Below are 57,671 nucleotides of genomic sequence, written 5' to 3' on the forward strand. Positions count from 1 at the left end.
CCAACTACGAGGCCTACCGCGCCGCCTTCGCCAGCGCCGGGCACGAGCTGACCCCGGAGCAGTTCGCGACGACCTGGGGCAAGGACTCGCGGGACTTCATCCCCGACCTCCTCCCGGGGATCGACGTCGCGGCCGTGGACTCCATCCGCGCCGCCAAGAGCACCCTCTACGCGGACCTGCTCGACCGCACGACCGTGAACACCGCGCTCGTCGCGTTCCTGCGGCTCGTGGGGCCCAGCCACCGGACCGCCCTGGTCAGCACCGCGAAGTCCGGCAACGGGGAGCAGATCCTGGCCGCGCACGGCCTGCGGGAGCTGTTCGACGTCGTGGTCTGGGGGGACGACGTGGCCGTCAGCAAGCCCGATCCCGAGGGCTACCTGAAGGCGCTCGCCGAGCTCGGCGTGGACGCCGCCGACGGCCTGGCCTTCGAGGACTCCGAGACCGGTCGTCAGGCGGCCCTGGCGGCCGGGCTGTCCGTCCTCGAGGTGCCGCACTTCTGATGGTCCCTCGCTACTCGCGCGGCCGGCTGGCCCTGATCGTCGTCGCGCTGCTGTCCCTCGCCGGGTTCACCGCCTTCACCTGGCCCTCCCTGAGCGACATGTGGGAGCGGCTGTCCTCCGGGCTGTCCGGGGCGGGCTGGTTCGCGCTGCTCGCGGCCTCCGCCGTGCAGCTGGTCGGGCACGTCCTCCGTGCGGCCCGCACCAAGGTGCCGATCGACAACGTCCGCCGCGGAAGCCTGGCCGGCCAGTTCCGGCACCTGTCCATCGGCTACCTCTTCAACGTGGTCTGGCCGCTCCGGATCGGTGAGGTCGTCCGGTCCTACCTGGTGGCCAAGACGCTGCGGATCAGCTTCCTGTACACGCTGGTGGCCGTCGTGCTCGAGCGGCTGATCGACGTCGTCCTGGTGTCGGTCGCCTTCCTCGTGCTGCTCGGGGTCGTCGGCAGCGCGGACTTCGGCGTCGTCCCGGTCGCGGCCATGGTGGCGCTGGCCGTCTCGGTGCTGCTCATCGCCTCGTTCGCCGCGCTGGTGCGGGAGAACACCGTGCTCATGCGGGTGGCCTGGCAGGCGACCAGCTGGCTGAACCACGACCTCGAGAACCGGGCCCGCTTCAAGCTGTGGTCGGTGATCTTCGGGTTCCAGCGGTTCTTCCGCCAGCGGCGCCAGCTGGCCCGCTACGCCGTCCTCACCCTCACCTCTTGGGCCTGCTACGCGGCGGCCGCGGCGATCGCCGCGTTCACCGTCTTCCCGGTGCTCGGCGGGCAGGCGGCGCTGGTCGCCGCCGCGGCACCGGCCGGGGTCGTCAGTCCCAGCGTCGGCAACGGCGCCCCGGGGTCCTACGCCGAGAACGTGCAGGCCTTCTTCGCCAGCAGCACGTCGCTCGACGTCTCCACGGTGGCGCTGTTCGCCGCGGCGTCCTGGGTCGTCGTCACCGTCCCGGTGCTCGTCGTGGCGGTCGTCGCGCTCTTCGTCAACTGGGCCCGGCGCACCAGCGCCCCGATCGCCGGCGCCGAGCTCGCGCCGTCCGACGGCTACGCCAACAAGCTCGGCCGGGAGCAGGACATCTCCGGGTCGATGACCCACTTCCTCGACGCCTACTTCCAGCGCCAGCGGCTCAGCCAGGTGATGCACCGGCTCGAGGTCAACGGCAACGTCAGCCTGGTCCGGTTCTTCAAGGGCGGCTCCAACGCCGTCACCCTGCTGGCCACCAGCGGTGACGGCGAGCTGTTCGTCAAGAAGATGGTCCCCCCGGAGTACGCGCACCGGCTGAAGAACCAGTACGACTGGCTGGCCGAGCGGGCCGACCACGGAGAGCTGGTCACGGTGCTCCGCGAGCAGCACGCGCCCGACCACTACGCGATCGACCTCGAGTACCGGCCGAGCAGCGTGCCGCTGTTCGAGTACGTGCACGAGAACTCGTTCGCCGAGAGCGCGGCCAAGCTCAGCGAGGTCTGGGCGTACATGTACGGCCGGGTCTACGACCTGGGGCAGCTCGAGAACCGGCCCGACGTCAGGGACGACTACGTGACCGAGCGCTTCGTGATGCGCGTGCGCGCGGCCGCCGAGTCGCACCCCGCGCTGGCCGAGGCGCTCAAGGCCGACCGGATCGTGGTCAACGGCCAGGAGCTGGACAACTTCGACCGGGTGCTCGCCCGGATCCAGGGCCACGAGATCGCCTGGAACGACCTGGCCACGTTCCGCTCGTCGGCGCAGATCCACGGCGACCTCACCGTCGACAACATCCTCGTGGACCTGCCCGCCCGGGACGTGCTGATCATCGACCCGTCCGACGACAACCAGCTGCGCGGGCCGGTCATCGACTTCGCGCGGCACATGCAGTCGCTGCTCTACGGCTACGAGTTCCTCAACGAGGACGAGGACCCCGTCGTGCTCGGCGAGCAGGACGGCCTGCCCGAGATCACCTACCGGGACGCCCGTTCGGCGCGCTACGCGGAGCTGGCCGAGCACGTGAGCACCGAGATCATGCCGCGGCACCTCACGGTCGCCGAGCAGCGCGCGGTGCTCTTCCACGTGGGCCTGTTCTACGGCCGCATGCTGACGCACCGGGTCGCGATCAACGGGGGGACGGTGCTCAAGTACTACGGCGTGTGCATCCAGGCCCTCAACGGTTTCCTCGACCAGTACGACCCGCCCGCCCAGGACGAGGACCGCACGGCCGTCGGTGGGCCGGCGCGGCGCCAGGAGATACTGAGCCGGTGAACACCGTGATCGCCATCCCGGCCTACAACTGCGCGCCGCAGATCGGCCGGGTGCTCGACGAGATCACCCCGGAGCTGGCCGCCCGCGTCGCCGAGATCTGGGTCATCGACAACCGCAGCACCGACGACACGCTCGAGCGGGCGCTCGAGCACAAGCGCACCGGGCGGCTGCCGAACCTGCGGGTGTTACGCACCCGGCAGAACAACAGCCTGGGGGGCACGCACAAGGTCGCCTTCGAGCACGCCCGCGCCGCGGGGCACACCCACGTGGTGATCCTGCACGGCGACAACCAGGCCGCGAGCGCCGAGGTGGGCCTGCTCCTGGACCACGCAGCGGCGCACCCCGACACGCAGACGGTCCTGGGGTCGAGGTTCAGCCGCAGGTCGCGCCTGCACGGCTACGACGCCAAGCGGGTCTGGGGCAACCGGGTGCTCAACACCGTCTACAGCGCGGTGGCCCTGCGCCCCCTGCAGGACCTCGGCTCGGGGCTCAACCTCTTCGCCCTGCGCGACCTCGACCCGGCCACCTACCTGCGCTTCGCCGACAAGCTGACGTTCAACTACGAGCTCATCCTCGACCTCGTGGCGCGCAAGGTCCGGTTCGCCTTCGTGCCGATCACCTGGCGCGAGGAGGACCAGGTGTCCAACGCGCGCAACTGGAACATCTTCCGGACGGCGCTGGTCAACCTGGCCCGGTGGCGGGTGGGCCGGCGCACGTCCGAGGCACCGGCCGAGCCGCGCGACTACGAGTGGGACGAGGTGCAGTGATGACCACCCTGCAGGTGCTCATGCCGATGGGCGGGCTCGGCACCCGGTTCCGCAAGGTCGGCATCACCACGCCCAAGCCGCTCATCGAGGTCGACGGTGGCCCGATGTTCCAGCGCGCGCTCCGCTCGTTCGCCCCCTGGGCCGGCGACAAGACGGTCACGGTCGTCGTCCGCGCGGACGACGACGCCGAGCACGGCCTGACGCCGCAGGTGCTCGCCGCCGAGCCCGAGGCGCGGATCGTGCAGCTCCAGCGCGACACCCGCGGCGCCGTCGAGACCTGCCTGGAGGCCCGGGACCGGCTCGACCCGGACCAGCCGCTGGTGATCATGGACTGCGACATCGCGTTCGACAGCCCCGGCTACTTCGCGGCGCTGGAGAAGGCGGTCGAGCAGGGCGACCTGGACGGGCTCCTGCTGTCCTTCCGCTCCACCGAGCCCCGGTACAGCTTCGCCGAGGTGGGCGCGGACGGCCTCGTGGTCCGGACCGCCGAGAAGCAGGCCATCTCCTCGGACGCGCTCATGGGCGTCTACTCGTTCACCTCCGCCCGGGTGTTCCTGGAGGCGGCGGACCTGCTGATGGCCAAGCAGATCGACGCCGCCATGCCGGAGTACTACGTGTCGCTGATCTTCAACGAGCTGATCGCCTCCGGCCGCCGCGTCGGCCTGGTGCGCGGCGACTTCTACTGCTTCGGGACGCCGGAGGAGCTGGCCGCCTACCAGGCCACGGGCCGCCCCGTCTGATCGCGTACGGCCGGCTCCCCGAGGGGAGCCGGCCGCACCGGTGGGACGGCAGCGCTACAGCTGCCGGTCCAGGAACTGCCCGAGGGTCCGCGAGAACGTGCTCGTGACGTGGCTCCCGTCGGAGTAGACGATCACGCCGCCGATGAGCGTGTGGCAGGTCTGCGCGTCGCAGAAGGCGTCGGTCAGGTCGAGGACCGAGACCCGCTCGTCGCCCATGGCGAGGGCGGCGTCGGCGAGGTGGTCGGGAGCCACGCGCACCGCACGAGGACCGGCGCAGGGGTCATCGGCTCCGACGGCGTTCGCGACGCAGTCGGGGACGTTGAACTCGAGGGTCTTCAGCTCGCCCAGGTGCACACCGCCGGTCGTGGGCACGGCGCGGACCACGTGCACCTGCTTGCCGGCCTCGGCCAGCATCCGCAGAGGCGCCTGGGCGGCCTCGACGGGGATGCCGTCGAGCAGCGTCCCGTCGTCCTCCGCCCACTTGTAGATGTCGTTGCGGTAGCTGGTGAACACGCGGGTGATCGACTCGTCCTGGGCGATCTGCTCGAGTGCGTTCTGCGACCAGCCGCCGCACGCGGTGGCCTCGTCCAGCGGCATGCCGGGCCCGAGCATGCGATCGGTGCCGAGCGCCGGGCAGCCGAACTTGAAGTAGGTGACCACCGCCCAGTCGCGGTCCTCGGCCACCTCCTGGAAAGCCTCGTAGAGGCTCGCGGTGTGCGAGTCGCCGATGAGCGCGACCGTCTCCGTGGGGGTCGAACTGCCGAAGCGACACGTCCTGGGAGTCGTATCGGTGCCGCCCTGCGCGCACTGCAGGCCGTCCGAGGCATCGGACTTGGCGAAGATCGGGTTGGCTGCATCGCCCTGGTTGGCGAAGGGATCGGCGCAGTCGCGCCCCGGGAGCATCGCGCCGGCCCCGAAGCAGGGGTCCGAGCTGCTCGCGGCCGCCTGCGCGGCCACCTCGGCCTGCGCGACGGAGTTCCCCACGTGCAGCCAGCCGGCCGCGGCGACGGCGACGACGGCAGCCGTGGCGACCGCCGTGGCCAGGAAGGTGGTGCCCGTCCCGCGCCGGGCCAGGAAGGTGCCGGTGCGCACCGGGTCCTCGACCCAGATCTTGGTGAGGTAGCCGGCGACCAGCGTCGCCACGACGATGCCCGCCTTCGACGTCGTCCCGAGCGGGTGGCCCAGCGCGAACGGCAGGATCACGACCAGCGGCCAGTGCCACAGGTAGGCGGAGTAGGAGATGTCGCCGAGGAAGCGGACCGGGCCGAAGTCGGCGAGCTTCGTCGGGCTCCAGTCGCCCTGCGGCGCGCCGGCCCAGATGACCGCCACGGTGCCGAGCACGGGGAGCAGGGCCGCCGTCCCCGGGAAGGGGGTCTCGGCGGTGTACGCGAACGCGGCGTAGGCGATCGCGCCGAAACCGGCCCACGAGACGACCGTGCGGAGCCGGTGCCGGCCCGCCGGGGGAGTGGCCGCCCACACCGCGAGCAGGCCACCGAGCCCGAACTCCCAGGCGCGCGCGGGAGTGGTGAAGTAGGCGTCCGGCGGGGAGGTCTGGGTGGTCCAGAGGGAGTAGGCGAACGAGCCCGCGGTCAGCACGCCGAACACCGCCGCGATCGCCGCGCGCCGGTGGACCCGCAGCCGGCTCGCGAGCCAGACCGAGCCGACGACCAGCAGCGGCCAGAGCAGGTAGAACTGCTCCTCCGTGGCCAGCGACCAGTAGTGCTGCGCGGGCGAGGCGACGTTGTGCGCGGCCAGGTAGTCGACCGCGTCCCAGGCCAGCACCCAGTTCTCCAGGTAGATCGCCGAGGCGCCGATCTCCCGCAGCCAGCCCTGCCAGTACGTCTGCGGGACCCAGAGCACCGTCGCGGCGGCCGAGGCGAGCAGGACGAGCAGCGATGCGGGGAGGAGCCGCCGGGCCCGGCGGGCCCAGAACCTCGCCAGCTGGATGCGCTGCGTCCGCTCCACCTCCCGCAGGAGGTGGCCGGAGATGAGGAAGCCCGAGACGACGAAGAAGACGTCGACGCCGACGTAGCCGCCGGGCATCCGCAGCGGCACCACGTGGTAGATCACGACCAGGGAGACGGCGAGGGCGCGCAGCGCCTGGATCTCGACCCGGACGCCCGACGTCGCCTCGGCGCGCGGCGCGGGGCGCGCAGGCCGGGCGGGAGCCCGGCCGACGTCGACAGCGGGGATCCGGGCCGTCAGGTCGTCCGCCGGCGGCATCTGCACGCCGGTGCCTCGCTCGATGGTCGTCTCCCGGTGAACCGGCACGCTGCCCTCATCTCACGTCCGTGGGGGCCCCACGGCCCAACTGCTCGTCGATCGGTGCGCGGCGTCCGCCGGCGCCGACGCTCCCGTGCCAGGAGTCGTCCGGACCGCCCGCTCGCCGCGGCGGAACAGGTGGCGCTCGGCGCGGCCGCCCGAAGCGGCACGACCCGACCTTCTGTTCACTCGAACTGTAACGAAACGGAGACGAAAAAGTACCGATCGTGACGAGAGGCCAGACACTCGGAGGAGGTCCTGCACCGTCCGTCCCACGCGACACGGTGCGGGGCGCCTCCTCGCGGCGCCTGGCTATCGTCGTCCGCAGCAGCCGCGTCGCCCGGGCCCGTACCGGGGACAGCGTCCACGCCTCGCGCCGTCGTCCGGCTCCCGTGCGCGTGCGCCCCGAACGGAGTCCTCATGAGCCTGTCCCGGCCGATCACCGAGCCGCCGACCGACGATGCGCGCGGCATCGGGGCGGCGGGCCGGGTGCCGACGACGGTCCCGGACCCGGACGGCGGGAGGACGGGAACCGGTCGGCGGCCGGGGCTGTGGGCCTTCCCGCTCTACCTGGCCGTGCAGCTGTGCCTGCTGGCCGTGCTGCGCGCCGTGGCGCCGCGCTTCTTCTGGTTCGACGACGCCCAGATCCAGTTCATGCCCATGTACTGGTGGCTCGGCCGGCAGCTGGGCGACGGCTCCCTGCCGTTGCTGGACCCGGACCAGGGCATGGCCGGGAACCTGACCGCGGACATGCAGAACGGGACGCTGGACGTCCTCCGCTGGCCGTTCATGGTGTGGGCCGGGGACCAGCAGGACCTGGTCCTCGTGTCCACCGTCCACGGCTGGCTGTGCCTCCTCGTCCTGGGGGCGGCTGCCCTCGCGCTCCTGCTGAACCACCACGTGCGGCCCGCGCTGGCGGTCGCGACCGCGATCGGGGTCACGACCGGCGGGTTCCTCCTCTGGTACGGACCGGCCTGGACGCCGTCGATGTGGAGCCTCGCCGCGCTCGTCTGGCTGTGGGCCGCACTCAGCTCGCGACGCTGGTACGGCGTCCTCGGGGTGGGGCTCGCCTTCGCCGCGGCGGTGGGCGCCGGGAACCCCTACATCTGGCCGCTGCTCCCGGTCCTGGTCGCCTGCCAGGCCTACGAGCGCTGGCGCGTCGGCGGGCGTGCGGTCCTCCGGGAGCGCCGGACGTGGGCGACCGTCGTCGCGCTGCTGGCGGGGACGGTGCTCAGCGCACCCACGCTGGTGAACGCCCTCGACGTCGCGCCGTGGATGTGGCGCCTGCCGCCCGCGGCGACGATCGGCGCCGCGGGCACCGGCACCAACCTGCTGGACATCCTGGTCGGCGGCACGACCCTGCTGAACGCCTCGAGCCTCCCCATCTTCAGCACCACGGTCATCGCCCTGCCCCTGGTGGCGCTGGTCGACTGGCGGCGGGCCGTGCGCGGTCCCGGCGTGGTGACGGCCGCCTGCCTGTGGATCGCCGCGGTGCTGTGGACCCAGCTCCCCGACTACTTCCTGGTCTTCCGCATCCCCTTCCGCCTGCTCTCGGTCGTCCAGGTCGCCTTCGGGCTGCTCGTCGTCCTCGCCCTCACCGCGGCTACGACGCTCACCCGGCGCCGGGTCGCCGTCGCCGCGGGGCTCGTCGGTCTGCAGTTCGTCGTCGCGATGATGCGGTCCCCGGTCCTCTGGCGCTGGCACGTCATCGCCCTGCTGCTCGCGCTGGCGGGTCTCGCGGCCGTCGTCCTCCTCCTGCGCTCCGGCGCTCCGGCTCTCCGGCCCGCCTCCCGGCGCTGGGTGCGCCCGGCAGCGGCCGCGACGGTGCTCGCGGTGTGCGCGTCGGCGCTGCCCCTGCAGCTCGGGCTGCAGTCGACCGTCCAGGAGCGGTACGAGCTGATCGTCCTGGACGAGGACCAGGAGGGCGTCCCGATCTACCGGCCCCAGTCGGGTGGCAACGACGTCGGGACGACCGTGGAGGAGTTCCGGCAGAACTCCTTCGCGACCGACACCTCCCTCACCGTCTACGCCTTCCGGGCCTTCGACGACTTCGACGACCGGGGCTGGGACCAGGGGGTGCTGGGCGGGAACCTCAACCTGCTGGCCGGCTTCCGGCCCGGGTACGGGTCCCTGGCGGTCTGGCCCGAGGGCGTCCAGCGGTACGTCCGAGCCGACTACCAGAGCTCGCTGGACCCGAAGCAGCGGGCCTGGTTCCGGGTCCCGGAGGGGGCGGACGTCCCCTGGCTGGACATCCTGTCGTCGAACCGCGTGCTGCTCGGCGTCGAGGGTGCGGTGCCCCTGTCGATCGGCACCTACTTCGCGAAGAACTGGGACCAGGGGGAGACCCGCGACGGCTGGACGGAGTACGTGCGTCGCGAGCCGCTGCCCGGCCGGGTCGGTCTGGCCCCGACCGGAGGTGTCTCCGTGGAGGACGCGGCACCGAACGACGGCGTGGCCACGCTCGGCGAGCCGCTGGAGAGCTACACCGTGTCGACCGGTGACGACGAGGGGCGCCTGGTCTTCCGGACGCCCTACTGGAACGGCTTCCGGGCGACCCTGGACGGCCGGCCCGTGGAGGTGTCGGCCTTCGCCGACGCGGTGCTGCAGGTGGAGCTCCCCGCCGGCGTGGACTCCGGCCGGCTCGAGATCTTCTTCGAGCCGATCGGCGCGCGGGTGCTCCCGTGGTGCACCGGGCTCGGCGCGCTCCTCCTCGTGGTGGCGGTGGGTACGGGCCTGCGCCGCGAGCGCCGGGCCGGGGCGGACCTCCCCGCACGCTGACGTCCGTCCCCCGGGGGCCCGGGCGCCGTCCGGCCCTCTGGGACACTGTGCCGGTGTTCCGCACCGCGTCCCGTCCTCGTCCCCTCGGCCGCGGAGCGGTCCTCGTCGCTGCCGTCGGCACCCTCCTCGCGGGGTGCTCCAGCGGCGGTGACCAGGGCCCGGATCCCGCGCCACCGGCGGCCGGGGCGGGGGCCGACGTCCGGCTCGCGGTGATCGGCGACTCCATCACCCAGGCGGACGGCGACGTCCCGCGCGGGAGGATCGGGCCGACGTCCTGGCTGCACACCGCCACCGGTCAGGGGACGCGCCTCGCCGGGGGCTGGGCCCGCGCCGGCGCGACGACCGAGGACATGGTGGCCGCCGCGACCCCGGTCGACGCGGACGTCCTGGTGGTCCTCGCCGGCACCAACGACCCGCGCTCCGGGATCTCCGGCGAGGCGACCGCCGACAACATCCGTGCCGTCGTGGACCGCGTGGGCGTCGAGCAGGTGGTGATCTCGGCGGTACCTCCGCGGGACGCCGCACCGGAGATCGCGGTGGCGACCAACGAGGTGCTCGCCGAGCTGGCCGACGACGAGGGGTGGGAGTTCGTCGACGCGATGGAGGACGTGCGCGTGGACGACCGCTACGCCCCGGGCATGACCGACGACGGCATCCACCCGACCGCCCGCGCCGCAGCGCTCATCGGCGAGGCGCTGGGCGAGGCGGTCGTGGCGGCAGCAGGGGACTGACCGGCAGCGCCGGTCAGTTGATGCAGGTGGTGTCGGCCGCGGTGCGGGCGTCCGCGCCCGGGGTCTCCTCCGCCGGCGCGGCCGGGGTGACGGCCTGGCCGACCCCGTTGAAGTCGCTGCCGAGGATCACCTGCACGGTGCCGCTCGAGGGGTCCTGGCTCTCCTTCAGCACGGCGCCGGGGATGGCGGCGGCCACGGTGTTGGCCAGGTCCTCGTCGCCGGCGACGTAGCGGATCTCGGTCTGCGCGAAGTCCATCGAGGCGGCGTTGCCCGTGGAGCCGACCGGGAAGCCCGCGGCGGAGAGGGCGGCGGACGCCTTGGCGGCCAGGCCCGAGGTGCCCGAGCCGTTGAAGATGTCGACCGGGACCTGCGCGGGGGCGACGGTCGCCGGGGCCTCGGTGGTCGCGGGCGCCGCAGGCTCGGGCGTCGCGGAGAGGTCGGCGAAGAAGTCGTGCAGCGTGTCCTCGTCCTCGAGCCGGATGATCGACCGGTTCTGCGCGTCCCGGTCGGTGCCGACGTAGGGGATCGTCTGGAACTCGATGCTGCCCGCGGTCACCGACTGCATCTGCTCGGCGAGCTGGAGCAGGTCGAGGTTCTTGTCCACGGTGAGCGACTCGGCAGCGGCCTGCACCAGCTCGCGCTGCTTGCCGAGGTCGAGCAGCACCTCGTCGGACAGCATCTTGCGGAGCACGCCGGCGATGAAGACCTGCTGCCGGATGATCCGGTCGAAGTCGCCGCGGGGCAGCTCGTGGCGCTGGCGCACGAACTTCAGCGCCTCGGCGCCGCTGATCGTCTGCGGCCCGGCGGCGAACACCGCGCCGGAGTAGAAGGAGTCGTCGACGGCCTGGCAGAGGTTGACCTCGACCCCGCCCACGACCGAGCTCAGGTTGAAGAAGCCGAGCAGGTCGACCTCGGCGTAGTGGTCGATCTTCAGCCCGGTGAGCTGGCTGATCGTGCGGACCAGCAGCTGGGCGCCGGAGGCCTGCTTGGCGTTCTCCGCGGCCTCCTCGTCGACCTCGGCGTAGCCGTAGGCGTAGGCGGCGTTGAGCTTGTCCTTGCCGTAGCCGGGGATGTCGACGTAGGAGTCGCGCGGGAAGGAGACGAACGAGGCCCGGGACCCGTCGGCGGGCACGTGCACCAGGATCATCGTGTCGGTGTTGACGCCCGAGTCGGTTCCGGCGTTGAGCTGCGCCAGCTGCTCCTCGGACAGCGAGCTGCGGCTGTCGTTGCCGACCAGCAGCAGGTTCATCGCCGCGCCGGCGTTCCCGGAGCCCTCGTTGCCGTCGGTCGGGATCGCATCGGTGCGGTTGACGGTCGCCGAGGCGACCTGTCCGAGGTACCAGCCCCACCCGGAACCCGCGAGCAGGGCCGCCGACAGGAGACCGGCCACCACCCGGGCGGTGACCGCGGCGCGACCGCCACGACGGCCGGGGGTGCGCGGCTCGCCGGCGTCGCCACCGGTGCGCGAGCGCGGCGGCAGGCCGGCTCGCGGGTCGAGGCGCGCGGGCAGCGAGCGGCCGGCGGGGCCGTCCTGCTGGTGGCGGTCTCGGCTCACGGTGAATTCCTCACTCACGGGGGATCGGCCCCGCGACGGGGGCGTCGGCGCGGCCTCGGGGCCGATCGGCGCTGACCGGCTCGGCGCCGTCGACGGGCGCCCGGAACGGGCGGACGACGGGCTTCAGACGGGTTCGATCGTAGCCAGGACGGGGCGGGACGGACCGGTTCCGACACCCACCCCGGGAACCCGGCAGACCGTCTGGTCCCCGGCGTGCGCACGCGTCCCACCCGTCACACCGGTCACCGCCGCGGGTGCGACCGTGGACCGCGACAGCCTGCCCGGGACCGCGTCGACTTCTCGGGGTGTCGACTCAAGTCGCCCCGTTCCCTGACGATGTTCCCAGGTGGACGCCTGCGCCCCGATCGGGCGCGGACCACCGCACCACCGGAGGACAATTTCGTGCGCCGACTGACCGCCGGGCTCATCGCCTTCGTCGCCATCGCCGGCCTCGTGCTGGTCCTGCCGGTGTACTCGTCGCCGACCCCCGAGCCGGTGCCCGTGCCCGTGGCCAGCTCCGAGATCGAGCTGGGGTCCCTGGAGGCGCCGGTCGGTGCCGCCGAGGTGCAGGAGGGGACGACCGCCCCGGTCGACGGCGTGAGCGACACCGCGCCGGTGCTCACCGTGACCCGCACGGACGTCGACGAGTTCTCGCTGGTCGGCGTGACGTGGGCGCACGACCCGGCCGTCACCGACGTCCGTGCGCAGCTCCGGACGCAGGACGCCGCCGGCGCGTGGGGCGAGTGGACCGAGGTGGGCACGGACGACTCGGGTCCCGACCCGGAGCAGCGACCCGGGGGCGGGCAGATCCGCGGTGGCACGGAGCCGTTGTGGACGGGGTCGAGCAGGGGCGTCGAGGTCGAGCTGGTGACGCGGTCGGGGGCGGCGCCCACCGACGTGCAGCTGGACCTGATCAGCTCCCCGGTGAGCCCGGCGGACACCGCGCTCGGGTCCCCTGACATCCAGGACACCGCGGACGCCTCGATGGCGATGCCGAACGTGTACTCCCGCGCGCAGTGGGGCGCCGACGAGCGGATCCGCACCTGGGGCTCGGAGTACGCGCCGACGATCAAGGCCGCGACGCTGCACCACACCGCGGACTCGAACAACTACACGGCCGACCAGGTGCCGCAGATCATGCGCAACATCTACACGTACCACTCGCAGAAGCTGGGCTGGGGCGACATCGGCTACAACGTCGTCGTCGACAAGTTCGGCCGGCTCTGGGAGGGGCGCGCCGGCGGCCTGGCGAGCACCGTCATCGGTGCGCACGCCGGCGGCTTCAACACCGGGACGTTCGGCGTCTCGATGCTGGGCAACTACGACCTCGTCGCCACCCCGCAGCCGATGATCGACTCGGTCGCGGCGATCATCGCCTGGAAGTTCTCGCTCTACGGCGTGGACCCGGTCGGCAGCACGACGCTGGTGTCCGGTGGCGGTGGCACCTCGAGGTACGCGAAGGGCGTGGCCGCCACCGTGCCCACGATCTTCGGGCACCGCGACGTCGGCAGCACCGCCTGCCCGGGCCGGTACGGCTACGCACGCCTGGACGAGATCCGCGGCAAGACGAGCGGGATCCTCGGAGCGGTGGTCCCGCTGGTGCACCAGCGCTACGCCTCCGATGCCGAGGCCCGGAGGGTGCTCGGCGCGGTGACCTCGACGCCCGCGCGGACGCCGGACGGCGGCGGTGCCTACGCGCACTACGCCAACGGCTCCATCTACGCCTCGTACGAGACCGCGGCGCACGTCGTCCGGGGTCCGGTCCGCGACCGCTGGATCGCGCAGGGCTGGGAGACCGGCCCCCTCGGTTACCCGGTGTCGGACACGGTGTGCGGTCTCCGGGACGGTGGGTGCTTCCAGCGTTTCCAGGGTGGCTCGGTGTACTGGTCGCAGACGACAGGTGCGCGGGTGCTGTCCGGCGCGGTGCTGGACCGGTGGGGGGCGCAGGGCTGGGAGACCGGCGGGCTGGGGTACCCCACGTCCGACGTGACGTCGATCCCCGGTGGGCAGTTCGCGCACTTCCAGGGCGGATCCGTCTACTGGTCGCAGCCGACCGGTGCGCGGGTGCTCTCCGGTGTCGTGCGGGACCGGTGGGCGGCGCAGGGCTGGGAGACCGGCTCGCTCGGCTACCCCACGACCGACGTCACGGCCATCGCCGGCGGCCTGTTCGTGCACTTCCAGGGCGGGTCCATCTACTGGACGCAGGCGACCGGTGCGCGGGCGCTGTCCGCGCCGGTGCGGGACCGGTGGGGGGCCCACGGCTGGGAGAACGGGCCGCTGGGGTTCCCGGCGGCCGACGCGGTGGCCACGCCGGGGGGCAAGGGGCAGGCCGTGCGCTTCGAGCGCGGCTGGATCTACTGGTCGCAGGCGGCCGGGGCGTGGCGGATCGACGGGCCGGTGCGCGACGCCTGGCTGGCCTCCGGTGCGGACGGCGGAACGCTGGGCATGCCGGTGGCCGATGCCCGGTCCAGCGCTGATGGCGTGGCCTGGGTCGGCGACTTCCAGGGCGGGTCGGTGTCGGTGCACCCGGTGGCCGGCACGCACGTGCTGCCGTCGGCCGTGGCGGCGGCCTGGCGCGCCGAGGGCGGGGAGACCGGGACGCTCGGCTACCCCGTCAGCGACGCGGTGCCGACCGCTGACGGTCGGGCCGTGGTGGTGACCTTCCAGGGTGGCGAGACGCACGCCACGGCCTCGGCCGGGCAGGTGCTGTCGGGGCCGGTGTTCGACCGGTACCGGGCTGCCGGTGGCCTGGAGGGCCCGCTGGGCCGGGCCACCACGGGCGTGACGGCGCTGCCCGACGGTGGGCGGTTCGCGCACTTCGAGGGCGGGTCGATCTACTGGACGCAGGCCACCGGGGCGCGGGTGCTGACCGGCGCGGTGCGAGACCGGTGGGCCGCGGGCGGCTGGGAGAACGGGCCGCTGGGTTACCCCACCTCGGACGTGACCGCGGTGGCCGGCGGCGGCCAGTACGCCCGGTTCCAGGGCGGGTCGATCTACTGGACGCAGGCGGCCGGGACGAAGGTGCTCACCGGTGCGGTGCGGGACCGCTACGAGGCGGCCGGTGGTGCGTCCAGCACCCTGGGGCTGCCGCTCAGCGACGTGACCGCGTTGCCCGGGGGTGGGCGGTTCGCCCACTTCCAGGGCGGGTCGGTCTACTGGACCCAGGCCACCGGTGCGCGGGTGCTCTCCGGTGCGGTGCGCGACCGGTGGGCGGCGCAGGGCTGGGAGAACGGGCCGCTGGGCTTCCCGACCTCCGACGCGACCACGCTGGCCGGCGGCGGGCAGTACGCCCACTTCCAGAACGGCTCGGTGTACTGGTCCTCGGGCACGGGGGCGCACGTGGTCTCCGGCGCGGTGCGCGACCGGTGGGCGGCGGCGGGCTGGGAGGCCGGCTCCCTGGGCTTCCCGACCACCGACGTGCAGTCCCTGGCCGGGGGCGGGCGGTTCGCGCACTTCCAGGGCGGGTCGATCTACTGGACCCAGGCGACGGGTGCGCGGGTGCTCTCCGGTGCGGTGCTGGACCGGTGGGCCGCCACGGGCTGGGAGAACGGGATCCTGGGCTACCCGACCACCGACGTCGGCACGTTGGCCGACGGCGGCCGGTACGCCCACTTCCAGCGCGGGTCGATCTACTGGACCCAGGCCACCGGAGCCCGCTACCTGCCCGTCGCCATCCGCGACGCCTGGGCCGGCACCGGCTGGGAGAACGGCCGCCTGGGCTATCCGACGAGGGACCCCGAGACCGTTCCCGGCGGCACCCGCCAGACCTTCCAGAACGGCACGATCACCATCAGCGCGGGCAGGGTCGGCGTGGAGTACCGCTGACCCCCCGGGGACCGATCGTCCCGCGCGTCAGCGACGCGCCCGCACCACCAGAGAGGCACCTCCCCGTGCGTAGCTCCACCACCGCCGTCCTGCTGATCGCGCTGGCAGTCCCGGCTCTCGCCTCGTGCACCGCCGACGGGGCGGCGGCCGGCGCGCCGGCGTCGTCGCCGCCGCCGTCGAGGGATGAGCCGGCGGCGACGGACGCACCCCGTCCGGAGGCGACCGACGTCGTCCTGTCGTACGCGGGATGGGAGGCGGGCAGCGATGCGGTCGAGGCGGCCGGCTACGTCAGCCCGGTGGTGGAGGACGGGGGCACCTGCGTCCTCGAGGTGACCGCGGACGGGCGTACCCGTTCGGCCAGCGCCCCGGCGGTCGCCGACGCGACGACGACGGTGTGCCCCGGTCTGTCGGTCCCGGGCGCGGAGCTCGCACCGGGTACGTGGACCGTGCGGCTGCAGTACTCGTCCGCGACGACCGAGGGCACCTCCCAGCCGCTCGATGTCGAGGTCCCGGAATGACCGGCCTCCGCCGCGCCGTCGCCGTCGTGGCCGCCGCCGCGTGCGCCCTCGTGGTGGCGGTGGCCACCGACGACGGACCCCGGCCGGTCGAGCTGGTGGAGTCCGCCGACACCGCGAACTTCCGCGCCGGCAACATCATCAGCGACCAGCTGTTCTACGACGGCAACGCCATGTCCGCCGGAGACGTGCAGGCCTTCCTCGAGCAGCGGAACCCGCGGTGCGTGCCCGCCGCCGACGGGACGCCGTGCCTCCAGGACGCGCGGCAGGACACGTACACGCGTCCCGCCGACTCGCTCTGCCCGGGCACCTACGTGGGCGCCCCCAACGAGCCGGCCGCCACGATCATCGCCAAGGTCGGCGCCGCCTGCGGGATCAGCCAGCGGGTGCTGCTCGTGATCCTGCAGAAGGAGCAGAGCCTGGTCACCTCCAGCGGCAGCAGCCTGAAGCCGGTCAAGTACGAGAAGGCGATGGGGTACGGCTGCCCCGACACCGCGCCGTGCGACCCCCGGTACGCGCACCTGTTCAACCAGCTCTACAGCGCTGCGTCGCGCTACCAGTACTACTCGCGCAACCCCGACCAGTTCAACCACCGGGCAGGCCGGGTGAACACCGTCCGGTACCACCCGAACGCCGGGTGCGGGTCCTCGCAGGTGTTCATCGAGAACCGCGCCACCGCCGGGCTGTACAACTACACGCCCTACCAGCCCAACGGGGCCGCGCTGGCCGCCGGCAAGGGGACCGGTGACGGCTGCTCGGCCTACGGCAACCGCAACTTCTGGATCTTCTTCACCGACTGGTTCGGGTCCACGCAGGTCCCGGGCGCCGCGGAGGTGACCGGGCGCTACGCGACGACCGGCGGCGACAGCGGCCCCCTGGGTGTCGCCCGTGGCGACGTCGCCTGCGGGCTGCGCGACGGCGGCTGCTTCCAGAACTACGCGAACGGCGCCATCTACTGGTCGCCGGCGAGCGGGGCCAGGATCGTGGGCAGCGGCGCCGTCCGGGACCGCTGGGCCTCGCTCACCTGGGAGGTCGGGTCCTTGGGGTACCCGGTGTCGGACACCACGTGCGGTCTGCGCGACGGCGGGTGCTTCCAGCACTTCCAGGGCGGGTCGGTCTACTGGACCCAGGGCACGGGCGCACGGGCGCTGTCCGGTCTGATCCGCGACCGGTGGGCGGCGCAGGGCTGGGAGTCGGGCCCGCTCGGCTATCCCACGACCGACGGGACGGCGATCTCCGGCGGCATGTTCGCGCACTTCCAGGGCGGGTCGGTCTACTGGTCGCCGGGAACGGGTGCGCGGATGCTGTCCGGGGTCGTGCGGGACCGGTGGGCGGCGCAGGGCTGGGAGTCGGGCCCGCTCGGCTATCCCACGACCGACGGGACGGCGATCTCCGGCGGCATGTTCGCGCACTTCCAGGGCGGGTCGGTCTACTGGTCGCAGGCGACCGGTGCGCGGGCGCTGTCCGCGCCGGTGCGCGACCGGTGGGGGGCCCACGGCTGGGAGAACGGGTCGCTGGGCTTCCCGGCGGCCGACGCGGTGGCCACGCCGGGGGGCAAGGGGCAGGCCGTGCGGTTCGAGCGGGGCTGGATCTACTGGTCGCAGGCGGCCGGGGCGTGGCGGGTCGACGGGCCGGTGCGGGACGCCTGGATGACCGCCGGTGCCGACGGCGGCGCCCTGGGGATGCCGGTGGCCGATGCCCGCCTCACCGCGGACGGGGTCGCGCGGATCGGCGACTTCCAGGGCGGGTCGGTGTCGGTGCACCCGGTGGCCGGCACGCACGTGCTGCCCGCACCGGTCGTCGTCGCGTGGCGGGCCGAGGGCGGCGAGACCGGATCGCTGGGGTACCCGACCAGTGGTGCGGTGCCCACCGCCGACGGCCGGGCGGTGGTGGTCACCTTCGAACGTGGTGAGGTGCACGCCACGGCGACGGCCGGGTACGCCCTGTCGGGTGCGGTGCTGGACCGGTACCGGGCCGCCGGCGGGGTGAGCGGAGAACTGGGCCGCGCCACCACGGGTGTGACGGCGCTGGCCGGAGGAGGGCGGTTCGCGCACTTCCAGGGCGGATCGATCTACTGGACCCAGGCCACCGGTGCGCGGGTGCTCTCCGGAGCGGTGCGGGAGCGGTGGGGGACCACCGGCTGGGAGAACGGGCCGCTGGGCTTCCCGACCTCCGACGTGGCCGCGCTGCCCGGTGGCGGGCAGTTCGCCCGCTTCCAGGGCGGCTCGGTCCACTGGACGCAGGCGGCCGGGACGAAGGTGCTCACCGGTGCGGTGCACGACCGGTACGAGGCGACCGGTGGTGCCTCGGGCGAGCTGGGACTGCCGACCACCGACGCCGTCCCGCTGGCCGGGGGTGGGCGCTACGCGCACTTCCAGGGCGGGTCGGTCTACTGGACCCAGGCGACGGGTGCGCGGGTGCTCTCCGGTGCGATCCGGGACCGGTGGGCGGCGCAGGGCTGGGAGAACGGGCCGTTGGGCTTCCCCACCTCGGACGTGACCACGCTGGCCGGCGGCGGAGAGGTCGCCCGGTTCCAGGGCGGGTCGATCTACTGGACGCAGGCGACCGGGGCGCACGTGGTCTCCGGTGCCGTCCGCGACCGGTGGACGACGGCGGGCTCGGAGACCGGGCCGCTGGGCTATCCGACGACCGACGTCATCGCGCTGGCCGGCGGAGGGCGGTTCGCGCACTTCCAGGGCGGGTCGATCTACTGGACCCAGGCCACGGGTGCGCGGGTGCTCTCCGGTGCGGTGCTGGACCGGTGGGCCGCCACGGGCTGGGAGAACGGGACGCTGGGCTACCCGACCACCGATGTGACCGCCCTGGCCGACGGCGGCCGGTACGCCCACTTCCAGCGCGGGTCGATCTACTGGACCCAGACCACCGGTGCGCGCTACCTGCCCGTCGCCATCCGCGACGCCTGGGCCGGCACCGGGTGGGAGAACGGCCGTCTGGGCTACCCCACCACCGATCCCGAGACCGTTCCCGGCGGCACCCGCCAGACCTTCCAGAACGGCACCATCACCCTCGTCGACGGCAGGACCACCGTGCAGTACCGCTAGCGCCCGGCGCTCCCGCCCGGCCGTCCGCCGCTGCGACCCGTGGGACGCAGCGGATCGGTGGGACTGGTCGGTCACGCGGGGACGGACCAGTCCCACCTGGCCCCCGCCCTTGCGGGCCCGAGCGCCCGGCGGCGGGTACCGTCCCCCGCGTGCGTTCGGCCCGTACCACTCCCACGTCCATGGCAAAGACCGTCTCGGACCTGCAGATCGGGTGGCGCCAGCGAGAGCTGTGGGGCCACCTGGGATGGCAGGACATCCGGCAGCGGTACCGGCGCTCCCTGCTCGGCCCGATCTGGATCACCATCAGCATGGCGGTCACCGCGATCGCGCTGGGCATCCTCTACGCAGGCCTGTTCGGCAACCCCTTGGAGGAGCAGCTCCCGTACATCCTCGTCGGGTTCATCGTCTGGGGCTTCATCGCCGGCTGCATCAACGAGGGCTCCGAGGTCTTCATCGCCAACGAGGGGCTGATCAAGCACCTGCCCTCGCCGATCAGCGTGCACGTGTACCGGCTGGTGTGGCGCCAGGTGCTGTTCTTCGTGCACAACCTCATCGTCTACGCGGTCATGCTCATCGTCTTCCCGCAGCCGCTGAAGTGGACGGCGCTCGCCGCCATCCCCGCCTTCCTGCTGCTGGTGGCCAACGGGGCGTGGGTGGCCCTCCTGGCGGGCATCGTGAGCACCCGGTTCCGGGACCTGACGCCGATCACCCAGAGCATCGTGCAGCTGATGTTCTTCCTCACGCCGATCGTCTGGATCTACGACGACCTGCTCAACAGCCCGAACCCGACGATCGCCGAGCGCGCGCGGATCGCGGAGTTCAACCCCTTCCTGCACTTCATCGAGATCATCCGGGCGCCCATGCTCGGGGCGGACCAGCAGGTGCGACACTGGGTGATCGTCCTGGTGATCACCGTCGTCGGCTGGGTCCTCGCCCTGACCGTCATGCGCCGGTACCGGGCCCGCGTCGCCTACTGGGTCTGACGCCCGCCCGGCTCACCGACAGAAAGGCACGGTTCGTGGTCAGCATCACGACGCGCGACGCGTCTGTGGACTTCCCCATCTTCGACGCCAAGAGCAGGTCCCTGAAGAAGACCATGCTCGGTCTCGTCGGCGGCAACATCGCCAGCGACACCAAGGTGCCGATCATCCAGGCGCTGAGCGACATCAGCGTGGACCTCGAGCACGGCGCCCGCGTCGGCCTGGTGGGGCACAACGGTGCCGGCAAGTCCACCCTGCTGCGGCTGCTCGCGGGCATCTACGAGCCGACCCGCGGCTCGGCCGAGGTCGTCGGCAAGGTCGCCCCGGTGTTCGACCTGGGTGTCGGGATGGACCCGGAGATCTCCGGCTACGAGAACATCATCATCCGGGGCCTGTTCCTCGGCATGACCCGCAAGCAGATGGAGTCCCGGGTCGACGACATCGCCGACTTCACCGAGCTCGGCGACTTCCTCGCCATGCCGTTGCGGACCTACTCGACCGGCATGCGGGTGCGTCTGGCCCTCGGCGTCGTCACCAGCATCGACCCCGAGATCCTGCTGCTCGACGAGGGCATCGGCGCGGTGGACGCCGCCTTCCTCGACAAGGCCCGCGACCGGCTGAGCGACCTCGTCGACCGGGCGGGCCTGCTGGTCTTCGCGTCGCACTCCGACGAGTTCCTCAAGCAGCTGTGCACCAGCGCGATCTGGATGGAGCACGGGCGGATCAAGCAGCAGGGGTCGCTCAAGGACATCCTGCGGGCCTACAAGGGTCCGGACGCATGGGTCGACGAGGGGCACGGCGCAGCGTGACCGACGCGGCTCCCGCGGGCGCCGGCGCCGTCGTCGCCGTCATCGTCACCCACAAGCGCGCGCAGCTGCTGCAGAAGAGCCTCGAGGCGATCGCCGGCCAGAGCCGGCCGGTGGCCGGCGTGGTCGTGGTGGACAACGGGGCCGACGCCGAGACCCGGGCGGTGGTCGAGGCCAGCCCGCTGGACACGGTGTACCTGCCGTCGAGGACCAACCTCGGCGGCGCCGGCGGGTTCGCCCTCGGCTTCCTGACCGCGCTCTCGCTGGGTGCCGAGTGGATCTGGTGCGCCGACGACGACGGCCGTCCCGGCGGGCCCGACGTGCTGGCGGTCCTGCTGGAGGAGGCCGGCGCGCGGCAGCTGGCCGAGGTCTCGCCGGCGGTCGTCGACGAGTCCGACCCCCGCCGCCTGGCCTTCCCGCTCCGCCGCGGCCTCCGCTGGTCGGGCACCGTGGACGACTTCGGGCCGGAGGAGTTCCTGCCGTCGTACGCCTCGTTGTTCAACGGCGCGTTGTTCCGGGCCACGACCCTGCGCGCCGTCGGCGTCCCGGACCTCCGGCTCTTCCTGCGCGGTGACGAGACGGAGATCCACCGCAGGCTGCAGCGTTCGGGGCTCCCGTTCGGGACCACGATGCGCGCGGTGTACCTGCACCCGCAGGGCGGGGACGAGTTCGTGCCGATCCTCGGGGGCCGGTTGTCGGCCCAGTACCCGGGTGACGTGACCAAGCGCTTCTTCACCTACCGCAACCGCGGCTACCTGATGGCCCAGCCCGGCATGCGCTGGCTGTTCCCGCTCGAGCTCGTGCGGTTCGGCTTCTTCTTCCTCAGCAGGCGGGACGTGCGCGGCCTCCGCGACTGGCTGGCGCTGACCCGCGCGGGACGTCGCGAGCGGTTCCGCCTGCCCGGTGACCGCGGATGATCCTCGGAGGTTGCCCGTGATCGAGCGCGCGAAGGTGGCGTTGCGCGGAAAGCTGGTCAACGCCGTGCGGGAGGCCGTCGGCGAGACGAGGCCGGAGGAGACGAGAGCCCTCGTCCGGTCGGTCCTCGAGGCCACCGAGGAGCGACGGAGACAGGCGGAGCTGCACAGCGCAGAGCTGAGCCGGCAGCTGGAGGACCTCAGGGCCGAGGTCCTGCGGCTGCAGGCCGCGGTCGCGGGCTACGAGCACCGGCACCGCCGGGACATCGGCTTCGCCGGGGACGCCCTGGCACTGCAGGAGACCACGCGCTTCGTCCTCCGGGAGATGCCCGGGCTGCCGCGCTACCCGGACCCGCACGACACGCTGCGGCACGGACTGGACCTCGTGGGCGACATGCCCGGGCTGGCCCTGGAGTTCGGGGTCGGGGAGGGCACGAGCCTGCGGATCATCGCCGAGCGGTGCGCCGGCCGGAAGGTCGTCGGGTTCGACGTGTTCAGCGGGCTGCCGGAGACGTGGCGGAGCGATTTCCCCGCCGGGGCCTTCGCGCAGGAGTCGCTCCCGGAGGTGCCCGGCGCCGAGCTGGTCGTGGGTCTCTTCGAGGACACCCTGCCCGGCTTCGTGGCGGCGAACGAGGGCCCGATCGCCTTCCTGCACCTCGACGCGGACCTGTACTCCTCGACGGTCACCGTGCTCGACGCGCTCGGCCACTGGCTGCGCCCGGGGTCGGTCGTGGTGTTCGACGAGTACTTCAACTACCCCGGGTGGCAGGACCACGAGCACAAGGCGTGGACGGAGTTCGTCGCACGGACCGGCGTCACCTACCGCTGGGAGGCCTACAGCCTCGACCACGAGCAGCTGGTGGCCACCATCCTGACCACCCCCTGGGACTCCTGACCCCGTTCGCACCGGAACGGCGAGAGCCGCCGGAGCCCACGGGCTCCGGCGGCTCTCGCCGTTCCGGCAGCAGAGGTCAGAGGACGGTGCGCGGGAAGGCCGGCTTCGGGTCGAACCGCACGCCCTCCAGGAACTTCTTCGCCAGCCGACGGCGCAGCCGCCACGGCACGCGGCCGCCGGCCAGGCCGCTGTAGAGGCGCTGGGCGAAGCGCAGCGCGGCGAACGGGTCCTCGTGGTGCCAGCGGTAGGAGGCCTCGTTCCGGACGCCGTACTCGAACTTCCACATGTTGGAGTCGTTGACGTCCCCGAAGTTGACGCCCCGGTTGACCGCGAGGTCGTGGGTCACCGTGCTGGTCAGCACCTGGATGCCGGGGCCGGCGGCGGTGATCCGGCGGGTGTACTCCTGGTCGTCGAACCAGATGAAGTACTCCGACAGCGGCAGGCCGAACTGGGTCAGCGCCCAGCGCGGGAACATGACCGAGACGAACGAGCAGGAGTTGACCAGCACCGACTGCTCGCCGCGGGCCAGCAGCTTGCCCCAGTCCCAGGTGGGCTCGGGGTTGTTCATCTCGCAGACGTCGCCGTCGGTCCACTTCACGACCGAGCAGGCGTAGGGCAGTCGCATGCCCATGCTCTTCTCGGCGGCGGACAGGCCGTCCAGCAGGTGGCGCAGCGCACCGGTGTCGGCGTAGCAGTCGTCGTCCATGATCCAGACGAAGTCCGCGCCGCGCTCGTAGGCGACCGACATGCCGTGCGCGAAGCCACCGGCGCCGCCGGTGTTCTCGGTCAGGCGCTCGATGTGGACGGTCTCGCGGTCCTGGTAGGCGTCCAGGACGGCGGACGTCGAGTCGGTCGAGGCGTTGTCCACCACGATCACCTGGTCGGCCGGCCGGTCCTGACCGAGCACCTGCTCGATCACCTTGCCGAGCTTGTCGGCCCGGTTGTAGGTGACGATGACGGCGGCCACCTTGGTCGTGGTCACGAAGCCCACCTTTCGTAGAGCGCCCGGGTCCAGTCCCGGGCATCGGGGAGAGCGGCGAACGCGGAGACCCGCTCGTGCTGCCGGTCCAGCAGCTCGGCGGTCCGCTCCGGGTCGTCGAGCAGGGCGGCGACGAGCGCCTCGCCCTTCTGCAGGAACGCCAGCGGTGCGCGCGGCAGCAGCAGGTCGGGGACGACCACCGAGGCCTGGGAGCCGACGTCGCTGCTGAGCACCAGGGTGCCGTGCGCGTCGGCCTCGAAGGAGGTCAGCGTGACGCCCTCGTTGTCCGAGCTGATGACGAGCAGGTCGGCCTCGTCGAGGGTCCGCGGCACCGGCTGGTCGGGGCCGCGCAGCTCCACCACGGGGTCGAGCCCGAGCCGGGAACGGTGCGACCGCACCTCGGACGCCAGCTCGCCGTCGCCGTGCATGACGAAGCGGACCCGGTCGCCGTGCGTCTTGCGCAGGTGCGCGGCCAGCCGGAGGAACAGGTAGGGGCGCTTCTGCTGCGTGAACCGGCCGACGAAGGCGACCGTGAGCGGGTCGCCGACCTTGCGGGTCGGCGCGGGGCGCGCGTCCGCGGCCGTGCGGTCGGAGGTCAGCCCGGCCAGCGTGGCCAGCTGCACCTTCTCCCGGGGGAGCCCCTGGCGGTCGACGAGGTAGTCGCGCAGCTGGGGGGAGATGACGTGGTGGGCGTCCATGACGTTCGACAGCCGCAGGGCGATGTCGACGAAGCCGCCGGTGCGCCACTCGAGCACGTGCAGCGAGTCGATCAGGTCCGTGCCCGGGTACTGCGCCCGGATCCACGGCAGGCGCTGGTAGAGCCAGGTGCAGTGGTGGATGTGCACGCCCCGGATGTCGAACCGCTCGAAGAGCTGGCTCAGCAGGCGCGACTCCTGCTGCCCGCTCATCGGGTGGGTCAGCGGGATGACCAGCGCGTCGTCGAACGTGGCGTGCTCGATGTCCGGGTGACCGGAGGGCCGGTCGCTGATGACGATCGGCAGCAGCCCCGCCTCGCGCGCCATGTCGATGGTCGCCGCGGCCCACTTCTCGGCGCCGCCGAGCTCGAGCCAGTGCAGGCCGAACAGGACGGCCTTGGTGGAGCCGCGCGAGGAACCGAAGGTCGTCTCGTGCAGCCGGCCCACCCGCGGGATCGGCCGGGACAGCCGGCGGTTCTCCAACCGGTCGGTGCGCAGCTGGCGGAGGACGTCGAAGGCGACCGGGGACCGGCGGCGGGCGGCGTTCCGGGCGGCGTGCAGCCGGCCGGGCGGCTGCTCCATGCGCATGAGCGACTGCGGCGGGCCGCCGAGGTCGAGCACCACGTCGACGACGCCGGTGGTCGAGACGGGATGACCGGTGGCGTGCGCCTCGATGGTGCCGACCACCGCGCGGTCGTCGGGCCACTCGATGTTGGCCGTGGCGTGGTCGGTCAGCTTCGGGAGGTGCGGTCCGTCGGTCCGGAGGACCGTGGCGCGGATCCGCTCGCCCGGCCGGACCAGGCAGTGGAACGCCAGCGCCCCGTCGAGCAGTCGCGCCTCGCGCACGGTGAGCCCGGTGAACCAGTCGGGTTCGTGGAGGATCTCGAAGACCCGGTGTGCGCCGGTCTGGTCGTGGGGGTCGGTCACCGGTTGCTCTCCCTGGGATGCCGGCCGGGGGTGGTCGTCGTCCGCATCAGTCGTCGAGGCTGCCGTCGAGCGACGAGCCACCGTCGAAGAAGGGGCGGATGCGGTTGTCGAACATGCTCAGGGCCGAGCCGATGGCCATGTGCATGTCGAGGTACTTGTAGGTGCCCAGCCGGCCCCCGAACAGCACGCGCTTCTCGTCGGCCTCGCGCTTGGCGAGCTCCCGGTAGCGCTCCAGCTTGGCCCGGTCCTCCGGGGTGTTGATCGGGTAGTACGGCTCGTCACCGGACTCGGCGAAGCGCGAGTACTCGCGGACGACGACCGTCTTGTCCTCGGGGTAGTCCCGCTCGGGGTGGAAGTGCCGGAACTCGTGGATCCGGGTGTAGGGCACGTCCTCGTCGGCGTAGTTCATGACCGCGATGCCCTGGAAGTCCCCGATCGGGAGGACCTCGGTCTCGAAGTCCAGCGTCCGCCAGCCGAGCTCGCCGGCCTCGTAGCCGAAGTACTTGTCGATCGGGCCGGTGAAGACCGTCGGCACGCCCTGCGGCAGCTCGTCGCGGACGTCGAAGTAGTCGGTGTTCAGCCGCACCTCGATGTTCGGGTGGTCGGCCATGCGCTGCAGCCAGGCGGTGTACCCGTCCTTCGGCAGACCCTCGTAGGTGTCGTTGAAGTAGCGGTTGTCGAAGGTGTAGCGGACCGGGAGCCGGGCGATGATCGCCGCCGGCAGCTCGGTGGGATCGGTCTGCCACTGCTTCTTCGTGTAGCCGCGGATGAACGCCTCGTAGAGCGGGCGGCCGATGAGCGAGATCGCTTTCTCCTCGAGGTTGGCGGCCTCGGCGGTGTCGATCTCGCCGGCCTGCTCGGCCACGAGCGCGCGCGCCTCGCTGGGGGAGAAGCTCTTGCCGAAGTACTGGCCGATCGTGGCCAGGTTCATCGGCAGGGAGTAGGTCTGGCCCTGGTAGATGCTGAAGACGCGGTGCTGGTAGTTCGTGAACTCGGTGAACTGGTTGACGTACTGCCAGACCCGCTCGTTCGACGTGTGGAACAGGTGCGCGCCGTAGACGTGCACCTCGATGCCCGTCTCGGGCTCGGGTGCGGAGTAGGCGTTGCCGCCGATGTGGTCGCGGCGGTCGATCACCAGGACCCGCTTGCCGAGCTGGCTGGCCACTCGCTCGGCGACGGTCAACCCGAAGAATCCGGAGCCGACGACGACGAGATCAGGTCCTGTGTCAGTCACGGGCATCGACGGTACCTGTCAGGTCCGGTCGGCACGACCACGGCGGGTTCCGGCGGACCCGTCGGGACCCGTTCGTCACGCGCACCCCACCGGTCACCGCCGGGCTGCTCCACCGCGGGGGGTCGTACTGCCTAGGGTTCGGGGGTGGCCACTCCCACCGACCCCTCCCCGCTGCGCGTCGTCGCCGTCACCTACTCGCCCGGTGCGGCGCTCGAGGGCTTCCTCGAGTCGCTGGCGCACGCCACGACCCGGCCGGTCGAGGTCGTCCTGGCCGACAACGGCTCCACCGACGGCGTCCCGGAGCGGGCCGCGGCACGGCACCCGCACGTCCGGGTGCTGCGGACCGGCGGGAACATCGGGTACGGCGCCGCGGCCAACGCCGGGCTGGCCGACCTGCGCACCGGGCGGGCCCTGATCGCCAACCCCGACCTGCGCTTCGCCCCGGGCTCGGTCGACGAGCTGCTCGCGGCGGCCGACCGGTGGCCCCGGGCGGCGACCCTCGGCCCGGCGATCATGACGCCGGACGGGGAGCTCTACCCGTCGGCGCGCGACCTGCCCCGGTTGTCCACCGGCGCCGGGCACGCCCTGGTCGGCTGGGCCTGGCCGGGCAACCCGTGGACCGCCCGCTACCGGCGGGAGCGCGAGGCCCCGCGGGAGCGGCCGGCCGGCTGGCTGAGCGGCTCGTGCCTCCTGGTCGACCTGGACGCCTACTGGTCGGTGGGCGGCTTCGACCCCGGTTACTTCATGTACTTCGAGGACGTCGACCTCGCCGAGCGGCTGGGGCGGCGCGGCTGGCTGCACGTCTACGTGCCCACCGCCGTCGTCGAGCACGAGGGCGGGCACGCCACCCGGCGCGAGCCGCACCGGATGCAGCGCGTGCACCACACCAGCGCGCTCCGGTACCTCTCCGGCCAGTACCCCGGCCGCCGCAACGCGCCGCTGCGCGGAGCGTTCCGCGCCGGTCTGGGCGGCCGGATGCTGGTCTCCTACGTCAGCGGGCGGGTGGCCGCCGGCGCCCGCTTCCAGCGGAAGGCCAGGGAGCTGGCCGCCGTGCCGGAGCCCAGCGGCCCCCACCGGGAGGCCTGAGGTGCGGCACGCGGTGATCATGGCCGGCGGCTCGGGCACGCGGCTGTGGCCGCTGTCCCGGGTCGGCCGGCCCAAGCAGCTGATCGACGTCGTCTCCGACGGCGACGGGGCGCACAGCCTGCTGGTCGAGGCCTACCGCCGGGTGCGGGCGGTCGTGCCGGACGGGTGCGTGTGGGTCTGCACCGCGGCCCGCTACGCCGACCAGGTGCGGGCCGCGCTGCCCGAGCTCGCCGAGGGGCGGCTGATCCTGGAGCCCGAGCCGCGCGACACCGCCAACGCCGTCGGCCTGGCGGCGGCGCTCGTGGCCGACGTCGACCCGGACGCCGAGCTGGCGGTGGTCAGCGCCGACCACGTCATCCGCCCGCTGGAGCGGTTCGCCCAGGTGCTCGGCACCGCCTTCGACGCCCTCGCCGAGCGCCCGCGCGCGCTGGTCACGCTCGGCATCACGCCCACCGCGCCCGCCACCGGGTTCGGCTACGTGCAGCGGGGGGCGCCGGCCGGCACCGAGGGCGTGGCGGAGGCGGCGTCGTTCCGCGAGAAGCCCGACCGCCCGACGGCCGAGCGCTACCTGGCCTCGGGTGAGTACCTGTGGAACTCGGGCATGTTCGTCTGGCGGGCCGCCACGGTGCTCGAGGCGCTCGCCGACCACCTGCCCGAGTCCGCCGAGGGGCTGGCCCGGATCGTGGCCGCCCCGGCCGGCCCGCAGCGGGAGGCCGTCCTCGCCGAGGTGTTCCCGACGCTGCCGAGGATCAGCGTCGACTACGCCGTCCTGGAGCCGGCGGCCGCCGAGCCCGGGCGCGTCCTGGTGGCCGATCTCGACGTCGCCTGGCTCGACGTCGGCTCCTGGCCGGCGCTGGCGCACACCCTGGACGACGACGGCGCGGGCAACGCCGTCCGCGGCCTCGCCGTGGTGCTGGACGGCTCGGGGAACATCGTCTTCAGCGACGACCCCGACCACCTCGTGGCGCTGGTCGGCGTCCGCGACAGCGTGGTCGTGCACACCGCCGACGTCACGATGGTCTGCCCGGTCGCCGACGCCGAGCGGGTCAAGCAGCTGCTCGCCGAGGTGCAGGAGCGGCACGGCTCACAGTTCTCGTAGGCAGCATGATTGGCTGCGAGCCATGAAGAGCTTCGACGTCGCAGCCGTTGTCAGCGGAGGGGCCTCCGGGCTCGGTGAGGCCACGACCCGGGCCCTGGCCGCACGGGGCGCCGCCGTGACCATCCTGGACCTGAACGAGGAGCGCGGGCAGGCCCTCGCCGCCGAGCTGGGCGGGCACACCACCTTCGTCCGCACCGACGTCACCGACGAGGCCTCGGTGCAGGCCGCGGTCGCCGAGGCCACCGGCAAGGACCGCCCGCTGCGGATCGCGATCAGCTGCGCCGGCATCGGCGTCGCGCAGCGCACCGTCGGCAGGAACGGCGAGCCGCACGACCTCGGCGCGTTCAGCAAGGTGCTCGCCGTGAACCTGGTCGGCACGTTCAACGTGCTGCGGTTCGCCTCGGCCGCGATGGCGCAGACCGAGCCGGGCGAGGAGGGGGAGCGGGGCGTCGTCGTCAACACCGCCTCGATCGCGGCCTACGACGGGCAGATCGGCCAGCTCGCGTACTCGGCGTCCAAGGGCGGCGTGGTCGGCATGACGCTGCCCGCGGCCCGGGACCTGTCGAGCGTCGGCGTGCGCGTGTGCACCATCGCCCCGGGCCTGGTCGACACGCCGCTGCTCGGCAGCCTGCCCGAGGAGGCGCGGTCCGCGCTCTCGGCGGGCATACCCTTCCCCAAGCGGCTCGGCCGTCCCTCGGACTTCGCCCACCTGGCCCTCTCGATCGTGGAGAACGGCTACCTCAACGGCGAGGTGATCCGGATGGACGGCGCGCTGCGGATGGCCCCTCGCTGATCTCTTCCCGGAGCACCCCCTGAGCACGAGCACCACCACGGGCACCCAGGCCGTCGCCGACTTCGCGACCGCCTGGGTGCCCGAGTGGCCCCTGGACCTGGTCCGGGCGCTGAGCCCGCACCGGCGCGGAGCGTCCGACCCCACGATGCAGGTCGCCGAGGGCGGCCTCTGGCGGACGACCAGCACCCCCGACGGACCGGCGACGGTGCGGATCTCCCGGGTCGCCGGCGAGGTGCGGATCGAGGCGTGGGGGCCGGGGGCCGAGCGGGCCGGCTCGGCGGTGCCCGGCTGGCTGGGTGCGCACGACCGCCCCGAGGAGTTCCGGCCCGGCGACGCGCACCCGCTCGTGACGGAGCTGCACCGGACCCACCCGCACCTGCGGCTGGGCCGCACCGGCCGGACGTGGGACGCGCTGCTGCCCGCCGTCCTGGAGCAGAAGGTCACGACGGCGGAGGCCTACCGGGTCTTCCGCGAGCTCTGCCGGCTGGCCGGCGAACCGGCGCCCGGCCCGGCGCCCGAGGGCATGCGGGTGGTCCCGTCGGCCCGCCGGCTGCTGGAGGTCACCGACTGGGAGTGGCACCGCTGCGGCCTGGACGGCGCCCGCCGCCGGGCGCTGCGGGCGGTCGCCGGCGTCGCGCACCGGATGGAGCCCGAGACCGGCTGCGAGGAGTCGGCCGAGCTGCAGCGCCGGCTGCGGACGGTGCCCGGCATCGGCGTGTGGACGGCGGCCGAGGTGGTGCAGCGGGCGCTGGGCTGCCCGGACACGGTCAGCGTCGGGGACTACCACCTGAAGAACACCGTGGGGTTCGCGCTGACCGGGCAGCGGAACGCCGACGACGAGGAGATGATGGCGCTCCTCGAGCCGTGGCGGGGCCACCGGCAGCGGGTCGTCCGGCTGATCCTCGCCGGTGGGCCGCGACGGCCGCGGCGCGGACCGCGCTTCGCCCCGACGAACTACCGCCGGGTCTAGCGCTCGTCCATCAGGCCGAGCAGGTAGCCCTGCCTGAGCGCTAGCGACCGAGGTCGCGAGCGAGACCGCTGCCTGCGTTCAGGAGGGGTCGATGTGAGACTCCACGTAACGGAGAGATCACAAGACGTCCCATTCTGCTGGGAACCTTTCACCGGCTGATTGACTCCGCGCGCTCATATCGTTGCAGTGCGTGAAAGAGGGCGTCGTGACTGGTCAGAGGCATGCGGGCGCCAGCACGAATCGCCGTGTCGCGCTCTGGTGGCGTAGGACTGCCCGGCCGGCCGCCAGTGCTGTGGTCGCGGTGGTGGCGGCGGGTGCGGTCATGGCCTCGGATCTGCCGGCGATCGCAGCTCCTGCCCCGTCGCCGACTCCGGTGAAAGAGCTCGACTCCGGCGCCACGTCAGCCCCGGACGCGGTGAGTGCGCGCGCCATCGCACGCATGTCCGGACGGACCGTCGAGATCATCGGCGAGCGGACCGAGACCTCGTCGACGTAGGCCCGTCCCGACGGGAGCATGACGCGTAGCGAGTTCGCAGGGCCTGTTTGGGTGCGCAAGGGGGATGACCAGACGGACCCGGCCTCGTGGGCGGCCGTCGACCTTCGCCTCGAGCTGGGGAAGGACGGCGCCGTTCGCCCCAAGGCGCACCCGCGAGACGTACGGATCAGTGGAGGCGATGACTCCGGCGAAGTCGCGCGGATGACCATCCCCGGCGGCTCGGTGGCCTTCCAGGGGATCGGCAGACTGCCGAAGCCTCGCTTGGAGGGCTCTCGGGCCACATACGAGAACGTCAAGCCGGGAGTCGACCTCGTCATCGAGGTGAACCGCGAAGGGTTCGAGCAGTTCTGGGTCCTGCGGGACCGGCCGGGCCGAGGGCGGACACCCCGCCAGTTGGACCTTTCGTTGGAGTTGGTGACGGACGGCTTGGACACGGTCGTCCGCGACGGCGGGCACGTCGACGTGGTGGACACCGCGGGAGCAACGGTGGCGACGCTGCCCATGCCGACCATGTGGGATGCGGTGGTGGATGCCACGTTGGCCCGACCGATCGCTGCTCCGGCCAGCCCTCTGTCGGGCATGGGAGCCGGTGAGCCGCCGAGCGTGCCGAAGGCGGCCAAGAACCAGCGGCGACCGCATCGACCTTCCGAGCAGCCCTACATCGCCGCGCAGGCGCAGCCGGCTACACCCCCGGTTCTCACAAACCTTCCGTCGAGCAGCCTGCCGCCACTGCCGGAGCCTGCGGTCGACGGGCCAACGGTGTCCGACGTCGTGTCGACCGGAGGCGGTGCGGCGCCCGAAGTCCGTCCGGTGGACACTCGGACCGAGAAAATGGGTCCGGGGCGGACCCGCATGACCTTCGAGCCGGACACGCGGTTCTTGGACGCCCAGTCGACTCGCTATCCGGTGGTCATCGACCCGCAGACCCGCGCCGGGACGCATTTCTCCACTTATGTGCAGTCGAATGTCTTCAACACGGATCACTCGGGGTTGTCCGAGTTGAAAATCGGAACGTACAACGACGGAGCTACGGTTGCGCGCAGTTTCCTGACGATGGACATGCGCGAGCTGCGCGACAAGACGATCCTCTCCAGTCGCCTGGCGCTGTGGAGCGTGCACTCGTGGTCCTGCGTGGCGCGCGATTGGGAAGTTTGGTGGACCGGCCGCTCCGGCGTCGAGACCCGGTGGGGTAATCAGCCGGGATGGCATCGCTGGTTGAGCACCTCGCCTGAGACCCGAGGGCACGGTGGATCGTGCGGTGACGGATGGGTGTACGCCGAGCTCACCGACGGTACGCAGCTGCTGGCCGACCGCAACGACGACTGGTGGGACCTCGGGCTCAAGGCCAAAGCGGAGAACGACAACTACGGGTGGAAGGTTTTCGACTCGAAGTACGCCCCCAACCCACCCCGGCTGGACGTCGATTTCCGCGACCGGCCCGACCCCGCCCGCGATTTGGAGATCACGAACTCCGGCACTGACAGTGCAGTCGATGGGTCGGCAGCTCGCGCCCGGAGATGAGCTTCGTCGCTTCGAGCCCTGCCGGGGGAACGGTCACCGGCTACTTCTACATCTATGAGGGCACCCGGCTGATCCTCGCCCAAGGTGTCGGCGTGCCATCCGGGCAGCGAGCGAAGCTTGTCGTTCCCGACGGGCTGCTGAAAGAAGGGCGCACGTACAAGTTCCGAGCGGCTACGCACGATGGCTTCACGTTCGGACCGGACGGGTGGAATCGTATATCGCCTGGATATGCGCCCGGCAAGGCGCTCGACATCAACGGCGGTTTCGAGCCCGGCATGCTGTTGCAGATCTGGGACTGGAATGGTCTCAAGCACCAGCGATTCGGGCTGCTTCCGACCGGAGACCGATCGGGGCACTTCACGTTCCAAGCTCGCAGCGGCGCCGGGGCGCTCGACGACAGCTGCTCCGGAACTTTCGGCACCCGGGTGAAAACCCATGATGTCCTCTACAACCACTGCCAGCAGTTCTTCCTCCAGCAAGCGGGCGCCTCCGCCGACGGGCTCTACCGGCTACTCGGCCGCGCCACGGGTCTGGCCATGGATGTCGATGCGGCCCGAACGACCAATGGCGCCTACGTGCAGATGTGGGGGGTCAACGGTGCGATCAACCAGAACTTCCGCATCGATCCTGCGGGTGACAATGGTCTGGAATCGCAGATCACGTTCCGCACGGACTTCACTGCACCTGGGGCTCCATTCCTCAGCTCGTCGAACTATCCAGCTGACGGAACCTGGAACGGAGCGGCTGGAACTCCCGCGTCGTTCACGTTCCGCCCGTCCACGAACAGCAGTGACCTCGTCGGGTACGAGTGGAACCTCGACGCCGCCCCGGTGGCCACCAACTTCGTCCCGAACTCCGGTACGGCGACGATCTCCGTACCTATGGACAAGAACGGCCCCCGCACCCTGCAGGTCGTGGCGAAGGACCACGCGGGTAACCGGTCCGCAGTCGCCAGCTACAAGTTCAACGTCGGCAGGGCGGGGATCACGCAACCGGCCGCCGGACACCACGCGGTTCGCAGGGTCCGCCTGTCCTTCGACGGTGACGCGGCGTGGACCCACGTCAAGTACACCTACCGCCGCGGCGAGCAGGCGCTGACGGAGAACCCTGTGCCGCTGTCGCACCTGACCAAGGCCGACGGCTCGGCGATGACGAGCGCCGACGGGTTCCTCCCCGCGGTCGACGTCAAGCAGCTCGCGGTGTGGGACGTCGGCGCCACGCTGGGCTTCCTCGGGGGGCCGGTGCAGGTGCGCGCGACCATGCGCGATGCCAGCGGGGGCACCTACCAGACGCCGTGGGTGTCGTTCACCCTCGACCGGGACGCCTCCGGTGCTGCCGGGACCGGCATCGGGCCCGGCGACGTCAACCTCCTCACTGGTGACTACGTGCACGGCACCACCGACGCCGCGGAGGCCGGCCTCTCGGTGAGCCGGACGACGTCGTCCCGCACTCCGAACAGTGGCCTCCAGCTCCAGGCGGAGCAGCTGACCGCCAACCAGGCGACGGTGGACACTGACGCTGCCGGCTTCGTCGGATCGGGGACGACTGTCACCCGAGTGGCCGACCGCGGCCACGCCAAGGCGGGCGCGCTGCGGGTCGTGCCCACGAACGACGCCTCGTCCACCGACACCTACGCCGCAGTGGGCGGCACCAGCGGTCTGCAGACCAAGCTCACTGCCGGACGCTCCTACCGGGTCTCCGGCTGGGTCTACGTCCCGGCACCGACCGGCCTCGACCCGCCTGGCGCCGACAACGGTCTGCGGATCGTCGTCGCCGCCAAGGGCGCCGATGGATCCTGGACCTATCAGCGTTCGGAGAAGGCTGGTTACACCGACGCCTGGCAGCAGCTCAGCCTCGACCTCACCGTTCCCACCGGCGCCACGGACGCCGTGGTCCGCCTGTACTCCGGATTCGCCGGGGGTTCGGGCAGGGAAGTGTTCTTCGACGACCTGTCGGTGCGCCAGCTGTGGGCGCCGTTCGGGTCGGCCTGGTCCACCGGCGTGGCCGCCGACGTCGCCGGGACCGACTACGTCAGGATCTCGTTGGCCGACCCGGAGGTCGTGCAGGTCGACTTCTCCGGCGGCGGGAAGATCTGGTTCTCCAAGGGTCCCAACGGCTGGTGGCCCGAGTTCGGCGCCGAGTCCCTCACCCTCACGCAGCCGGAGGCCGACGTCTTCCAGTTGGCGGAGCTGGACGGCACGCTGACCGTCTTCCGTCGCGCGACCGCCGGCGTCGGTGACTGGCTCGTCGAGTCGACCTCGCCGCCGGCCGAGTTCGCGACCACCCGCTACACGTACGAGACGACGCCCCTAGGCGTCACCCGGATGAAGCGTGCCGTCGCCCCGGCCCAGCCCGGCATCGACATGGGCGCGTGCGCAACCGCGGGGACCCCGCCGCGCGGCTGCGTCGTCCTCGAGTACGACTACGCGCCGCCGACGACGGTCAAGCCGAGCGGTCTGGGCGACTACCCGGAGCAGGTCCGGCAGGTCCGCATGTGGACGACGGATCCAGCGACCGGAACGGTGTCCGCGGAAGCAGTGGCGCAGTACGCCTACGACGGCCAGGGCCGACTCCGCGAGGTGTGGGACCCCCGCATCTCCCCGGCGCTGAAGACGGCGTATGGCTACGACGACGAAGGCCGCGTCACGTCGCTGACCCCGGTTGGTGAACTGCCCTGGGCGTTCAGCTATGGCAAGGCCGGAGCCACGGTCACCGGGAGCGGTGACTGGATCGACCCCAACCCCGGTCGGCTGCTACAGGTCTCCCGTGCGTCCCTCGTCGAGGGCTCGCTGAACGAGGCCGGTGCGGTGAACCGCACGAGCGTCGTCTACGCGGTGCCGACCACTCGGGGAGCCGGTGGTCCCTACGACCTCGGGCCCGATGCCATCCGGGCGTGGAACCAGAGCGAGGCGCCGACCGATGGCACGGCGGTCTTCGGGCCGGACTCCGCGCCGAACCTGTCAACGGCGACGGCTGACGCACCCGGCCGGGACGGCTACGGCAGCGCCACCGTCCACTACTTGAATGCGGCGGGGCGCACCGTGAACACCGCGACCCCCAAGGGTCCGGACGTGCCGGTGGAAGGCTTCATCGACACGCAGCAGTACGACAAGTGGGGCAACGTCGTCTCCTCTCTCGAGGCGACGAACCGTCTGCTCGCGCTGCGGAAGCTGACGGATGCCGGTGCGCAGCTGGCCCGGCTGAGCCTCGACACGAACACGTCTTCCGCGCAGGCGGCGGAGGCGCTGAGCACCCTCACCCGGTACTCCTCCGACGGCATGGACGTGTTGGAGACGGTCGGTCCGACGCAGCTGCTGGCTATCGGCAACGACCCGAACAGCGTCCAGCCGGTGCGCGACGTCACGAAGAACGTCTACGACGAGGGCAAGCCGGAGGGGCTGAACTACCACCTCGTCACCACGCAGACGGAAGGCGTGAAGCGAACCGACGGCACGCTCGCTGACGGGACCGTCACCCGGAACGGCTACGACGTGCCGCTCGGCTGCCCGGTAGGCAGTACCAGCGGCTGGGGAGTCGGTGGTCGGGGCCACGGACTGCCGACCACGGTGACGTTCGATGCGACGGGGGCGAAGCTCACCAGCACGGTCTGCTACGACCAGCAGGGAAGGGCGACCGAGTCCCGTCGCCCGGGCGCCGCATCCTCGGACGCCGGCACCACGCGGACGATCTACTGGACCGCTGGACCGAACTCCGACGACGTCGCCTGCGGCGGGCGGCCGGAGTGGGCCGGCTTCCCGTGCGTGACGCGCAACGGCGGTCCCGTCAAGGATGTGGATCCGGCCCGGATGGGCGACAACCTCCCGGTGAAGCGCATCCTCTCCTACTCGCGCTACGGCAGCGCGGAGCGCGTGGAGGAGTCGGCCACGGGTCCCATGAACGGTGTCGCTACCACGCAGGTGCGCACGACGGTCACGACGTACGACAAGGCCGATCGCGTCATCTCGGTGCGGATGGATTTCGCAGAGACCGGTCACACCCCGGTTCAGGGCCGGACGACCACCAACGTCTACGACGCGGCCAGCGGCGACGTCGTTCGCATGGAGGCCACCGAGAACGGTGCGCTCGTCCACGCGGTAACCAAGCAGCTGGACATGCTTGGTCGTCTCGTCGAGTACAACGACGGCAACGGCGTCGTCACGAGCACCCGCTACGACGATCAAGGCCGGCCCAAGCGGGTGACCGACGACAAGCTGAAGACGTGGACGGAGTTCGACTACGACCGGGTGAAGGAGCCTCGTGGCTTCGTCACCTCGGTCAAGGACTCCGTCGCCGGGACGATTTCCGCCGAGTACGGCCCGGATGGTCAGCTGGTGCGCCAGAAGATGCCAGGCTCGGTGACGCTGGCTATCGGGTACGACCCGGCCGGCGTCGCAACGTCGCGCACCTACACCGCTCCGGATGGACCGGACGACGACACGCTCGAGGACATCATCGATGCCTCGTCCATCGTCGAAAACGGCGCCGGGCAGTGGGTCACGCACCGGACGTCGGCGACGTCCGAGCAGTATGCGTATGACGCGCTGGGCAGGCTGACAGACGTCCAGGAGGTCGTGAAGGCGGCCGCGCCGGTCTGCAACTGGCGGCGCTACACCTGGAACGACCGGGCCGGACGCGAGTCGATGGCGACGTCGCGGGCGGCGGGCGAGACGTGCGTCGACCCGGCTGCCTCCACGACGACGGAGCGGACGCAGTACAGCTACGACAGCGCCGATCGGCTGAAGGGCTCGTCGGGCGCGCAGGCCGGCACCTACACCTACGACCCGCTGGGCCGGATCACGACCGCCCCGGTGGTCAGCAACCCCGGTGCCGTCGTCAAGAACACGTATCACTCGAACGACCTGATCGCGGCACAGCAGATCGACGGTGTGGCTCGCGTGACGTGGGGTGTCGATGCGCTGCACCGGTTCACGGAGTTCACCTCCGAGGCATGGGTGAACGGTGCGTGGGCCAACGCGGTGAGCAAGGTCAACCACTACGACTCTGACAGCGACTCACCCGCGTGGATCGCCGAGGACAAGACGCTGGACACCGCGGTCACCCGGTTCGTAGACGGCCTGGATGGGCAGCTGGCGCTGGAGACCGGCAAGTCCGGCGCCCGGGTGCTGCAGCTCGTGGATCTGCACGGCGACGTCATGTCCACGCTGCCTCTGCAAGACGACGTGAACACTGCCGACCTGACCGGGCCGCGGTACAAGGCGTCGGATGAGTTCGGCAATCCGACGGACCTGACCACCGGTGGGCGGGTCGCCTCGACAGGGGCAGCCCCGGGCAAGGACGGCCGCTACGGCTGGCTCGGTGGGGCGCAGCGATCGTCGGAGGCGCTGGCCGGTGTGGTGATGATGGGGGTGCGGCTGTACGACCCGGCGACCGGCCGGTTCTGGTCGACCGATTCCGAGCCTGGGGGCAACGCCACCGCGTATGACTACTGCTCGGCCGACCCGGTCAATTGCACCGACCTGGACGGGCGGTGGGGCTTCTTCAAGAAGCTGGTGAAGAACGTCGCCAAGAAGGTCGCCAAGGTTGCCGAGGTCGCCTCCAACATCCCCGGCCCGATCGGCTCGCTGTCGGCGGCAGTGTCGGCCGGCGCTTACGCCGCAACCGGCAACAAGAGCAAGGCCCTGGAGATGGGCATCACCGCAGCGGCGGCGATGATCCCCGGCGGAGGCGCGGCGGTGAAGGCCGGCTTCAAGATGGCCCGAGCTGCGGGGAAGACGTCGGCGAAGGCAGGGCGGGCCGGAAGCGCCTGCCGAGTGTCGAACAGCTTCACGCCCGAGACGCCGGTACTCATGGCCGACGGCACCACGGTCCCCATCAGCGACATCGAAGTCGGAAACCTGGTCGTCGCGAGAGATCCGCTCACCGGCGAGACGACCGCCCAACCAGTGCTGGACGTGATCGTCGGCCAGGGCGACAAGCACCTGATCGAGGTGGTCACCGCGCCAGCACCGGCTGGCGAACGCGAGGAAGGGCAGGTCGCCGATGTCGATCCGCGTGCCGACACCTGGACAGCCACCGCCAATCATCCCATTTGGGTAGAGGAGCAAGGCTGGACCGAGGCGGACGATCTCGCCGTCGGTGACCTGCTCCAGGGCGCCACCGGCGAACTACGCATCGTCCAAGACGTCGAAGACCACGGCTGGATGCACGACCAGACCGTCTATAACCTGAGCGTTGCCAGCGTTCATACGTACGTTGTCGGCGCCGTCGGTGGACGCACCCTGGTGCACAACTGTAGTGATTTCATCGATCCGTCGACTGTTCGATTCACTCAACAAACCATATCTAAGAACTTTTCGGGCGGCGGGTCGGTGCTTGAGTTGGCGAATAACCTCCGCACCGGAGCTGTTAGGGCTAGTGACATATCACCCGTCAGGCTGGTCAAGAAGGGGGGGAGTCTCTACTCGCTGGACAACCGAAGACTCATGGCTTTCCAAAAGGCCGGCGTACTCATGCCCTACCGGATGGCTACCAGGGCTGAGCGGGCCAGCGCCACGGTGCAGAGGACATTCAAGATGGGCACGCGCAAGCCAAAGTGGAACTAGCCAATGTAACTCATGGACTCAAGGAGTGATGGTGGGAGAGCTTCGGATTCGCCTCTTGCACGGCCGCGTTGCCGAGATAAGATCGGGGAGTCGGTACGGATTTCTGATGGTTGACGTCACAGACGAATGGGACGATGGTGTGCCATCTCCGGTGCTCGCCATATCTATTCGATGGATTGACAATGGTGTCCCGGGAGCGTGGGACAACGTGGTGTTCGAAGACGCTCTTTCTGCAGCGACCGCGCTGGAGCAGGGGAAATTTGTAGAGCGGCCCACGTCGGTGAAGGAGGAGTACTCGATCAGCTGGCTGTCCGGCGCGGACGCCGAGAAGATCGGCAGCCAATACTTTGATGAGGGCCATCTCGCAGACTTGCTGAACAAGTTCGACGCCGTTGAAGATCTCAGATCGCTGTTATCCTTCGTGCAGGCCCTGCATGTATCTCCTGCTGTGGATGTATCGGTTACGGCCAGCGAGTTGCTTCGAGATATGGCTATGTTCATCGACAACGCCAAGGATGACATTCTCTCGCAGTATCACGACCTCTCTCCTCGCGCATGGAAACTCGTTGCACATTTGCTTTACGCGGCAGCACCTGAGGCCGCCGGGGATTCATCGGCCTAAAGCATCGGGTGATCCACGGAAGCGTCCTGACAACGCGAAGCCCGTGGCCGGTTTCCGCGGGTTGTGTCTACAACTCCGTAGTGGCGGCGCTGTGCTCGCGAGTACGGGGCACCCGGCCAGTGGTGACTACTCGAGGTCGCTCTATACCCGCACGCGCAGTGCCGGGAGGGACGCTCTGCCCCTCGAGCGACCGCATGGCGTTGTTCGACCGCGCGTCCGCAAGAGGAGAGGGGTGCTGAGCTCCGTACGGTCGTCCATGGCCTCCCCTCGTGCCAGGAGCGGGCGGGCTAGGCCCGGACGATTCCCGCCACCGGCCCGCCGCCCGAGGGTCCCTGGTGCACCGCGGCCACGGACGCAAGCACCGCCGCGGTCATCAGCCCTGTCTGCGCTGACGGCGATTGCCCGTGCGGCGCTGTCGGAGGACGCGGTCGCCTGGCTGGGCGCGGGGCAGCTCGAGACCTGGGTCGTTCACGCGAATGCTGAGGAGCTGTCCGCTCTGCAGCAGGCGGCCCGGGGGAGCCGGCTCTGCGGCGAGCGCTCGCCTACGTAATTACGCCATAGGCTCTGTGGGCGACGGCGGCGGGCGCTGCTGAACCTGCGTCCTGGCTCGCGGCCCGGGATGAGTCGCTCGGCGAGGATCGGTGCGGCGGGACTGGCGCGACCTGGGCCGAAGCTCCACGGTGACGCGAGAGGTCAGCGCTCGTCCAGCAGGCCGAGCAGGTAGCTGCCGTAGCCGCTCTTGCCCAACGGCTCGGCGATGGCGCGCAGGCCGGCGTCGTCCAGCCAGCCGTTGCGCCAGGCGACCTCCTCGATGCAGCCGATCTTGAGGCCCTGCCGCTCCTCGACCACGGACACGAACTCGGTGGCCTGGCGCAGCGAGGCGAAGGTGCCGGTGTCGAGCCAGGCGGTGCCGCGGTCCAGCGCGGTGACGGTGAGCCGGCCCTCGCGCAGGTAGTGCTCGTTGATCGCGGTGATCTCCAGCTCGCCGCGGGCGCTGGGGGTTATGCCCTTCGCGACCTCGACGACGTCGCCGGCGTAGAAGTACAGCCCCGGGACGGCGTAGGAGCTCTTGGGCTTCGCCGGCTTCTCCTCGATGGAGAGCACCCGGCCGTCGCCGTCGAACTCCACGACGCCGTACTCCTGCGGGTTCGCCACGTGGTAGGCGAAGACATGCCCGCCGGCGGGGGCGGGCAGCCGGGAGAGCGCGGTGCCCAGACCCGCGCCGTAGAAGATGTTGTCGCCCAGGACCAGCGCCGCGGGCTCGCCGCCGAGGAACTCCGCGCCGATCAGGAACGCCTGCGCCAGGCCCTCGGGCTTCGGCTGCACGGCGTACTCGATGCGCATGCCCAGCCGGCTGCCGTCGCCGAGCAGGTGGCGGAACGCGTCGGAGTCACCGGGTGTGGTGATGACCAGCACCTCGCGCACCCCGGCCATCATCAGCGTGGAGAGCGGGTAGTAGATCATCGGCTTGTCGTAGACCGGCATGAGCTGCTTGCTCACGGCCTGCGTGATGGGGAACAGACGGCTCCCCGTGCCACCGGCCAAGATGATCCCGCGCATGGGCACGAACCGTAGGCGATGGCGGCGGCTCAGAGGGGCGGACCGCCGAGCCACAGCCTCCCGACGAGTGAGGTGCCCCCGGGCGTGCCGACGGGCTCCCAGCGGGTCGACCAGCCCATCGCGTGCAGCTGCACGACCGCGGCGCCCACGACCGCCCCGAGGTTGAGCGCGGTCGCCACGGTCACGGCGTCGGAGAGGTGCACGTCGACCACGCCGTCGTCCTCGCCGCCGTAGCGGAGCACGACCGGGAACTCCGGCAGAGCGGCGGCGGCCACGCGGAAGGCCTCGGCGACGGCGTCCCGGTCGCCGGGGCGCGGGACGAGGTCGGGTTCCGGCGCGCGGGAGGGGACGACGTCGCGCGAGCCGTAGGGGAACAGGTCGTCGGCGGGCAGCCGCACCAGCGGCCGGGTGCCCACGTCGTCGGCCGGTCGCCGCAGGGGGAGGCCCCGCACCACGGCCACCGGGACACCGGCCAGCTTGCCCTTCACCAGGTCGGCGGCCGAGGCGATCTCGTCGACCACGGCGGTCCGGGTCGTCTCCAGCCGGTTGCCGTGCGCGTCCACCGCGCCGCGGTGGTCCTCGAGGGCCTCGATCCCGGCCGCGCCGACCGCCACGTCGGTCAGCCCCTCGCGCCAGGTGCGGCCGAAGGTGTCGGTGACCACCACCGCGACGTCCACCCCGGCCAGCTCCTTCAGCCGCGCGCGCAGCCGGCGCGCCGAGGCGTCGGAGTCCTCCGGCAGCAGGACCAGTGCGTCGGCCGACACGTTGGAGGCGTCGATCCCGGCCGCGGCCACCACCCAGCCGTGCCGCGTCTGCACGATCCTCAGCGGGCCGCGGCGGGCGACGACCCGCACCGTCTCGTCGTCCACGGCGCGCTGGCGGGCGGCCTCCCGGTCCGCGCCGGGCTCGACGCGGACCAGCCGGCCCTCCACCTTGGACACGACCTTCGAGGTGACGACGACGACGTCGCCGTCGGCGATCCAGGGCGCGGCCGACGCGATCGCGGCGGCGAGGTCGTCACCGGGTGCGAACTCCGGCAGCCCGGGGACGGGGAGGACCGAGATCCCGGCCGGCGCGTCGGTCACCGGGTGCAGGCGTCGAGGGCGGCCCGGGCGAGGGCCTCGGTCGCCTCGGGGGAGGACATCATCAGCGGCCGGGGGTGCACGTCCACGCCCGGCACGTCGGCGGCGTCGTCCTCGGCGACCAGCCAGGCGTCCAGCAGCCCGCCGTCGGACCGCGCGCCGTAGTGCCGGCCCACGCCCTCGGCGCTCACCTCGATGCCCATGGCGGGCAGGCACCGGTCGGCCATGCCGCGCACCACCGCGCCGCCGACGACGGGGGAGACGCCCGCGATCCGGGCCGGTGAGGCGACCAGCGCCTCGCGCAGGCCGGGCACGCCGAGCACGGTGCCGATCGAGACGACGGGGTTCGACGGCGCCAGCAGGACCGCGTCGGCCGCCGCGAACGCCTCGACGACGCCGGGGGCGGGACGCGCCGCGTCCACGCCCACCTGGACGAACGCCGCCGGGTCGAGGGCGGCGCGGTGGCGCACCCACCACTCCTGGAAGTGGATCGCCTGCGGCCGGCCGCTGTCGGGATCGGTGACCACGACGTGGGTCTCCACCCGCTGGTCGCTCATCGGCAGCACGGTCACGCCGGGCTGCCAGCGGGCGCACAGGGCGGCGGTGACCGCGGAGAGCGGGTAGCCGGCGTCCAGCATGCGGGTGCGCACGAGGTGCGTGGCCAGGTCGCGGTCGCCCAGGCCGAACCACGTGGGATCGGCGTCGTAGGCGGCCAGCTCCTCCTTGACCGTCCAGCTCTCCCCGGCCCGGCCCCAGCCGCGCTCCTCGTCGATGCCGCCGCCGAGGGTGTACATGACCGTGTCGAGGTCCGGGCAGATGCGCAGGCCGTGCATCGTCACGTCGTCGCCGGTGTTCACCACGGCGGTGATCTCCGCCTCAGGAGCCGCCGCGCGGACACCTCGGAGGAAACGAGCCCCTCCGGTCCCACCGGCCAGCACGACGATCTGCACGAAACGCATGGTGCCTGATGAGCACTTGTCGACTGTTCGCCGGGCGTGTCGAGGGGTGCCACGAGATGTGACGAACGGGGTGGGGCTGGTGGGGCTGGTGTGGCGTGTCGCTTACACCGGGCAAAGTTGACGACCGGGCAACGACACGCGTGTAATTCCGGCGGTGTCAACGAGTGCTGAACGGCCCGGGAACGTCCTGCCGGCCGAGCACCGGGACGAGAGCGAGAGGGGACGCACCGTCATGGCAGAGGTGTCGTGGTTGAGCGATTACGTGAACGGGACCGAGCGGTCGGCCGACCGTCTGGGGGCCACCGCGGCCGTCCAGGGGATGCAGGCCGTGGGACAGGGCACGGGTCAGCCTTTCGTGGGGTTCCTGGGCTTCGGTCTCGAGGCCGACGCGCAGTCCTGGCAGGAGCAGGCGCTGTGCGCCGAGACCGACCCGGAGGCGTTCTTCCCCGAGAAGGGCGGCTCGACCCGCGAGGCCAAGAAGATCTGCACCGGCTGCGAGGTCAAGGCCCAGTGCCTCGAGTACGCGCTGTCCAACGACGAGCGCTTCGGCATCTGGGGCGGGCTGTCCGAGCGTGAGCGCCGCCGGCTCCGCCGCCGCGCGATCTGATTCAAGGACCCCTCGCCCCCCACCGCTCGCAGGCTCGCGGCGGGGCCCTGCGAGGGGCCGTTCCATCCGCTTGCCGCAGCCGCCGACGTCCCCTCGTCGGCGGCTGTGGTTGTGTTCGGGGCATGCCCGACCGCACCGCCCGCGTGGTCAGCGGGCGCGCCCGGGTGGTCCGCGAGGTCCGGGCCGCCGGCCCGCTGATGGCCCGGCTCGCCGCCCCGCCCACCGCCCGCGGACCGTGGCTCACCGCGGTCCTCAACCAGGGCGCCGCGCACCGCTGGTCCGGCCGGCCCGTCGCCGTCGTCGTCGACGGCGCGCCGCACGACCCGCCGCGGGCGGCGGGCTTCCTGCTCGTGCGGCGCCGCGGCCCGCTCGCCGTCGTCGAACTGCTGGGCGGGTCCACCCGACCGCTGCCGGGCGGCCGGCCCACCGCCCGCCTGCTCGCCCGGGACGACGACGCCGCCGAGCTCCTCGCCGCCGGCATCGTGGAGCTGCTCGCCTCGCTGCGCGGGCCGGTCACCCTCCGCCTGTCCGGTCTCCCGCTGGGGGACCCGACGATCCGCGCTCTCGGATCCCGGCTGCCCACGGCCGAGATGGCCAACGTGCGCAGCACCCGCCTGGTCGACGACCTGGACGCCGCCGGCCGGGTCGAGCGCTCCCGCGACCCCCGCGTGGTCGAACGGCTGCTACCCCGGTTCCTGGACGCCGAGCCCGACCGCCGGTCGCGGGACTTCCTGCGCGCCACCGCCCGGCTGCACGCCGCACTGGGTCAGCTGGAGGTCGCGGTCCTCGACGCCGACCGGGGCGCGCTGCTGACGCTGGTCGACGGGACCGACCGCTGGCCCTGGCTGGGAATCGGCGCCGACCTGGGCGCGGAGATGGGCGCACCGCTGGTGGGGCTGACCGTCGCGCCCCGTGCGTGGCCGGGCCTGCCGTGGATCAGCCCGCGCTGAGCTCGCCGCTCACCGGCGCGGTGCCGGTGCCGATCCGCACCTGGCCGCTGGCCTCGCCGTCGACGTCGGTGAGCGCCAGCTCCACGTCGTAGACCCGCCCGGTCGGCTCGGGCGCCGTGCCGGCCGGGCGCAGCTCGGTCGCGGCCGGACCCCGGACCAGGAGCCGGTCCCCGTCGCGCTCGACGACCAGCTCCGGCGACGTCAGCTCCGCGTGCTCCACGAGCGAGGGCACGCAGCCGGCCGCTCCCGGGTCCTCGGGCGGCGCCGCGGCGAGGCAGTTCCAGGTGGGCAGCCGCAGCTCCAGCCGCCCCGTGCCGCCGTCGGTCGCGAGCCGCAGCTCGGGATAGGTCACCGTGATGCCGACCGCCCGCTGCTCGAGCACCAGTCCACCGCCGGTGAGCCGGCCCTCGGTGCCACCGGCCGGAGGCGTGGGCGCCGGTTCGGACGCGGACGGGCGGGCGGCGGTGTCGCGGTCCGGCGCGCGGCTGCCCACCGCCACCGCGGCGGCGAGCCCGACCAGGACCAGGGCGGCGAGCGCCAGCACCGCCAGCGGCCGGAGCCCGCGCTCGTCCGCCGTCCGCGCCGGTCCGGGCGCAGGCGGGGGAGGTGGCGGCGCGAGCGCCGCCCAGCTCCCGGTCGCCGGTTCCGCGGGCCGGGTGCCCGGAGGGTGCTCCAGGAAGTCGGCCAGGTCGTCCACCCGCGGCCCGGCAGGGGTGTCGGCCGGCGGGGGAGGGGGGCGACGGCGGGCGGCGAGCACCGCCGCGACGACGGCGGCCGCCAGCAGCACGCCCAGCACCGTGCCGAGCACGAGCCAGGCGGCGCTGCCGGCGATCGGGACGTCCATCGCGGTCAGCATCTCAGCCCGCCCGCGCGCACCTCCCGGTCAGCCGGTGGGGTCGATCTCCTCGGGGTCGCGGCCCAGCAGCGTGGCGATCTGGTCGACGACGACGTCTCGGACCAGATCGGCGAGGTCCTCGCGGTCGTTGGCCCGCAGCTCCAGCGGCCGCCGGTAGACGACGACGCGCGGCGGCAGCTCCTGGCCCTGCTCCCGCCGGGCGGGCAGCACCCGCGCGAGCGGCACGCCGCCGTCGTCGAGCACGTCGCTGTCGAGGACGACCTCGTCGGGGTCGGTGTGCTCCACCCACGGCACGTCCTCGACGGCGAACTCCACCCCGGCCAGCTCGCGCTCCCAGCGGCGCTCCAGGTCCTCGACCGCGTCGAGCACGAGGTCGTCGAACGCCTCGCCGCGGCTGCGCGCCAGCGGCACCTCGTCCGGCACCAGGCGTCCGCGCAGGCCGCGGCCGTGCCGGTCGCGGCGGGAGCGGGCGGGACGACGCCGGGAGGAGCTCATGACGGCCCGAAGCGTACGGCGAGGGGCGACACGCCGGGCCCCGGAACGAGTTCGGCGACGATTTCCCCGGTCGCGCCGCGGAGGGCCGCAACCCGCGCCCGACCGGTGACGATGCCCACGGGACCATCGTGCAGGATGGTGCGCGGCGGTCCGAATACCGGTGCGCCTGCTGTCGCACACCGCGCAGCGGGATTACTGTGCCTGTCGTGAGGAACCGGTGGTGAGGCAGTCACGTCGCTGCTCGCGCAGCGGCTGCGCGCAACCGGCAGCGGCGACCCTGACCTACGTCTACGCGGAGTCGACCGCTGTCGTGGGCCCGCTCGCGACGTTCTCGGAGCCGCACAGCTACGACCTGTGCGAGTTCCACGCGGAGCGGCTGACCGTGCCGCGCGGCTGGGAGGTCGTCCGGCACGAGATCGACCTCGACGACGCGGGCCCGACCGGCGACGACCTGCTCGCGCTGGCCGACGCGGTCCGCGAGGCAGCCCGTCCGGAGCCCCCGCGCGACCCCGCGGACGACGGCAGCGGCATCCGCCGGGGCCACCTGCGGGTCCTGCCCGACCTCCCGTAACGGCTCAGCCCTCGACCCGGTCGCGGAGCAGGGCCGTCGAACGGGCCCGAGGTCCACGGTGCCGGCTCCTTCCCGGCAGTGCCGGGGGGATCTCGCCGGCAGAGTCCGGATCCGACCGGCACGGTGGGCGCGCGTGGGGGCAGTGAGGTCCTTATAGGCTCGTGCGCGTGGCAGACCTGTCCGCGCTGATCAAGGCCTACGACGTGCGCGGCGTCGTCCCCGACCAGTGGGACGAGTCGGTGGCCCGGGCGATCGGCGCCGCCTTCGCCGAGTTCGTGCGCGCCGACTCCGGTGCCACCACCGTGGTGACCGCCCACGACATGCGCGAGTCCTCGATCCCGCTGTCCCGCGCCTTCGCCGAGGGCGTGATCGCCCGCGGCCTCGACGTCGTGGAGGCCGGCCTCGGCTCGACCGACCTGCTGTACTTCGCCGCCGGCTCGCTGGACCTCCCGGGCGCGATGTTCACCGCCAGCCACAACCCGGCGCAGTACAACGGCATCAAGATGTGCCGGGCGGGAGCGGCGCCCATCGGCCAGGACTCGGGGCTGGTCACCATCCGCGAGTGGGCCGAGCGCGACGACTACGAGCGCGTCCCCGACCGGGTCGGCTCGGTGTCCGCCCGCGACGTGCTCGCCGAGTACGCCGCGCACCTGCGCTCGCTGGTCGACCTGTCGGGGATCCGGCCGCTGAAGGTCGTCGTCGACGCGGGCAACGGCATGGGCGGGCACACCGTGCCGGTCGTCCTCGCCGGCCTGCCGCTCGACGTCGTCCCGCTGTACTTCGAGCTCGACGGCTCGTTCCCCAACCACGAGGCCAACCCGCTGGACCCGGCGAACCTGGTGGACCTGCAGGCCGCCGTGACCGAGCACGGCGCCGACATCGGCCTGGCCTTCGACGGCGACGCCGACCGGGTCTTCGTCGTCGACGAGCGCGGCGAGCCGGTCAGCCCGTCGGCGATCACCGCCCTCGTTGCCGTGCGGGAGCTGGCGAAGGGCCGCGGGACGACGATCATCCACAACCTGATCACCTCGCGCGGGGTGCCCGAGATCGTCCGCGAGCACGGCGGTCAGCCGGTGCGGACCCGGGTGGGGCACTCGTTCATCAAGGCCGAGATGGCCCGCACGGACGCGGTGTTCGGCGGCGAGCACTCCGCGCACTACTACTTCCGCGATTTCTGGCGGGCCGACACGGGCATGCTCGCCGCCATGCACGTGCTCGCCGCGCTGGGGGAGCAGGCCCGCCCGCTGTCGGACCTCACCGCCGCCTACGCGCGCTACGCCGCCTCGGGGGAGATCAACTCCACCGTCGCCGACGCGCCGGCGCGGGTGGCCGAGGTGCGGGAGATCTTCGAGGCCGAGGGCGCGACCTTCGACGAGCTGGACGGGCTCACCGTCGAGCTCCCCGACGGCGCGTGGTTCAACCTGCGGGCCAGCAACACCGAGCCGCTGCTGCGGCTGAACGTGGAGGCGCCGGACGTGGCGCGGATGACCGAGCTGCGCGACCGGGTGCTCAGCACCGTGCGCACGGAACAGGAGCAGAGATGACCACCACCCCCGGCGCCGCGGCGAGCGGCCCCCTCGGCCTGGACGCCGACCTGCTCTCGATCCTGGCCTGCCCCGACACCCACCACACCCCGCTGACCGTCGACGAGGCGGCCGGCGAGCTGGTGTGCGCCACCTGCGGCCGCGGCTTCCCCGTGCGCGACGGCATCCCGGTGCTCCTGCTCGACGAGGCGCGGCAGCGCGGGTGAGGACGGGCTCGCGATGACCTCGCCCGAGATCGCCGAGGAGGTCCTCGACGACCTGGACCTGCTGCGCGCGCGGGACCCCCGCGGGCTGCTGCCGGCCGTGGCCGGCGCCGGTGCGCAGGTGCGCGAGACGTCCCGGCTGACCGACGAGGCGAACTTCTCCCGGGTCACCGACGGCGGGCGCCCGCGCGGCCTGATCATCGTCGCCCGGCGCGAGGGCGCGGTCGCCGCGTCGGTGCTGCGGGCGCTGCTCGGGCCGTCGAGCCCGGTGACGGTGGACGTCGTCCCGGGACCGGCGCTGCCCGTGTGGGCGGGGCCGAGCGACATCGCGGTGGTGGTCACCCGCACCGGTGAGGGCAGCTACGCCGTCGGCCCGGCGTACGAGGCCGCCCGCCGCGGGGTCTCCGTGGTGGGCGTCGGCGCCGAGGACGCGCCGCTGCACGCCGCGTGCGCGAGCGCCCGCGCGCCCTACGTGGCGCTGCCGCGCACCCGCGTGCGGCACACCACGCTGTGGTCGCTGCTGACCCCCATGCTCCGGCTGGCGACCGACCTCGGGCTGCTCGCCGCCGGGGTGGCCGACCCCGACGAGGTCGCCGCCGCGCTGGACCAGGTGGCCGAGGAGTGCGGTCCGGCCCGCGAGTCGTTCGTCAACCCGGCCAAGACGCTGGCCCTCGAGCTCCTCGACGCCCTGCCGGTCATCGCCGCCGAGGGCCCGCTGGCCGGTGCCGCGGCGACGCGGATCGCCGATCAGCTGGCCACCCTCGCGGGGCTCCCGGCGACCGGCTTCCGGCTGCCCGACCAGCGGGTGGCCGCCTGCGCCGTCCTCGGCGGGCCGCTGGCCCCGCACGAGGAGGACGACTTCTTCCGGGACCGCGCCGACGATCCCGGCCGGCGGCTGCGGCTCCTCACGATCCGCGACCGCGAGGCCGGCGGGCACGGCGGCGCGGGCGAGCGCGAGCCGCGCTCGGCGGGAGAGGCGATGCAGCAGGTGCTGCGGACCGCCGCGGCGCACAACGTCCCGGTCAGCGGCCTGGCCGAGCACGGCGACCCCGACCGGTTCCCCCGCCTCCCGGGGGTGGCCCGCCAGCTGGCCGTCGCCGACTTCACCGCCGTCTACCTGGCGCTGGTGCTCGACACCGAGCGCGCCCTCGGGTCCTGACCGCGCACAGCGGAGCGGGACGGGCGACCATCACTGCAGCAGCACGGACGTGCTGACCGATCGGAAGGACTTCCCGTGGCGGGTGGACTCGTAGCGCTCCTGGACGACGTGGCGGTGCTGGCGCGAGCCGCCGCCGCGTCGATCGACGACATCGGCGCCGCCGCCGGCCGGGCCAGCATGAAGGCCGCCGGGGTCGTCGTGGACGACACCGCCGTCACCCCGCAGTACGTGCACGGCCTCAACGCCGACCGCGAGCTGCCGATCATCCGGAAGATCGCGCTGGGCTCGCTGCGCAACAAGCTGCTGATCATCCTCCCGGCGATCCTGCTGCTCAGCCAGTTCCTCCCGTGGCTGCTCACCCCGATCCTGATGATCGGTGGCGCCTACCTCTGCTACGAGGGCGCGGAGAAGATCTGGCACCGGGTCAGCGGGCACGCCGAGGCCCACGCGACGGTCGAGGACGCCCTGCCGGACGAGAAGACCATCATCTCCGGCGCCGTGCGGACCGACTTCATCCTGTCCGCCGAGATCATGGTCATCAGCCTCAACGAGGTGGCCAGCGAGGCGTTCGTGTCCCGGGCGCTCATCCTGATCGTGGTCGCCATCGGCATCACCGTGCTGGTGTACGGCGTGGTCGGCGTCATCGTGAAGATGGACGACGTCGGGCTGAACCTCGCCCAGCGCTCCGCGAAGGGCGTGGCCGCCTTCGGCCGCGGCCTCGTGAAGGGCATGCCGAAGCTGCTCAGCGTGCTCACCGTCGTCGGCACCGCCGCGATGCTGTGGGTCGGCGGGCACATCATCCTGCTGGGCACCGACGAGCTCGGTTTCCACCCGCTCTACGAGTTCGTGCACCACCTCGAGGAGGCCGCGCACGACGCCACCGGTGCGCTCGGCGGCGTGGTCGGCTGGCTGGTCAACACCCTGGGCAGCGCGATCCTCGGGCTCGTGGTCGGCGCCCTCGTCGTGGTGGTCGTGAATCTCACGCTCCACCGGAAGAAGAAGGACGCGGCGGCGCACTGAGCGCTGGGGGACAGTAGGGGCATGCACCCGGGGGACACCGACCGCACCCAGTTGTCGCCGGAGCGCCGGCGGGCCGATCGGGCCCGTCTGGCCGACGGCGTCGTCGACGTGCTCGTCATCGGGGGTGGTGTCACCGGCGCGGGCGCCGCGCTCGACGCCGCCAGCCGCGGGCTCTCGGTGGGCCTGCTGGAGGCCCGGGACTGGGCGGCCGGCACGTCCAGCCGGTCCAGCAAGCTCATCCACGGCGGCCTGCGCTACCTCGAGCAGATGGCCTTCCCGCTGGTGCACGAGGCCCTCAAGGAGCGCGCGCGGCTGGTCCGCACCATCGCGCCCCACCTGGTCCGCCCGCTGCCCTTCCTGCTGCCGCTGACCGCGCCGGTGTGGCAGCGCGCCTACTACGGCGCCGGCGTCGCCCTGTACGACGCGATGGGGGCGGCCTTCGCCCGCGACCGCGCCATTCCGCGCCACCGCCACCTCTCCCGCCGGGCCGTGCTGAAGACGTTCCCGGCCCTGCGGCGGGACGCGGTGCGCGGGGCGATCCGCTACTACGACGCGCAGGTCGACGACGCCCGCCACACCCTCGCGGTGGTGCGCACCGCCGCCGGCTACGGCGCCGCCGCGCTCTCCAGCGCCCGCGTCGTGGAGCTCCTGCGCGACGGCGACAGATCGGACGCGCCGGTCGTCGGGGCGCGGGTCGCCGACCTCACCGACGGCTCCACGTTCACCGTGCGGGCCCGCAGCGTGATCGCCGCGACCGGTGTCTGGAGCGACGACGTCGGCGCGATGCTCGGCACGTCGGCGCCCAGCCTGAAGGTGCGGGCCTCCAAGGGCGTGCACATCCTCGTGCCCCGCGCGGCGATCGACGGCGGGGACGTCGGGCAGCACGGGCTGATCCTGCGCACCCCGACGAGCGTGCTCTTCGTGATCCCGTGGGCCGACCAGTGGATCGTCGGCACCACCGACACCCCGTGGACGCTGGACCGCGACCACCCGGCGGCCAGCAGCGCGGACATCGACTACCTGCTCGACCAGGTCAACCGGGTGCTCAGGGCGCCGCTGACGGCCGACGACATCGTCGGCGTCTACGCCGGGCTGCGACCGCTGCTGGCGGGGGAGTCCGACGAGACCAGCCGGCTCTCCCGCGAGCACGCCGTCGTCGTGCCGGTGCCGGGCCTGGTGCTGGTGGCCGGCGGCAAGTACACGACGTACCGGGTGATGGCCGCCGACGCCGTCGACGCCGCCGTCGAGGGGCTGCCCGGCGCACCCGCCTCGTGCACCGCGGAGCTGCCGCTGGTGGGGGCCCGCCGCTGGACCGAGGTGCGCGACCGGGCGGCCGAGCTCGCCGCGGAGCACGGCCTGGCCGAGGACGCCGTCGAGCGGCTGCTGCACCGGCACGGCGACCAGGTGACCGCTGTCCTGGACCTGGTGCGGGCCGACCCCTCGCTGGGCCGCTCGTTGCCCGGGGCTCCCGGGCACCTGGCCGCCGAGGTGGTGCACGCGGTGACCGCCGAGGGTGCGCTGCACCTGGACGACGTCCTCACCCGGCGGACCCGCATCTCCATCGAGACGCCGCACCGCGGGGTGGAGTCCGCCCCGGAGGTCGCGCGCCTCATGGCGACCGTGCACGGCTGGCAGGACGACTTCCTCGCCCGCGAGATCGCGCACTACGAGGCCCGGGTGGCGGCCGAGCGCGAGTCGCAGCGGATGCCGGACGACCGGACCGCCGACGCCGCCCGGCTCGGCGCGCCCGACGTGCGTGCGGCGGTCCGGGGGAGCGCCGCTGCCTCCGGAGGGTGACGGGCGTTCCTGAGCAGGCAGGTCACCCGTAACCTGCGACCACGATGTGGCAGCTGAGCAACGGCATCCGCTACTACCCCTGGGGTAGCCGGACCGTCATCCCCGACCTCCTCGGCGAGCCCGTGCCGGCCGACCGGCCGCACGCCGAGCTGTGGGTCGGGGCGCACCCCGACGAGCCGAGCGTGCTGTCCGACGGCCGTCCGCTGGACAAGGCGATCGCGGCCGAGCCCGAGGCCCTGCTCGGGGCGACCGTCGTCGAGCGGTTCGGCGCCCGGCTGCCGTTCCTGCTGAAGGTGCTCGCCGCGGACAGGCCGCTGTCCCTGCAGGCGCACCCGACCACCGAGCAGGCCGAGATCGGGTACGCCGCCGAGGAGGCCGCCGGGATCGCGCACGACGACCCGACGCGGACGTTCAAGGACCCCTTCCACAAGCCCGAGCTGCTGCTGGCGCTGACCACCTTCGAGGCGCTGTGCGGGTTCCGGCCCGTCGAGGAGTCGCTGCACTGCCTGGCCAAGCTGCAGGTCCCCGAGCTCAAGCCGACCATCGCCGCGCTCGCCCGCGGCGGGTTGCGGGCGGCCGTGCCGCAGCTGCTTGCGCTCCCGCAGGACCGGCGGTCGGAGCTCGTGTCGGCGGTGGCCACCGCGGCGGCCCGCTTCGTCGCGGCGCACGACCCGGAGTTCATCAACACCTACCGGTGGGCGGCCACCCTGGCCGAGACCTACCCGGGCGACCCCGGCGTCGTCATCTCGCTGATGTGCAACCACCTGAAGCTCTCGCCCGGTGAGGCGGTCTTCCTCCCGGCGGGCAACCTGCACGCCTACCTCTCGGGTGCCGGCGTCGAGGTCATGGCCAGCTCCGACAACGTGCTGCGCGGCGGGTTGACGGCGAAGCACGTCGACCTGGCCGCGCTGATCGAGGTGCTGGACTTCAGCGACGGCCGGGTCCCGGTGATCCACCCGGTGCTCGGCCCCGGCGGGCTGCGCTACCCGGTGCCGGTCGCGGACTTCGACCTCACCCGGGTCTCCCTCGACGAGCAGTCGGGAACCCTCACCACCCGCGGCCCGCAGCTGCTCCTCTGCACGGACGGCACCGCCGAGCTGGCCACCGCGGACGGCTCGCTCACCCTCGGGAAGGGGCGGTCGGCCTTCGTCCCCGCCGGCGCCCCGGTCAGTGCCCGCGGCCCGGCAGTCCTCTACCGGGCGACGACGAACGTCGGCTGACCGGCCGCGGTCCGCCTCCCGGCCCGGGTCAGGGGATCCGTTCCAGCCAGACCGTCGCCGGGCCGTAGCCAGGCGCGTACGTCTCCCACGACGGGAGGCCCTCGGGCACCTCGACGACCCCCGGCTGCCACACGAGGCGGTAGTCGAGCTCGCGCGGCTGGTCCTCGAAGTCCAGCCGGTAGAAGTTCGCCCGGAGGATGAAGCGGGTCACGGGGGAGGCCTGGTCGATCCGCTCCTGGATGAGGGGAACGGCGAGCCCCGGGTCGGAGAAGACGTCCACGACCGAGCAGTCGCAGGCGTAGGCGACCGTTCCGATCTCCGGGGTCGACGCCACCGTGCCGTCCCCGACCAGTTCGCCGACCTCCTCGCCGAGCTCGAGGTAGGACGGCGGGAGCGCCCAGTTGCCGAAGATGACGGGGTGGGTCCACGGGAACCCACGCCCGGCGACGGTGACGACGGCCAGGCCGGCGACCAGCGCCGCGACGAGGACCGGAGCGGCGTGCGCCGGCACGCCGCCGGGCCGGTCGCTGCGCACCCGGCGGAGCAGCAGGGCCAGCCCGAGCAGGGCGGTCAGGCCCAGGGCGACGGTCGAGGGCACGTAGTACCAGTGGTACGGCGGCACGTGGAGCAGGCAGTAGGCGCCGAAGTGGGCGAGCCCGCCGACCCCCAGCCCGGCCACCGGCCACACGTGCGCGGGCAGGCGGCGGCGCAGCCCGACGACGAGCAGCACCGCGGTGACCAGGACGCCGATCAGGGCCGGTACGACGGCCATCGAGACGGCGGGCCCCTGGTCGCCGGACCAGAACTCCAGCCAGCCGTTGGCGAAGGTGATGTCCCCGAAGGAACGCTGCAGCGTCTTGATCACGAAGCTGGTGGGGATCGCCGATCCCAGGAACCACCAGCTGAACGCGAACCAGGGGAACGCCACCGCGAGGCCCACCAGCGGGGACACCCACAGCCGACGGCGCAGGGCCGGGGTGAGCAGGAAGACCGCCGCGACGACGACGCCGATGTCCAGCCGGGTCAGGACGAGCAGCCCCGCGAACACGCCGAAGGCGACGCGGCGACCGCGCACGGCCTCGTCGAGGAGCCCGGTCATCAGCGCGGCGGTGAGCAGGACCTCCATCCCGATGGAGGAGTTGACGAACGGGTTGGCGAACACCAGCGCCAGCACCGCCAGGGACCAGGCGGGGGAGATGCCGAGGCCCCGGGCGGCCCGCGCCGCCCACAGCGACATCGCGGCGGAGAGGACGACGGTGAGCAGGCCCAGGCCCACCACCGGCCGCAGTTCGCCGGTCACCACCCGGACCAGCGCGGTGGCCAGGGCCAGCAGCACGACGTTGAGCGGTGAGGTCGCCGTGTTCGTCGTCTCGGTCGGGATCAGACCCCAGTGCAGGTCCGCGGCCAGGTTCTGGACGTAGCCGAGCGTGATGTAGACGTCGTCGATGAGCCCCTCGTGGGAGACGTAGGCGACCAGTGCCCCGACCAGCGCTCCCGGCGTGGCCCAGCCGAGGCCGTCCAGCCACCGGCGACGTGGCCCAGGGGCGACGGTGGTGGCGGGCGGGTCGAGCGCTGCGACGGTGGCCACGGGGCGCGGGCTCCTCACGTCAGGTCCTGCAGGGTGGTGGGACGGACGCGGTCGGGCCGCGCTCCGGCCCTACGGTCCCCCGGCGGGTGCGGCGGTACCTGGTCGAGCGTCCCCCCACCGCGGGCCGAGAGGCGAGCCGGTGACGCACGCGGGCCGGGTCGTCACGTGCCGTGGTCGTCACCGCGGGTCGCCGTCGACCGTCCCCGCTGAGAGCGCGGACCGTCCGGGATCGGCATACGTTGGCGCGGATGTACGCGCTCACCGGAGGTCATCCTTGGCGATAACCACGCAGCCGCAGGTCACTGCCGCTCCCGCCCCCACCGTCCGGCCCGAGCCGGGCGCGAGCCGGCTGCTCGCCCAGCGCACGCTCTTCGCCGGTCCCACCGCCGACGTCCCCGCGGAGATGTACAGCTCCCCGACCCGCGGCGTCGCGGTCTGCGAGCGCGACAAGGTCGTCCTCGACGGCCACGCCATCGTGTCGACGAACACCTACTTCGGCCGCTTCCCGGCCTCATACTGGCAGCGCTGGACCTCCGCGCGTTCGGTGGAGCTGGAGGCGGTGCTCAGCGGCACGGGCCTGCTCCGCGTCATGGCTTCCGACAGCTTCGGCACCCCCCGCACCCTGACCACGCACGAGGTGGTCGACGGGCACGAGGAGCAGGTGACGCTCACGCTGCCGCTCGACCGCTTCGTCGACGGCGGCGCGATGTGGGTCGAGCTCGAGACGAGCACGGCCGGCATGACCGCCGAGAGCATCCGCTGGTCGGTGGCGGCCCTCAAGCCGCGCCGGGCCACCGCCGTCGTCATCTGCACCTACAACCGGGCCGACGACTGCCTGGCCACGCTGCAGACCCTCGCGGCCGACCGCGCCGTCGCCGATGAGCTGGCCGCCGTCTACGTCGTCGACCAGGGCACCGACACCGTCGAGAGCCGGCCCGGTTTCGCGGACGTCCAGGCCGCGCTCGGTCCCGTGCTGCGGTACGTGCGCCAGCCGAACCTCGGCGGTGCCGGCGGCTTCACGCGGGGCATCTACGAGGCCGTCCGCAACGAGACCGTCGAGCGGGTCAACCTGCTGCTCATGGATGACGACATCCGGCTCGAGCCGGACACCGTCGTCCGCCTGCGGGCGCTGGCCGACCGGGCCGACGAGCCGATCCTCGTCGGTGGGCAGATGCTCAACCTGCTCCACCCCGACCGCCTGCACGTCGGCGCGGAAGCGGCGAACCTCGCCATCCTGCGGGCCGGCCAGCCGGTGCCCGACGCCCTGACCAACGCCGACGTCACCGAGCAGCAGCAGGACCTGCGCATCGACGGTGACTACAACGCGTGGTGGACCTGCATGATCCCGTCCGAGGTCGTCTCCCGGATCGGATACCCGCTGCCGGTCTTCTTCCAGTGGGACGACATCGAGTACGGCCTGCGTGCCCGGGCCGCCGGTTTCCCGACCGTGACGTTGCCGGGCGCCGGTGTGTGGCACGCGGACTTCTCCTGGAAGAACTGGGACGACTGGTCGCGCTACTTCAGCTACCGGAACTCGCTGATCACCAGCGCGCTGCACAGCGACTTCGATCGCCGGCGCATCACCGACCACCTGGCCCGGCAGCTCATCGACGCCCTGGTGTCCATGCGCTACGGCCTGGCCGCCCTGCTCATCCGCGCGGTCGAGGACTTCCTGCGCGGGCCGGAGTCGCTGGCCGACGGAGGGACGGAGACGGCCGCGGCCGTGCGCAAGCTCTGGGCCGAGCACCCCGAGACGGCGAACCACCCCGCGTCGGCGGTGCCCGGCGTGCGCTCGGTGGACATGAAGCGGACGGCGCCCGGTGGCAACCCGTCCATGCCGCGCGCGGTGCTGGCCAAGCGCATCGTCACCCAGCTGCGGCGGCGGACGCGCGGGACGGCCGCCGTCAGCGCGGCCGACGCGCACTGGTGGCACGTCTCGCTGTTCGAGACCGCGGTGGTCACCGACCCGTCGCAGGAAGGCGTCCGGCTGCGCCGGTTCGACCGCGACACCATGGTGCGCCTGGCCCGCGAGGGCGGCACGGTGCTGTGGCGGCTCGTGCGGGAGGGCGGAGGCGCCCGGGACCGCTGGCGGGCCGCGCTGCCGGAGCTGTCGGACCGGCAGACCTGGAGCCGGCTCTTCGAATCGAGGTAGAGCGGGCGGTGGCGCCCGGCGCGGAGCACCGACCCCGGTCGGACCGTCCGACGGCGTTGCGCCGCACCTCGGCCGCGGCACCGGCCTAGCGTCGGGGCACGAGCAGTTCCGGCCGGTGGGGGAGCCCGTGCACGACCGAACCAGCTTCCGGTCACGCCGCCTCGCCGTCGTGACCCTGGTGCTCGGCCTCGCGGCCGCGTCGGCCGGTTGCGGCGAGATCGACCTGTCGGAGAGCGGTGCGCCGGCCCCGCTCTCGTCCGACAGCGGGCCACCGCCCGCCGGCTCCGCGCTGGCCGCCCTGGAGCAGGTCGAGGTGAAGGGGCGCGCGCCGCGCACCGGCTACGAGCGGGAGAACTTCGGCGACGGCTGGGTGG

At 72.6% G+C, this 57,671-nt stretch carries 43 protein-coding genes (2 of these 43 cut by a window edge); 32 read left to right on the forward strand and 11 right to left on the reverse strand.

Features of this window, described 5'->3' with window-relative positions:
• The 4 genes in view from DQ244_RS10705 to DQ244_RS10720 are tightly spaced (each overlapping or abutting the next) and all read left to right on the forward strand, a layout consistent with a single transcriptional unit that may run on beyond the window.
• On the forward strand, positions 1–500 hold the 3' portion of the coding sequence (locus DQ244_RS10705) for an HAD family phosphatase (RefSeq protein WP_113811439.1). Its footprint begins 97 nt before the window's first position; 500 of the gene's 597 nt are visible here — the last part of the coding sequence; its start codon lies off the left edge, out of view; it ends in the stop codon at positions 498–500.
• Positions 500–2,719 (forward strand): lysylphosphatidylglycerol synthase domain-containing protein, encoded by a 2,220-nt coding sequence (locus DQ244_RS10710; protein ID WP_113811440.1) that lies wholly within the window; start codon positions 500–502, stop codon positions 2,717–2,719. Before DQ244_RS10705 ends, DQ244_RS10710 begins: the two co-directional genes overlap by 1 nt.
• The gene (locus DQ244_RS10715; protein ID WP_158544519.1) at positions 2,716–3,486 is read left to right on the forward strand and encodes a glycosyltransferase family 2 protein; all 771 of its coding nucleotides are present in this window, start codon (positions 2,716–2,718) and stop codon (positions 3,484–3,486) included. The genes DQ244_RS10710 and DQ244_RS10715 overlap by 4 nt, the downstream gene beginning before the upstream one ends.
• A complete protein-coding gene (locus DQ244_RS10720) occupies positions 3,486–4,226 on the forward strand; it encodes a glycosyltransferase family 2 protein (RefSeq protein ID WP_147251503.1) in 741 nt (246 codons plus the stop codon). The genes DQ244_RS10715 and DQ244_RS10720 overlap by 1 nt, the downstream gene beginning before the upstream one ends.
• A 54-nt stretch (positions 4,227–4,280) precedes the next feature.
• Here the strand turns inward: DQ244_RS10720 and DQ244_RS10725 are convergent, their stop codons facing one another.
• Positions 4,281–6,497 carry an acyltransferase family protein gene (locus DQ244_RS10725; RefSeq protein ID WP_113811443.1) on the reverse strand — a complete coding sequence of 739 codons (2,217 nt, stop codon included), beginning with the start codon at positions 6,495–6,497 and terminating at the stop codon, positions 4,281–4,283.
• Between the two features lie 411 nt (positions 6,498–6,908).
• Between DQ244_RS10725 and DQ244_RS19400 the strand changes: the two genes are divergently transcribed.
• Both DQ244_RS19400 and DQ244_RS10730 read left to right on the forward strand, forming a co-directional pair.
• Positions 6,909–9,266 carry a hypothetical protein gene (locus DQ244_RS19400; RefSeq protein ID WP_158544521.1) on the forward strand — a complete coding sequence of 786 codons (2,358 nt, stop codon included), beginning with the start codon at positions 6,909–6,911 and terminating at the stop codon, positions 9,264–9,266.
• 53 nt (positions 9,267–9,319) lie between these two features.
• Positions 9,320–9,997: an SGNH/GDSL hydrolase family protein gene (locus DQ244_RS10730; protein ID WP_158544523.1), complete on the forward strand. Its 678-nt coding sequence runs from the start codon at positions 9,320–9,322 to the stop codon at positions 9,995–9,997.
• Between the two features lie 13 nt (positions 9,998–10,010).
• Here DQ244_RS10730 and DQ244_RS10735 read toward each other — a convergent pair whose 3' ends face one another.
• Entirely contained in the window at positions 10,011–11,552 is a 1,542-nt protein-coding gene (locus tag DQ244_RS10735) for an LCP family protein (RefSeq protein WP_113811445.1), read from the reverse strand.
• 402 nt (positions 11,553–11,954) lie between these two features.
• Between DQ244_RS10735 and DQ244_RS10740 the strand changes: the two genes are divergently transcribed.
• From DQ244_RS10740 to DQ244_RS10770, 7 genes are all read left to right on the forward strand, one after another.
• Positions 11,955–15,377 carry an N-acetylmuramoyl-L-alanine amidase gene (locus tag DQ244_RS10740; protein ID WP_113811446.1) on the forward strand — a complete coding sequence of 1,141 codons (3,423 nt, stop codon included), beginning with the start codon at positions 11,955–11,957 and terminating at the stop codon, positions 15,375–15,377.
• A gap of 65 nt (positions 15,378–15,442) precedes the next feature.
• Positions 15,443–15,895, forward strand: a complete 453-nt coding sequence (locus DQ244_RS10745) for a hypothetical protein (RefSeq protein WP_113811447.1) — start codon at positions 15,443–15,445, stop codon at positions 15,893–15,895.
• Positions 15,892–18,954, forward strand: coding sequence for a hypothetical protein (locus DQ244_RS10750; protein ID WP_113811448.1), 3,063 nt, complete (start codon positions 15,892–15,894; stop codon positions 18,952–18,954). The genes DQ244_RS10745 and DQ244_RS10750 overlap by 4 nt, the downstream gene beginning before the upstream one ends.
• Before the next feature lie 179 nt (positions 18,955–19,133).
• Positions 19,134–19,937 carry an ABC transporter permease gene (locus DQ244_RS10755; protein ID WP_113811449.1) on the forward strand — a complete coding sequence of 268 codons (804 nt, stop codon included), beginning with the start codon at positions 19,134–19,136 and terminating at the stop codon, positions 19,935–19,937.
• 35 nt (positions 19,938–19,972) lie between these two features.
• Positions 19,973–20,743 (forward strand): ABC transporter ATP-binding protein, encoded by a 771-nt coding sequence (locus tag DQ244_RS10760; RefSeq protein ID WP_113811450.1) that lies wholly within the window; start codon positions 19,973–19,975, stop codon positions 20,741–20,743.
• A complete protein-coding gene (locus DQ244_RS10765) occupies positions 20,740–21,657 on the forward strand; it encodes a glycosyltransferase (RefSeq protein WP_233491315.1) in 918 nt (305 codons plus the stop codon). Before DQ244_RS10760 ends, DQ244_RS10765 begins: the two co-directional genes overlap by 4 nt.
• A gap of 16 nt (positions 21,658–21,673) precedes the next feature.
• The gene (locus DQ244_RS10770; RefSeq protein ID WP_113811452.1) at positions 21,674–22,549 is read left to right on the forward strand and encodes a class I SAM-dependent methyltransferase; all 876 of its coding nucleotides are present in this window, start codon (positions 21,674–21,676) and stop codon (positions 22,547–22,549) included.
• Between the two features lie 76 nt (positions 22,550–22,625).
• Here DQ244_RS10770 and DQ244_RS10775 read toward each other — a convergent pair whose 3' ends face one another.
• From DQ244_RS10775 to glf, 3 genes are read right to left on the reverse strand one after another with little or no spacing between them, the layout of a single operon-like run.
• The gene (locus tag DQ244_RS10775; RefSeq protein ID WP_199580342.1) at positions 22,626–23,531 is read right to left on the reverse strand and encodes a glycosyltransferase family 2 protein; all 906 of its coding nucleotides are present in this window, start codon (positions 23,529–23,531) and stop codon (positions 22,626–22,628) included.
• Entirely contained in the window at positions 23,528–25,150 is a 1,623-nt protein-coding gene (locus DQ244_RS10780; RefSeq protein ID WP_113811454.1) for a glycosyltransferase, read from the reverse strand. The genes DQ244_RS10775 and DQ244_RS10780 overlap by 4 nt, the downstream gene beginning before the upstream one ends.
• A 46-nt stretch (positions 25,151–25,196) precedes the next feature.
• Positions 25,197–26,384, reverse strand: coding sequence for a UDP-galactopyranose mutase (gene glf / locus DQ244_RS10785; RefSeq protein ID WP_233491316.1), 1,188 nt, complete (start codon positions 26,382–26,384; stop codon positions 25,197–25,199).
• Positions 26,385–26,528: 144 nt separating this feature from the next.
• On the opposite strand from glf, the gene DQ244_RS10790 reads away from it, so the two are divergent.
• From DQ244_RS10790 to DQ244_RS10825, 8 genes are all read left to right on the forward strand, one after another.
• Positions 26,529–27,470 (forward strand): glycosyltransferase family 2 protein, encoded by a 942-nt coding sequence (locus DQ244_RS10790; protein WP_113811456.1) that lies wholly within the window; start codon positions 26,529–26,531, stop codon positions 27,468–27,470.
• A 1-nt stretch (position 27,471) separates the two neighbouring features.
• A complete protein-coding gene (locus tag DQ244_RS10795) occupies positions 27,472–28,569 on the forward strand; it encodes a mannose-1-phosphate guanylyltransferase (protein ID WP_113811457.1) in 1,098 nt (365 codons plus the stop codon).
• Positions 28,570–28,591: 22 nt separating this feature from the next.
• Entirely contained in the window at positions 28,592–29,362 is a 771-nt protein-coding gene (locus DQ244_RS10800) for a 3-hydroxyacyl-CoA dehydrogenase (RefSeq protein ID WP_113811458.1), read from the forward strand.
• A 76-nt stretch (positions 29,363–29,438) separates the two neighbouring features.
• Entirely contained in the window at positions 29,439–30,332 is an 894-nt protein-coding gene (locus DQ244_RS10805) for a DNA-3-methyladenine glycosylase (RefSeq protein WP_233491317.1), read from the forward strand.
• Between the two features lie 190 nt (positions 30,333–30,522).
• Entirely contained in the window at positions 30,523–30,828 is a 306-nt protein-coding gene (locus DQ244_RS10810) for a hypothetical protein (RefSeq protein WP_147251504.1), read from the forward strand.
• Positions 30,829–31,029: 201 nt separating this feature from the next.
• Complete coding sequence (locus tag DQ244_RS10815; protein ID WP_147251505.1) at positions 31,030–32,349, forward strand: DNRLRE domain-containing protein; 1,320 nt, start codon at positions 31,030–31,032, stop codon at positions 32,347–32,349.
• Entirely contained in the window at positions 32,346–38,912 is a 6,567-nt protein-coding gene (locus tag DQ244_RS10820; protein WP_113811462.1) for an RICIN domain-containing protein, read from the forward strand. The genes DQ244_RS10815 and DQ244_RS10820 overlap by 4 nt, the downstream gene beginning before the upstream one ends.
• Positions 38,913–39,018: 106 nt before the next feature.
• On the forward strand, positions 39,019–39,534 hold the full coding sequence (locus DQ244_RS10825; protein ID WP_147251506.1) for a hypothetical protein: 516 nt from the start codon (positions 39,019–39,021) through the stop codon (positions 39,532–39,534).
• A 693-nt stretch (positions 39,535–40,227) separates the two neighbouring features.
• Here the strand turns inward: DQ244_RS10825 and rfbA are convergent.
• From rfbA to cofD, 3 genes are read right to left on the reverse strand one after another with little or no spacing between them, the layout of a single operon-like run.
• Positions 40,228–41,094: a glucose-1-phosphate thymidylyltransferase RfbA gene (gene rfbA, locus DQ244_RS10830; RefSeq protein WP_113811464.1), complete on the reverse strand. Its 867-nt coding sequence runs from the start codon at positions 41,092–41,094 to the stop codon at positions 40,228–40,230.
• 29 nt (positions 41,095–41,123) lie between these two features.
• On the reverse strand, positions 41,124–42,179 hold the full coding sequence (locus DQ244_RS10835; RefSeq protein WP_113811465.1) for a coenzyme F420-0:L-glutamate ligase: 1,056 nt from the start codon (positions 42,177–42,179) through the stop codon (positions 41,124–41,126).
• Positions 42,176–43,126, reverse strand: coding sequence for a 2-phospho-L-lactate transferase (gene cofD, locus DQ244_RS10840; RefSeq protein ID WP_113811586.1), 951 nt, complete (start codon positions 43,124–43,126; stop codon positions 42,176–42,178). The genes DQ244_RS10835 and cofD overlap by 4 nt, the downstream gene beginning before the upstream one ends.
• 328 nt (positions 43,127–43,454) lie before the next feature.
• Between cofD and DQ244_RS10845 the strand changes: the two genes are divergently transcribed.
• On the forward strand, positions 43,455–43,742 hold the full coding sequence (locus DQ244_RS10845; RefSeq protein WP_199580362.1) for a WhiB family transcriptional regulator: 288 nt from the start codon (positions 43,455–43,457) through the stop codon (positions 43,740–43,742).
• 122 nt (positions 43,743–43,864) lie between these two features.
• Positions 43,865–44,692 carry a hypothetical protein gene (locus tag DQ244_RS10850; protein ID WP_113811467.1) on the forward strand — a complete coding sequence of 276 codons (828 nt, stop codon included), beginning with the start codon at positions 43,865–43,867 and terminating at the stop codon, positions 44,690–44,692.
• Here DQ244_RS10850 and DQ244_RS10855 read toward each other — a convergent pair.
• A complete protein-coding gene (locus DQ244_RS10855; RefSeq protein ID WP_147251507.1) occupies positions 44,679–45,536 on the reverse strand; it encodes a hypothetical protein in 858 nt (285 codons plus the stop codon). The two genes, DQ244_RS10850 and DQ244_RS10855, sit on opposite strands and share 14 nt — an antisense overlap.
• 39 nt (positions 45,537–45,575) lie before the next feature.
• A complete protein-coding gene (locus DQ244_RS10860) occupies positions 45,576–46,043 on the reverse strand; it encodes a metallopeptidase family protein (RefSeq protein ID WP_113811469.1) in 468 nt (155 codons plus the stop codon).
• A gap of 220 nt (positions 46,044–46,263) precedes the next feature.
• Between DQ244_RS10860 and DQ244_RS10865 the strand changes: the two genes are divergently transcribed.
• The 7 genes from DQ244_RS10865 to manA all read left to right on the forward strand — a co-directional run bounded on the left by DQ244_RS10865 (position 46,264) and on the right by manA (position 53,557).
• On the forward strand, positions 46,264–46,614 hold the full coding sequence (locus DQ244_RS10865) for a DUF3499 domain-containing protein (protein ID WP_113811470.1): 351 nt from the start codon (positions 46,264–46,266) through the stop codon (positions 46,612–46,614).
• A 167-nt stretch (positions 46,615–46,781) separates the two neighbouring features.
• Positions 46,782–48,158, forward strand: a complete 1,377-nt coding sequence (locus DQ244_RS10870; protein ID WP_113811587.1) for a phosphomannomutase/phosphoglucomutase — start codon at positions 46,782–46,784, stop codon at positions 48,156–48,158.
• Complete coding sequence (locus DQ244_RS10875) at positions 48,155–48,364, forward strand: Trm112 family protein (RefSeq protein WP_113811471.1); 210 nt, start codon at positions 48,155–48,157, stop codon at positions 48,362–48,364. Before DQ244_RS10870 ends, DQ244_RS10875 begins: the two co-directional genes overlap by 4 nt.
• A 13-nt stretch (positions 48,365–48,377) precedes the next feature.
• Entirely contained in the window at positions 48,378–49,520 is a 1,143-nt protein-coding gene (locus tag DQ244_RS10880; protein WP_113811472.1) for an SIS domain-containing protein, read from the forward strand.
• 75 nt (positions 49,521–49,595) lie between these two features.
• Positions 49,596–50,540 carry a DUF808 domain-containing protein gene (locus DQ244_RS10885; RefSeq protein ID WP_113811473.1) on the forward strand — a complete coding sequence of 315 codons (945 nt, stop codon included), beginning with the start codon at positions 49,596–49,598 and terminating at the stop codon, positions 50,538–50,540.
• 21 nt (positions 50,541–50,561) lie between these two features.
• Positions 50,562–52,337, forward strand: coding sequence for a glycerol-3-phosphate dehydrogenase/oxidase (locus DQ244_RS10890; RefSeq protein ID WP_113811474.1), 1,776 nt, complete (start codon positions 50,562–50,564; stop codon positions 52,335–52,337).
• A 44-nt stretch (positions 52,338–52,381) separates the two neighbouring features.
• Positions 52,382–53,557 carry a mannose-6-phosphate isomerase, class I gene (manA, locus tag DQ244_RS10895; RefSeq protein ID WP_113811475.1) on the forward strand — a complete coding sequence of 392 codons (1,176 nt, stop codon included), beginning with the start codon at positions 52,382–52,384 and terminating at the stop codon, positions 53,555–53,557.
• A 28-nt stretch (positions 53,558–53,585) separates the two neighbouring features.
• Here the strand turns inward: manA and DQ244_RS10900 are convergent, their stop codons facing one another.
• A complete protein-coding gene (locus tag DQ244_RS10900) occupies positions 53,586–55,145 on the reverse strand; it encodes a hypothetical protein (RefSeq protein ID WP_113811476.1) in 1,560 nt (519 codons plus the stop codon).
• A 274-nt stretch (positions 55,146–55,419) separates the two neighbouring features.
• On the opposite strand from DQ244_RS10900, the gene DQ244_RS10905 reads away from it, so the two are divergent.
• Both DQ244_RS10905 and DQ244_RS10910 read left to right on the forward strand, forming a co-directional pair.
• Positions 55,420–57,297 (forward strand): glycosyltransferase, encoded by a 1,878-nt coding sequence (locus DQ244_RS10905; RefSeq protein WP_199580344.1) that lies wholly within the window; start codon positions 55,420–55,422, stop codon positions 57,295–57,297.
• A gap of 127 nt (positions 57,298–57,424) precedes the next feature.
• Positions 57,425–57,671, forward strand: partial view of a DUF1524 domain-containing protein gene (locus DQ244_RS10910; RefSeq protein ID WP_233491318.1) — the 5' end (the start) only. 641 nt of this gene lie beyond the right edge of the window; the window shows 247 of its 888 coding nt (coding positions 1–247); it begins with the start codon at positions 57,425–57,427; its stop codon lies beyond the right edge, outside the window.

Source organism: Blastococcus sp. TBT05-19 (assembly GCF_003319095.1).
Lineage (GTDB): Bacteria > Actinomycetota > Actinomycetes > Mycobacteriales > Geodermatophilaceae > Blastococcus.

Bases quoted from the DNA above. Each gene is read 5' to 3' on its own strand.
- DQ244_RS10710 (WP_113811440.1), top strand. From the start codon at position 500: ATGGTCCCTCGCTACTCGCGCGGCCGGCTGGCCCTGATCGTCGTCGCG.
- DQ244_RS10720 (WP_147251503.1), top strand. From the start codon at position 3,486: ATGACCACCCTGCAGGTGCTCATGCCGATGGGCGGGCTCGGCACCCGG.
- DQ244_RS19400 (WP_158544521.1), top strand. From the start codon at position 6,909: ATGAGCCTGTCCCGGCCGATCACCGAGCCGCCGACCGACGATGCGCGC.
- DQ244_RS10750 (WP_113811448.1), top strand. From the start codon at position 15,892: ATGACCGGCCTCCGCCGCGCCGTCGCCGTCGTGGCCGCCGCCGCGTGC.
- DQ244_RS10755 (WP_113811449.1), top strand. From the start codon at position 19,134: ATGGCAAAGACCGTCTCGGACCTGCAGATCGGGTGGCGCCAGCGAGAG.
- DQ244_RS10800 (WP_113811458.1), top strand. From the start codon at position 28,592: ATGAAGAGCTTCGACGTCGCAGCCGTTGTCAGCGGAGGGGCCTCCGGG.
- DQ244_RS10815 (WP_147251505.1), top strand. From the start codon at position 31,030: ATGACCATCCCCGGCGGCTCGGTGGCCTTCCAGGGGATCGGCAGACTG.
- DQ244_RS10820 (WP_113811462.1), top strand. From the start codon at position 32,346: ATGAGCTTCGTCGCTTCGAGCCCTGCCGGGGGAACGGTCACCGGCTAC.
- DQ244_RS10825 (WP_147251506.1), top strand. From the start codon at position 39,019: ATGGTTGACGTCACAGACGAATGGGACGATGGTGTGCCATCTCCGGTG.
- rfbA (WP_113811464.1), bottom strand. From the start codon at position 41,094: ATGCGCGGGATCATCTTGGCCGGTGGCACGGGGAGCCGTCTGTTCCCC.
- DQ244_RS10845 (WP_199580362.1), top strand. From the start codon at position 43,455: ATGCAGGCCGTGGGACAGGGCACGGGTCAGCCTTTCGTGGGGTTCCTG.
- DQ244_RS10850 (WP_113811467.1), top strand. From the start codon at position 43,865: ATGCCCGACCGCACCGCCCGCGTGGTCAGCGGGCGCGCCCGGGTGGTC.
- DQ244_RS10855 (WP_147251507.1), bottom strand. From the start codon at position 45,536: ATGGACGTCCCGATCGCCGGCAGCGCCGCCTGGCTCGTGCTCGGCACG.
- DQ244_RS10860 (WP_113811469.1), bottom strand. From the start codon at position 46,043: ATGAGCTCCTCCCGGCGTCGTCCCGCCCGCTCCCGCCGCGACCGGCAC.
- DQ244_RS10875 (WP_113811471.1), top strand. From the start codon at position 48,155: ATGACCACCACCCCCGGCGCCGCGGCGAGCGGCCCCCTCGGCCTGGAC.
- DQ244_RS10880 (WP_113811472.1), top strand. From the start codon at position 48,378: ATGACCTCGCCCGAGATCGCCGAGGAGGTCCTCGACGACCTGGACCTG.
- DQ244_RS10890 (WP_113811474.1), top strand. From the start codon at position 50,562: ATGCACCCGGGGGACACCGACCGCACCCAGTTGTCGCCGGAGCGCCGG.
- manA (WP_113811475.1), top strand. From the start codon at position 52,382: ATGTGGCAGCTGAGCAACGGCATCCGCTACTACCCCTGGGGTAGCCGG.